This window comes from Brevibacterium metallidurans, from assembly GCF_037101285.1.
GTDB classification, from domain to species: domain Bacteria; phylum Actinomycetota; class Actinomycetes; order Actinomycetales; family Brevibacteriaceae; genus Brevibacterium; species Brevibacterium metallidurans.
The window spans coordinates 216558-274228 of record NZ_BAAAAF010000004.1 but is presented as its reverse complement, the minus strand read 5'-3'; the positions used below and the strand labels follow the sequence as shown (position 1 = coordinate 274228).

Sequence of the window (57671 nt, the reverse complement as noted above, 5' to 3'; positions counted from 1 at the left end):
CTCTACGCTCTCGGCCGTCGGGCGTTCCGCCAGCCCCTGCGCTTCATCGCGCTCTGGCTCGTCGTCTTCGGACTCGTCGCCGCCGGCGTCGCCGCCTTCGCGAAGGACTTCGACGACGACTTCACGCTTCCCGGCTCCGAAGCCCAGACCGCGCTCGACGCGATGCAGGCGACCTTCCCCGAGGCGGCAGGCACCTCGGCGTCGGTCATCATCGTCGCCGCCGACGGGAAGACCGTCGAGGACCCCGACTACCGCCGGGAGATCGAGACCGCCGTCGACGACCTCGGCGAACTGCCGAACGTCGACGCCGTCACCTCACCCTTCGACGACATGGTCAAGGGCGCGATCAGCGACGACAAGTCCGCGGCGATGATCTCAGTCCAATACGACGGCACCCTCCAGGAGGTCGGAGGACCGGCCGCCGCCGACCGGCTCGTCTCCGCCCTCGACCCCATCCGCGCGGCCCTGCCTGGGGCGCAGGTCGAAGCCGGGGGCGAGCTCTTCCAGATCACCGGCGTCCAGGTCTCCTGGGTCGAGGGCATCGGCGTCGTCATCGCCTTCATCGTCCTCCTGCTCACCCTCGGCTCGTTCCGTGCCGCCGGCATGCCGCTGATCGCCGCGCTCATCGGCGTCGGCATCTCCGTCCTCCTCGTCGTCGGATCGACCGCGTTCGGGGCGGTGAATTCCTCTTCGATCATGCTCGCGCTCATGCTCGGCCTCGCCGTGGGCATCGACTACGCCCTCTTCATCGTCTCCCGCGCCCGCTCCCTCCTCGCCGAGGGCCACACCCCCATCGAAGCAGCCGGCCGGGCCACCGCGACCGCCGGATCCGCCGTCGTCTTCGCCGGCATCACCGTGATGATCGCCCTCCTCGGGCTCTCCCTGGCCGGCATCCCGTTCCTCACCGTCATGGGCATCGGCGCCTCGGGTGCCGTCGCGATCGCCGTGATGATCTCCCTGACGATGGTCCCGGCGCTGCTGGGCATCGCGAAGGCGAAGATCACCCCGAAGCCCTCCCGCCGCTACCGGAAGGCCATGGCCCGCGCCGAGGCTGCGGCACAGTCCCGTGCCGCGCAGTCCCCGGCCGGCGGCAACGGTTCCCCGTCGTCGCAGGTCATCGACCCCCGCACGGATCCGGCGGTCCTCGCCGAGGCGGGAGATCCCTATCCGCAGACCCGCACCGACCGCTTCTTCTCCGGCTGGCTGAAAGTGGTGACGAAGGTGCCGCTGCTGACGATCGTCATCATCGTCGGGGGCCTCAGCCTCTTCGCGATCCCCGCCTCCCAGCTCCAGCTCTCCCTGCCCACGGCCGGCAGCCAGGAGGAGGGCAGCCCCGCCCGGACGACCTATGACCTCATCGAGGAGAACTTCGGTCCCGGCTTCAACGGACCCCTGGTGATGACGAGTCAGATCGTCACCTCCGACGACCCCCTCGGCGACGTCGAGGACATCGAGAAGCGCATCGCCGCGGTCCCCGGCGTCGACCAGGTCGTCCTCGCCACCCCGAACCGGGATGCGACGACCGCGCTGTTCCAGATCATCCCGACGACCGCCTCGGACGATCCGGCCACCCTGGACACCGTCAACCGGCTGCGGGATCTCAGCGCCCAGATCGAGGACGACTATGGGTTCGACACCGCCGTCACCGGGGCCACGGCCATCCAGATCGACGTCTCCGACCAGCTCGGCAAGGCGCTCGTGCCCTTCGGCATCTTCGTCGTCGGCCTCTCGATCATCCTCCTCACGATCGTCTTCCGCTCGATCGCCGTGCCCATCAAAGCCACCGGCGGGTTCCTCCTCTCCGTCTTCGCCTCCTTCGGCTCCGTCGTCCTCGTCTTCCATGAGGGCTTCCTCGCCGGACCTCTCGGCATCGACCAGACCGGTCCCGTCATCAGCTTCCTCCCGATCATCCTCATGGGCATCCTCTTCGGACTCGCGATGGACTACGAGGTCTTCCTCGTCTCCGGGATGCGGGAGGCCTACGTCCACGGGGCGAGTGCGAAGCAGGCGATCCGCGCAGGCTTCATGGCCTCCGCCCGCGTCGTCTCCGCCGCCGCGGTCATCATGTTCTCCGTGTTCGCGGCCTTCGTCCCCGCCGGTGAGCCGATCATCAAGTCGATCGCCTTGGCCCTGGCCGCTGGCATCTTCGTCGACGCGTTCCTCGTGCGGATGTCGCTCGTGCCCGCGATCATGCAGCTGCTCGGGGACAAAGCATGGTGGCTGCCGAAGTGGCTCGATCGGATCCTGCCCCGCCTCGACGTCGAAGGCGAAGGCCTCGCCCACGAGGTGGCCCTGCGCGACTGGCCCGAGCCGGACTCCCCCTACCGCATCTACGGTCGCGGCATCGGCGTGAGCGCCGGCGACCGCGGCTTCGCCCAGGTCGACATCGCCCTGCTGCCCGGTCAGACCCTCGTCGTCAGCGGCGCCGACCGGACCGCGCTCCTCCTCGCCCTCACCGGCCGCGTGCCGCTCACGGCCGGGGAGATGAAGATCGGGGAAATGGTCCTGCCCGAACACGCAGGCAAGGTCAGGCGCACGGTGGCCTTCTACGACCTCGGCGAATCGGGGACCAGACCGCCGAACGCTCAGGAGATCTCCCGGCTGCGCAGCAACCCACCGGCTCTCCTCGTCATCGACGGCGCCGAGGCGCTCGCCCGCGGCGAAGGCCGGTACCTCGCCGATGCGCTGCCCGAGCTCACCGCCGACGGCACGGCTGTCGTCCTCGCCCTGCCGGACGGGGACGTGCGCGGAGTGCTCGCGCCGAACGCGGACTACCTCCACCTCGACCTCGACGAGGCGAGCATCGACCAGGACGACCGGCAACACCACCTCGGCGGGAGAGCCGAGCAGGAAACCTCTGACAGCCCCGGTGTGCGCGCCGGGGACAGCGAACGGGAAGGCGTGCAGTCGTGAGACTTGAGCGAGCGAACTCCAAGAGGCCCGTGACCTGGGTGTCCTTCGCAGGTCTCGTCCTCATCCCCATCATCGTCGCGGCCGGGTTCATCCTGGCGACGTGGAAGAGCGGGGATCGGCTGGACACGATCGAAGCGGCGATCGTCAACAACGACGACGGCGCCGAGGTGGACGGGAAGACGGTGCCCATCGGCCGGCAGCTGACCAGCGGACTCGTCGGGGAGACGGAGAACAACGTCCGGTGGGTCATCACCGATGAGGAGGACGCGGAGAAGGGGCTCGCCGACGGCACGTACGCGGCACGCCTGACGATTCCGGAAGGGTTCTCCCGGGCGGTGACCTCGGTCTCCGATGCGCAGTCGGCGACGCAGACCCAGCTCGACGTCGACGTCTCCGGTGTCGCGCCGGCCTCCGATCAGCTCATCTCCCGCTCCGTCGCCGAGGTGGCCCGCACCACCTTCAACACGGAGATGACGGAGAACTACCTCGACAACATCTACCTCGGCTTCAACGACATGGGCACGCAGATGCGCAAACTCGGTGACGCCGCGGGTGAGCTCGACGACGGGGCGCAGCAGCTCTCCTCGGGCACCCGGCAGTCCGCCGACGGGGCCGGGGAACTCGCCGACGGCATGGGCGAACTCGATACGGCCGGCGGGGAGCTGAACAAGGGCGCCGGCGATCTCGCCGACGGTGCCGGTGAGCTCGCGAAGGGCACCTCGGGTCTCGCGAAGGGCCTGGGCACGATGAAGGAGGAGACGAAGGATCTGCCGGAGAACACGCAGAAGCTCGCCGACGGCGCCGATGAGCTCTCGACCGGTGCCGGTGATCTCTCCGACGGCGCCGACAAACTCTCCGGCGGGGTCGACGAGTACACGACCTCGATCGACGCGATCATCAAGGGCCTCTCAGGCGGCGGTTCTGGTGGGTCGGGCAGTGGCTCTGGCAGCGGCTCGGGCAGCGGCTCGGGCCAGGGCGGACTCGACGACCTCATCGACGGGGGCAAGGAGCTCGACAAGGGTGCCGGCGACCTGGCCACCGGTGCGAGCGGACTCTCCGATGGACTCGTGACCTACCGGGACGGGCTCAAGAAGGGCGCCGACGACGCCGACCGACTGGCGCAGTCGAACCCGGACCTCGACGGTCTGGTCAGCGCGGGAATGATCTCTGGCGGTGAGGCCGACCAGATCCGAGCACAGCTGTGCCCGACGGGAACCCCCGACGAGGCCTGCGTCGGGATGGAGCGGGCGTATGCGCAGGGACTACTCGCTGGCACCTCGGGCGGTTTGAACTCCGCCGTCGACGGACTCGGCTCGACCGCTGAAAAGAAGTCCATCCTCGGCGGGGCGGCGTCCCTCAAGGAAGGCAGCGCCGAGCTCAGCTCCGGAATGAGCGAGTTCGCGAAGGGCCTCGAGGAGGGGCTCGGCGACCTCGCGAAGGGGATGAAGGACATCACCGACAACGCGCCGAAGCTCCTCGATGCTTCGAAGGGCCTGCGCGAGGGAGCATCCGGGCTCGCCGACGGCAGTTCGAAACTCGCGGGAGGGGCCTCCGACCTCTCCGACGGCACGCAGCAGCTCGCCGACGGGATGCCGCAGCTCACCGACGGGATCGCGAAGTCGGCCGACGGGGCAGCGAAGCTCGATGACGGCGCAGGTCAGCTCGCCGACGGTGCCGGGAAGCTCGCCGACGGCCTCGGCTCGTACACGACGGGCGTCTCGCAGGCGGCGACCGGGTCGCAGGACCTCGCGAGCGGGCTCGACCAGCTCGCCGACGGCAGCGAGAAGTACACCGACGGCGTCGGGCAGTTCTCCGACGGCGTCCAGGACGGCGCAGACCAGGTGCCGTCGTACTCGGCTCCGGACCGGGACAAACTCTCACGGGTCGCCTCGGCGAACATCGAAGCCCCGACCATGGACTCGGTGACGAACCTGCTCACCGGATCGACGATCGCCCTGCTCATCATGCTCGCCCTGTGGGTCGGCGGTCTCGTCACCTACACCGTGCTCAAGCCGATCCCGTCCTCGACCCTGCTGTCGACGAAGTCCTCGGTCGCGGTGTGGCTGCGCGGGCTCGTCCCCGGGCTCGCGGTCGGGCTCGTCCAGGCGCTCGTGCTCGCGATCCTCGCGGTCACCGTCATGGACATCGACGCGATCCAGGGCTTCGACCTCGCGGTGCTCACATTCGTCTCGGCGATCGTGTTCATGATCCTCAACTTCGCACTCGTCGCCTGGTTCGGGGGAGTCGGCAGGTTCCTCTCGGTCATCGCAGTCGTCCTCGCGGTCGCTGGGCGCACGATCGGCGCGGTGCCCGAGTTCTTCCAGTTCGTCGCCCCGCTGCTGCCGCTCACCCCGGCGATGAACGGGTTCTCCGCGATCGCCGCAGGCACCTCCGGACTGGCCGCCGCGTATGGTGGGCTGCTCGCGTGGGCGGTCATCGGGCTGGTGGCCTCGCTGCTCGCGATCGTCCGCGCGCGGACGACGAAACCGGAGGCCGCGCTCGCCATGGCGTGAGGCGTGCGGCCGGCGCCTCGTGGCGTCCGGGCGCCAGCGGTCCGGGGCGGCGGGCTCGTTCCAGCGACCCGTCCGCTCGATCCACACGTGGCACGAATTCCGCGTCGCGGGCGACGCGGATTCTCGGTTGCGCGTGGATCGAGCTCGGAGGCTGTTCGCGGCCGCGTCGATTTTCGAGCCACGCGTGGATCGAGCGGCCCGTGGGGCGTGGATCGACAGCGCGGACGCTGTTCGCGAGCGCGCCGATTTTCGAGTTGCGCGGGTCCGCCTCCGCTCATTCCAGCGACCCGTCCGCTCGATCCACACTTGGTACGAAATTCGCGTCGCGGGCGGGCTGGCGCGGCTCCACCGTCGCTCGTTCCACATGTGGCACGAAATCCGCGTCGCGGGCGACGCGGATTTCCGGCTGCGTGTGGATCGAGCTCGGAGGCTGTTCGCGGCCGCGTCGATTTTCAAGCTGAGCGTGGATCGAGCGGACCGTGGGCCGTGGACCGACGGCGCGGGCCCAGCGTGGGCGCGTGGATCGAGCGGGGACCGGGTTCGCCAGCGCCCACAGCCTCGTGCGGCCGATCGGGCGGTCGGACGAGGGTGCGAGAGTTTCAGATGAGGTCGAGGATCGCCTCGGCGGCGGCGTGTGAGTCAGCCAGCGTCGCAGCATCCGACTCGGGGTTCGCGGCGATCGCGAGCCCCCACTGCACAGCCGAGAGCTGGATCGACAGAGCGAAGCGACGCGGATGCTCGGCGCCCTCTTGGTCGATCGTGCGGAACGGCCGCGCCGTCACCGCGAGTCCGCTCAGCCGCTTCTCACGACCATCGTCCAAGGTCAGACGGGCAGGAGTGAGCTGACCGCGATCGACCATGCCGTGGATGAGGACGTCGGCTGCCAAGGCGAGCGAGTTCGTCGGGGAGGCGGCGTCGATGACGACACTGCCTGTGATCGTGCCCTCGACCCGCGCCGAGGTGACCGCGAAGATCTGCGGCAGCGGATCCTCCGTGCCCTCGGGGCCCGAGTCCGCGGCGGCCGACTCCTCGCCAGGACCGTCCTCGGCCAGTCCGTCCGCAACGGAACCGTCGGCGTTCCCGACAGCGGCGACAGTCTCCGCGGCCGGGTTCTCACCGATGTGCATGTCGGGGCCGATGAAGCGGACGATGCCGGCCTCGGCGAGGGCGATGAGTTCGGCGATCCGCCTCGGCGGGGGACCGTCGCAGATCCCGGACACGAAGTTCTCGAACCATCCGCGGATCTCCATGTCGACGCTCACCGGGTCGATGTGACCCGCGGCGATGAGCTCCTTGAGGAGGAGACGAGCCTGCCAGAGCACCATGAACAGGGCCTTGACCGGGCTGGCTTCCGGGCCGGCGAGCGAATCGCGGAGGTCGGTGCGGAGGAAGTCGAGCATCCAGTCGTGGAGCGACCCCGAGGCACCGGGTTCACGGGTGGGGAACTCGAGTCCGTCGAGCGGGTCGAGGAGGTCGTGGAGCGACATTCGGTGCGCGGGATCGGGGACGAGCTCCTCTTCGATCTCCGCCCACGCGAAGGCCTCGCGGGTGACGCGGCCCTGTCGGGAGGACTCGGTCGTCGACTCCGCATCAGGGTGGGTCTCCTGCCAGGTGCGGCGGGTGAGGTGGCGGGAGACCGCCTCAGCGATGGCTTCGCGGAGGCGGCCCGGGTCGTCGCTGAACGCCTCAGGGCTGGTGCGTGCGAGCGTCCGGTAGTAGGCGAAGCGGAGATCGGCGAGGATGAGCGGCCACAGCTGGTCGTTGAACCTGGCCGCGGCCAGCCGGTCGCCGTCGAGGTCGTCGAGGCCGGCGAGGAGGGCGACGTTGTCCTTCGTGAAGTAGCGCAGCGGCCAGGATGATCTGGGGTGTGAGTCGCTGATGGGCTTGCTGCGGTAGGGGATGCCGCGGCGGGAGCCGAGGAAGAGGACGGGCTCCGTGCCGCTGGCGGTGTAGAGGACCGCGCCCGCGTCTGCGGTGCCGGGAACGTCGGCGTCGGGGGCCGCGGCATCGCGAACGGTGGCGTCGGACCTCACGGCGCTGCCGGCGGCGTCGAAACGGCCGCCGCGCTCGATGGTCAGGAGCGTCTGGACGTCGAAGTAGTTCAGGCCCATGCCGCGGATGATGACACGGGCGTGCGGGGGCACCTCGGTCAGCGGTGCCTCGGCGGGCAGGCTCTGCGGGATGTAGATCCCACCCGAGCGCTGCGCATAGGCGGCGAGGCGGGCGCGCTCCTCGGTGGGCGCGCTGGGAATGTGCCCGACGGCGAGGACGACGGCCGCGGCGATGATCGTCGTGCCGTCCTCGCAGCGGACGAGCTGCGGGGGAACCGCCTCGGCGGGCTCACCGGGGAGGTCAACGGCGGGCAGGTCGATGACGGATTCCGCGCGGGTGCGGTGCTCGACGATGTCGACGAAGTCGGGGGCGGCGTCGCGGATGCGGGCGTAGGCGTCTCGGAGGTACTCGCCGTAGAGGGTGCGGCTGGGAAACGTCGAGTCGACGGGTTCGGTGCCGCCTCGGGCGCGGTACCACTCGGCCATCGAGGGGCCGAAGGGCGACCGGTCGTGTCCTCCCGACTCAGCCGACCGGTCACCCGACGTGCCGCGGTCACGGTCGGTCGCCTCGGCGGGAGAACCTGAACGACCCGTCGACTCACCGGTCTCACCCGACGACTCACCGGACTCATCCGGCATCTCGCCGAGGAAGGAACAGCTGGCATCGGGGAAGATCGTCTGCTCGCCGATCGTCGTGTTCATGAGCAGGCTGGTCGGCTGGTCGGTGCGCCAGACGATGCCCGCGCCCGGAGGATACGGGTCGATGAGGTGGACGGTGATCGGTCCCCGCGCCGGCGACCAGCGCGTCGAAGCGAGGGCGACGAGACGTTCGAGGACGCTCAGACCCCGCGGGCCGACCCCGATGATCGCGACGGAATGGTCGGCGCTCACCCCTGGTCTCCGGCACCCGGGCCGGGGTAGCCGGGCCACGGATCGCCGGGCTTGTAGTCCTGCGGGTAGCACTTGCCTTCCGCGTTGGGCTGGCCGGGCGGAGTCGATTCGCCGGAGTCGGCGCCGTCACCGCTGGCGGCATCGGTGCCGGTCTCGACGTCCTGGCTGTCGTCGGTCTGTCCGGAGTCCTCGGACGAATCCGTCGAATCGGTCGTCGACGAGTCGGTCGAATCGTTCGGCTTGTTCGTCGGTCCGGGGGTTTCGGCGCCGTCGGAGGCGCCCTTGATCTCACCCTGGATCCACTTGTGGAGGACGTCGAAGTCGGGGTTGTAGGTGGGGGTGACGTCGTTGTTGATCTGCACCGTCGTCACATCGCCCTTCTGCATCGCGATCGCGAGATCGATGAACGCGGGGATCTCGTTCTGCGGGATCGAGGTCGCGATGTTCTTCGTCGCCGAACCCGCGAGCTTCGGGTAGGCGGCCGCGAGCTCCTGAGGGTCGATCTGCTCGAGCGTAGTCTTGAGCATCCGCTGCTGACGGCACATGCGGTCGTAGTTGTCGCTGCCTTCGCGGGAGCGGACGTACCACAGGGCCTTCTTGCCCTTGAGGTTCTGGGGGCCCGGGTCGATCCAGCCGAAGACCTTGTTCGGCACCCCGGCCATCGACTTGCCGCCGCCCATCGGAATGGGGCGTTCGACGTCGATGTTGACGCCGCCGATCGCGTCGACGACGTCTTCGAACCCGGCCATGTCGACCGAGGCCCAGTAGTCGAGTTTGAGGCCGAGCGAGCCTTCGACCGCGGCCATCGTCGCCGTCATGCCGGGTTCGAGGCCCTTCGTGTCGCCGACCGAATCGGGGTTCTCATCGCCCCACTGCCACACGGCGTTGATGAGGTCCTCCGAGGAGTCGCCGGTGGGGCGGAAGCCGTTGGGCCACGCCTCGGCTTCCGGGCTGCCTTCGGGGAAGATCGGGAACGCGAGGTTGCGGGGCACGGAGATGAGTGCCGCGTTGCCGGTCTTCGTGTCGATCGAGGCGACGAGCATCGTGTCCGGGCGCGTGCCCTGACGGTCGTCGCCGTTGTCGCGGCCGATGAGGAAGACGTTGATGTAGGGCTTGTCCTTCCACAGGTTCTGCGCGTCGAGGGTCTTGCCCGTGCTCGCGCCGAAGAGGCTCGCCACGGTGTCGCTCTGCACCTTGGCATAGACCGAGCCGATGCCGAAGGGAATGCCGATGATGAGGACGAGGGAGAGGACGAGCACACCGGAGAGGCGGTTCTGCCACGGCAGGTACCTGTGCCCGCGTCGCAGTCCGAGGAAGGAGAGGATGACGACGATGATCCAGATGAGACCGACGATGACGGCGGCGATCGCGAGGAAGTTGAGCAGCGACGGGGTCGCGATGATCGTCGCGACCGCGTGGACGGGTCCCTTGATGAGGAGGTAGCCGACGGCGACGAGGATCGTGAGGACGAATCCGCCGAACACGATCAGACCGAGGGGGCGGAACCGCGTCCGCAGCAGGCCGATGCCCGGAAGCAGGGTGGACAGCGAGGTCCAGCCGACGAGGCTGGGGAATCCCTCGCCGAGGCGGGAGGAATGTCGGCGGGCGCGTCCCGGCCCGTGCGAGGCAGGTCCGTCGCCGTCGCCGTCGGTCGGGCCGTTGCCGCCGGGGCCGTCGGATCCGCCCGAGTTCGACGGTCGGGCAGTGGCGGCTGCGGCCGTTGGGGCTGCGGCGGCGGTTGCTGCTGCCATCGGGGCCGCCGCAGCGGCGGCGCGTTCGGAACGTCGACGGCCTGAGGAGTGCCCGCCTTCATTCGCCGAGGTGGTGCGGGATTCCTGTGCCGGCTGTCCGGTTGGTGCCGGCTCGGTGCCGGCTGCCGTCTGTCCGCGGAAGGCGGGTGCGGGCGGAGTCTGGGACGTCTGCGTCTGCGGTGCCTGAGGCTGAGGTTCCTGTGCCTGGGGTGCGGACGGTGCCGGCGGCTGGGATCCGCGGGCAGCGGCATCTCCGGCTGCGGCGGCGCCGGCCGCGCTCGCTCCGCCGGCTGCGGCGGCGCGGAGCATGCGGGCTTCACGGCGGGTGCGCGGGGCCACGGGACGCGGGGTCGGTGCCTTCGACTCGCTGCGCGAGGATGACTCGTTGCGGGACGAGGACTCGCCGCGAGCATCGGAGGGGGAGCCGCCTCGGCGGGAGGAGTTGAGGGAGTAGTCTGCGCCCGAACCGGAAGCCGACTGCTGTGGCGGCTCGTAGGCGGCGGGGGGAGGTGCGGGTTCGGTGGATCGCGGGGCAGGGCCCTGGTGGTTCGAGCCGGCACGGCGTGGAGTCTGGGGTGCAGAATCGGCGTGGTTCTCGCTGGCGCTGGCGGCGGATTCGCCGCGGAAGCGGGGTCGGGAAGACGCGCGGAGGGGACGACCGGCGGAGGGCGAATCGGGGTCGTTGCCCTGGGGTCCTCTCTTGTCAGGGGGAAACTCTGGCAAGTTCTTAACTCCTCGTTGCTCTTCTCGTGCGCCGCGTCTCGGGCCTTGACGCCTCGTCATCGGCGCAGATGTATCCCGCATCGGGGGCGTGTCGGAGTGCAGACCAGCGGGCCACATCAGGTCGATTTTACGCCTGTAGATTGATGAATGCTGGAATTCGGGCCAACGTTCGTCAGCGAAACGGCCCTAACGTCGGCAAACCCGTCGCTCCCGACACCTGCGACTATGATCAAGGCCACTCGATGCCTGGGAACTTTGCTCTCTGAGGTTCCTTTCGCATAGGCTTGTGCTCGCAGTGTGAACTGCGGATCCGAGGCGCGCGAGTGAGCGTGTCGCTCGGGTCGGAAGATGGAGTCGTGGCTGAGCGGCCGAAAGCGTCACCCTGCTAAGGTGAAGTCCCTTGAACTGGGGACCGTGGGTTCAAATCCCACCGGCTCCGCGTTGTGACAAGCCCCTGCGATCCGCGAGAATAAGCGGATCGCAGGGGCTTCGTCGTGCCTCATCACGGTAAGAACGGTTGATGGTTTTCAATGGTGGAGGTGGCCTTCGAAGTTCCTCGTCGCTCCCTGTTCTCATCGGTCACGGGCAATCCGCGTCGATCGCAGTCGGTCGATGACTGCGACCCGTCCGCGCGTCCGCTTCGCTCTATTCCTGGCGGGCATCGCCGCTGCCTCGCCACCTTGGCGGAAGAGGGTGGTGCCTGAGCGAGCGATCCCTTAGGCTCGGCATTGTCAGTCAATCGTTTGTCGCTGATGGGGCGGAGGCGATTGCGGTGGCGGGGTGACCCGCGGAGATGGAGGATGTGTGATGAGGATTCTGCTGGTGGGGGCTTCAGGGCATGTCGGAGGGGTCGCCCGAGGCGAGCTTCAACGCCGCGGCCATGAGGTCATCGCCGTCTCCCGGTCGTCCGACCCTGCTGTCGACACCTCGGACCCCGAATCGATCCGGACTCTGCTCGAGACGGTCGGCGACGTCGACGCGATCGTCGTCGCCGTCGGGTCGGTTCCCTTCAAACCCGTGACCGAGCTGACACGAGAGGACTACACGGCGGGATTCGTCTCGAAGGTCCTCGGCCAGCTCGAATTCGTCACCCAAGGACTCGACCGAGTGCGTGACGGCGGGTCGATCACGCTGACGACCGGCGTCCTCAGCAGAGAGCCGGTGCCCGCTGCCTCCGCGGCGGCGCTCGCGAACGGCGCCGTCGAATCCTTCGTCATCTCCGCCGCCCCGGAACTGCCGCGGGGAATCCGCATCAATGCCGTCAGCCCGAACGTGCTGGCGAACTCCCCGCACTACCACGACGCCTTCGCCGGGATGACACCCGTGACCGATGAGGCGGTGGCTGCGGCCTATGTCCGATCGGTCGAAGGCAATGTCACCGGTCGTGTCCTCGCGGTGTGAGTCCACTGCCGTGGGAACGACAGGGCTGAGGCGATGAACGCCGACCGAGGGCGAATCGGTGAGACGGCCGTGAGCGCGCCGGCATCGAACACCGAACGACGACAGCGGGTCGTCGACGAGATCAAACGCCGCATCATCGTCGGCGAGCTGAGGCCCGGTCAGCGGATCATCGAAGCCGAGATCACCGCCTCGCTCGAGGTCTCCCGTCCGACCGCGCGTGAGGCCCTCAACCAGATGGCTCGCGACGGCTTCCTCATCCAAGAGGCCTACCGCGGACTGCGGGTGACGAACATCGAAGCCGAGTCGCTGCTCGAGATCGCCCGCATCCGAGTAGCGCTCGACACGGAGGCGATCGCTGAGATCCTCGCCGACCCGACAGGGGAGCGACTGGCCGCCCTCGAGAGGAACTGGACCGAGTTCGAAGGCGCCACCGAGGCCGACCCCTTGGCTCGGCACGCCGCGCATGTCCGCTTCCACCGCGGCATCTGGGAGGCTGCGGACAACTATCTGCTCATGCGGATCTGGCCGGTCGTCGAAGCGCAGATGACTATCGTCCTCGCCTATGACGAATTCACCCGGCGCGACCCGCAGCGTGCGCATGCCATCCATGCGGCGCTGATGAGCGCGATCCGCAGCCGTGACGACGACCGGATCCGCACCGCGCTCACCGTCCATACGATCGACAGCGCCCAGGAGCTCGCACTGCTCGTCGGCGGGGCCGACGGCCACTGACCTGGGCGGTCCGGGCTGATCGCCGACCGGGCAGTGCCCGTCGCATGAGGCGATCGCTGATGAGCCCGGCCCGAACGCACCACTCCCGAACACACTTCGCCTGAGTGCACTTCGCCCAATCGCACTGCGCTCTGGAGTTCACAGCCAGCGCCTCGCCAGGAGCCCTCGCGGCAGGCAGATCGCTGATTCCTCTATTCGGATTTCGTTCGACCATTGACGCGGCTCGAATGCGTGCGTAGCGTAGATCGCACACGATTGTCATACAATTCGGATGTCGCCGAGATGTGGCCGGGTGCAATGACGCGCCGGGTCGCTGGCAAGGAGCGAACGATGAAAGCTGTCATTGTCGGCGGGGGAATCGTCGGACTGACCACCGCGTACGAACTCGTCTCTGCCGGGTGCGAGGTGACGCTCCTCGACGCCGGTCGCTGTGGGGCAGGTGCCTCGCACGGCAACGCCGCGAAGATCGCGCTCGCCGAGAGCGCACCGGTGCCCGCGCCGGGCGTCCTCCTCCAGGGGATCCGGTGGATGCTCCGACCCGACAGCCCGCTCTCGATCCGTCCCTCCCTGGCGCCTGGACACCTCGGGTTCCTTCTCCGCATGGCCGCGCACTGCAATCGGCGCGACTTCGATGCAGGGCTCGACGTGCACCTGCGCCTCGGCGCCGACGCCAACGACCTCCTCGATGAATACCGCCGCGCGGGCATCGACTTTCAGATGCATGCCCGCGGGGCCCTCCTCGCCTTCGAGACGAGGGCGCGGTTCGACGAGCATGCCGCGAGCCTCCCGGCGTTCGCGTCAGCCGGATACGTTCCCAAGCGCCTCCACGACGACGATGTCCTTGCCGCCGAACCGACGCTGAGCGACCGCATCCGCCACGGGCTCCTCTTCTCCGCCGACCGCCAGGTCGAACCCGATTCGCTCATCGCCGCCCTGACCCGGAGGATCATCGAGCGCGGAGCGCGGGTGCGAGAGAACGTCGAGGTGAGCAGGTTCGTTCGCGCCGGTGAGACCGTCACCGCCGTCGTCACCAGCGAGGCCGAAGTCATCGGTGCCGACACCGCTGTCATCGCGGCCGGCGTGTCCACGGGCCGGCTGCTCGCCGGACTCGGACATCCGGTGCCGATCCGCGCGGGCAAGGGCTACAGCATCGACTACTCGCCTGCGCCGATCAGCCTGCGGACCTCGCTTACGCTCGAGGATGCCCGGGTCGCCGTCACCCCGCTCGACGGCATGCTCCGACTCGCGGGAACCATGGAGTTCGGCAGCCGGAACGACGCCGTCAGCGACATCCGCGTCGACGCGATCCGGCGAGCCGCCCGATCATCCTTCCGCGACTGGGCGGCCGCCGAGACGGAGCAGTCGGAAGGCGTCCCGTGGGCCGGTTCGCGCCCCATGACTCCCGACGGGCTTCCGGTCATCGGTCGCCTCGGCGCCAACGTCTACGTCAATTCAGGGCATTCGATGCTCGGGCTCACGCTTGCCCCAGGATCGGCGAGGCTGCTCGCCGACCTGATGACCACGGGCAGATCGTCGCATCCCGCTGATCTCCTTGCCCGGCTCTCGCCCGAACGGTTCCTCCGCTCCCGCCGGAGAGCGGCGGCCCGCTCCGCGACCCAGCGACGCGAAGCCCCACGCACCGCCCAGGCCAGGCGCACCGCAGAACCCCCGGGCACCGTGCGGCGGACCCGCCGCCACTCCACCCGTCGCCTCTCACCGGTGAGGACAGCATCATGACCGACCAGTTCACGGGGGTCCTCGCGGCCGCGCTCACCCCCTTCACCGCCGACGCCTCGGCCGTCGACATCGCCGGCATCCGCCGCCAGGTCGAGCACATCGTCGCCGGCGGAGTCAACGGGCTCGTGCCCGGCGGTTCGACCGGCGAGTTCACTGCCCTGACCACCGAGGAGCGCACTGTCGTCAACCGCGCGTACATCGAGGCCGCCGCCGGGCGTGTGCCCGTCATCGCCGGCACCGGCGCGCTGAGCACCGCGGAGACGATCGCTCTCACCCAGGACGCCGCCGAGGCGGGGGCGGCGGCTGCGATGATCGTCCCTCCCTTCTACGATGTGCTCAGCTTTCCCGAACTCCTCGCTCACTATGCGGCCGTCACCGCGGCGGTCGACCTGCCGATCATGTACTACAACATCCCTGCGGCGACCGGGATCGAACTCAGTGCCGAGGAGTTCGGCGAACTCGGCCGGGTCACCGGGGTGACCTGCTTCAAGGACACCGGAGGGGACTTCCCGAAGCTCACCCGCGTCCACTTCGACCAGTCCGAGGACATCACCGCCCTCAACGGCTGGGACACCCTGACCTTCGCCGCCTTCGCGCTCGGGGCGAGGGCGGGGGTGTGGGGCGCGGCGAGTGTGATCCCGCAGCTGTGCTCCGACCTCCACCGGGCCCTCGTCGTCGACCGCGACCTCGACCGGGGCCGTGCCCTGTGGGCGCTCATCAACCCGATCTGCGTCTTCCTCGAGACCCACAACTACGCGTGCGCGATCAAGACAGGGGCACGGCTCGTCGGCGTCGACGCGGGTCCGACGCGTCGCCCGATCCTGCCTCTGCCCGACGCCGACGTCGAGGAGTTCCGGGTGCTGCTCCGCGATGCCGGCGCCGAGGTCGTCGCCTGAGAAGCTCCCTGCACCCGACCGTCCCGAGGCCCGCAGCCCTGGCAACTGGGACAGTCCCGCTACCCGGCGGAACGACCGGCCATCGCACGAATCAACAGGAGTCGAGTTGGCGAACAGAATGATCATTGATGCCGTCGACGTCCATGCGGCGGGTGAGCCCGGCCGTGTCCTCCTCGCCTCGGGTCTGCGGGTCAGAGGCGAGACGATGACCGAGCGCCTCGACTGGTGCAGAGAGCACCTCGACGACTTCCGTCGCCTCATCCTCCGGGAACCGCGCGGCTACCCGGGCCTGTGCGCGCCGCTCATCGTCTCCCCGAGCGACCCCCGCTGCGACTTCGGGATGATCGTCATGGAGCAGGGCGGGTTCCGGCCGATGTCCGGGTCAAATCTCATCTGCGCGGTCACCGCGCTCATCGAAACCGGAGCCGTCGAGGTGAGCGAACCCGTCACGCGGCTGCGCGTGGACACGGCCGCCGGCGTCGTCGCCGTTCGCGCCGAGGTGACCGCCGGCCGAGCGCTGCAGGTGACCTTCGAGAACGTGCCGTCCTTCGTCGTCGACCTCGACCTTCCGCTCGACGTCCCGGGCTACGGGACGATCCCCGTCGACATCGTCTTCGGCGGACAGTTCTACGTCCAGGCTCGTGCCGACCGCCTCGGCGTGGCCTTGGAACCGGTGAATGCGAAGGAGATCATCCGCGCCGCGAGCATCCTTCGCCGAGCCGCCGACGAGGCCTTCGACGCCGTCCACCCCGAGCTCCCCGATCTTCGCGGCATCGGTCTGCCGATGCTCCATGGTCCGGCCCGGACCGCGGGCACCGGTGGTCGCAATGCCGTCGTCCTGCCCAACGGGGTCGTCGATGTGGACGACCCCAGGACGTGGTCGGGCACACTCGACCGCTCACCGTGCGGCACAGGAACGAGCGGGCGGGTCGCTGCGATGCATGCGCGCGGAGAGCTCGACGTCGGGGAGCGCTTCGTCCACGAATCTATGCTCGGAACGACCTTCACTGCCGAGGTGACCGCCGAGACCACAGTCGCAGGCCGGCCCGCGATCATCCCGTCGATCAGCGGCCGCGGCTGGATCACCGGCCACCACCAGCTCGTCCTCGAACCCGACGATCCGTTCCCCGCCGGCTACACGCTCGGCGACATCTGGGGTACCTCCGATGTCGGTACCGAGGCTGAGGCTGGAATAGGGGCTCACAGGCAAGCTGGCCCTGACGCCAGGCCCGAAGTCGGTGCCCAATGAGCCCGGGAGACCTCTCGGTCCCGAGGCGGAGAGGCCGAACAACCACGATGCAGAGAGAAGGAGCCGTCATGGAGCTCGCCGATCGGAGAGTCCTTGTCACGGGTGCCGCGGGAGGCATCGGGGCAGCCATCGTCGCCGCGTGCGCGAAACAGGGGGCGAGCGTCGCCGCCGTCGACCGCATCGCACCGCCGTCCTCTCAGCCGTCCGTCCCCGCCGAGGCGGTCGTCCCCTTCGTCGTCGACCTCGCTCGGCCGGGCGTCTGCGACGAGCTGGTCGCCGAGGTGACCGCGCACCTCGGCGGGCTCGACGGACTAGTCAACTGTGCCGGGATCATGCGGCGCGGGGACCTCACGGCGATCGGCGAGGACGACTGGCAGGCGACGTACGCGGTTAACGTCGACGCCGTCATGCGGCTGAGCCGGGCGGCCCTGCCCGCGCTCATCTCCTCCGGTGCGGGCGCGATCGTCACGATCGCCTCGCAGTGGGGCCTCGAACCCGCGGCCGGTCATGTCGCCTACAACAGCTCGAAGGCTGCTGCCGTCTCCCTGACCCGCAGCATCGCCCGTGACTTCGGGGCCCAGGGAATCCGCGCGAACTCGATCTGCCCCGGTGAGATCCTCACGCCTATGGTCGCGGCGAAGCTCGCCGAGGCGGGCACCGGTGAGTCCGAACTCGCCGCAGGCATCCCGTTGGGCAGGCTCGGCCGCCCGAGCGAGGTCGCCGAGCTCACGACCTTCCTCCTCAGCGACCGCGCCTCGTTCGTCTCAGGTGCCGCCGTCGAGATCACCGGTGCCCAACAGGTCGGCTGATGAGCGATCCGAACGGCAGGACAGCACGATCACGACAGCTAGACCACGACAGCTGAGGAGAAGCACATGGATGCAGACACGACCGGAATCCTTGCGGGACGGCGGATCCTCGTCACGGGCGGATCGAAGGGAATCGGGGCTGCGATCGTCCGCGCCCTGCACCGTGACGGCGCCGAGGTGGTCGTCCACTTCGGTGCGGACGCCGCAGCAGCCGCGGAGCTTCTCGTCCAGCTCGGTGGCCGGGTGCACCCCGTCGGCGCCGATCTCGGTGAGCCGGGAGCCGCGGACCGGCTGTGGGCGGAGGCTAAGGACCGCCTCGGCGGGATCGATGCGCTCATCGCCAACGCCGGCGCCTGGATCGGCAGTCCGCTGGCCGATGTGCAGGAGTGGGATGCGGGCTGGGAGGCGAACCTCCAGCTCAATCTCCGGTCGGCCGCCGATCTCTGTCGTCTTGCGGTCCTCGACTTCGGCGCCCAGGGCGGCGGGTCGATCATCACGATGACGAGCCGGTCGGCACACCGCGGCGACGACGCCGACCATCTCGCGTACGGGGCGGCCAAGGCCGGGCTGCTCAGCCTGACGAAGGGGATCGCGCGGGCCTACGGCCACCTCGGCGTGCTCGCCTATGCGATCGCACCCGGCTGGGTCGATACAGGACTCGCAGTCGGAGCCGTCGACGAGGAGGCACTGGCTCGTCTGCCGCTGCGCGAGATCACGCCGCCGGGAGACATCGCCGAACTCGCTGCCTTCCTCGCCTCCGGCCGGGCCCGTCATCTCACTGGGGCGACGCTCGACGTCACCGGCGCCGACTACGTCCGCTGAGACACGACCGACTAGGTCGGCAGGGGACACCACCCGGCCGGTCCGACGAGTGTCGGACCGGCCGGATGACTGTCCTGCGGCTTCGCCGCCGACCCGGAGACCGGAGGCGAATCCGCGACCCTAGAACCGCACGGCCTCGATGAACTTCTTCAGCTCGGGATCCTCGGTGTGGTTGAATGCCTCATCGGGCGTCGTGTTCACCGCGATCTCGCCCTGGTGGAAGAACACCACTCGGTCGGCTGCCTTCGAGGCGAAGGCCATGTCGTGGGTGACCAGGGCGACCGCGATGCCCTCCTCCTCCTTGAGGCGTCGGAGGACATCGAGCACCTCGGCGGCGACCGGCGGGTCGAGAGCCGAAGTGATCTCATCGCAGAGCAGCAGCTTCGGCTGCATCATCAGGGCACGGGCGATCGCCACACGCTGACGTTCGCCACCGGAGAGCTGGACCGGCTTCGAGTGGATGTGATCGGCCATCCCCACCTCGGCCAGGGCCTTCTCGGCTCTGCCCAGCGCATCCTTCTCGGTCATGCCGAGACGCTTGCGCGGGGCGAGAGTGAGGTTCTTGAGCACATCCATGTGCGGCCACAGGGTGTAGCTCTGGAAGATCATGCCGACATGGGAGTCGACCTGCTTCCACGCGGGAGTGCGCTTCTGATCCTCGAAGACGACCTCGCCGTCGAAGACCATGCGGCCGTCGTCGGGATCGGTGAGGCCCGCGATCGCCCGAAGCAGAGTCGACTTGCCCGACCCGGAGCGCCCGATGATCACCGTGATGTCACCGGCGCGCATGTCGAAGTCGATGCTCTTCATCACCTCGCGGTCCCCGAAACTCTTCTGCAGACCCTGGCACGAGACGAGGATGTCGCCCTTGGTCGCGGAGATCGCCCGCCCGGAGCCCGAATGGGCACCCGATGTCGGTGCCGAACCGGCTTCGCTCATGGCTTCACCTTGACCTTTCCGCCCGGCATCATCTGCACCGCCAGGCCCTTCTTCTTCCGCACGCTGCTGCCCATCATGAGGTTACGCTCGATCTTGCTCAGGATCAGCGAGGCCGGGAAGGCGATCGCGAAGTACATGAGCGCGGCCACCGAGAGGATCTCGAGGGCACGGTAGGACTCGGTGGCGATCTTGTTCGCCGTGAACATGAGGTCGGCCACCGCGATCGTCGACACGAGTGCTGTGTCCTTGAACAGCGAGATGTCGAGAGAGAGGATGACCGGCAGCTGCTGTTTGAGCGCCTGCGGGACGATGATGTACCGGATCTGCTGGAACCGGGTCAGCCGCAGCATCTTGCCCGCCTCGATCTGCTCAACCGGCACGGCCTGGAACCCAGACCGGTAGGCCTCGGCCATGAACGCCGTGAGATTGAGGGTGAGCGCGATGATCGCGGAGATCGTTCCGGGGATGGTGATCCCCGTCAGCGTCGGCAGTGCGTAGTAGACCCAGAACAGTTGGACGAGCAACGGGGTGCAGCGGAAGATCTCGATGTAGAGCTGCGTGATCCACCGGACCACCTCGATGTTCGACATCCGCAGCAGAGCCACGGGAATCGCCAGGAGCATGCTCAGCACGATGACGATTACCGAGATCTGCAGGGTCATCCCCAGGCCCTCGAGCAGCCGTGGGAAGTTGGTCGTGATCACCGACCAATCGAATTGGTAGTTCATGATGACTCCTCGTCGATCACTTCATCTCGAGGTCGCCGAGGTCGGCAGGATCGACGACTCCGGCCTTGTCGAGGGCCGCCTGGAACGAACCGTCGTTCTTCGCGTTCTGGATCGCGATGTTGAGCACCTGCAGCGACCGTGCGTCGATGTCGGGGCTCACCCCGTAGTTCGAGTCGCTCTTGAAGATCACCGGATTGGGGCGGACGATCTTGAGCGACTTGTTCTTCTGCGCGGCGTCGGCGAGCGTCGGCAGGTCTCCGAAGGCGGCGACGGCGCGCCCGGCCTCCATGGCCGTGATCGACTGCGGGATCGCCTCGGCGCTGACCATGTCGATGTTGAATTCCTGGACACGGCGTTCGTAGGAGGTTCCCGAAGCGACGGCGACGGGCTTGCCGGATTTGATGATGTCGTCGGTCGACTTCAGTCCGGAATCGGCCTTGACGATCCACACGCCTTCATAGGTGTAGACGGGGTCGGTGAACTGGATCGCCAGGGAGCGCTCCGTCGTCGCGTCGAGGTAGGCGCCGACGTCGAAGCGGTCGGCTTGGAGACCCGAGACCATCTTCGACCATTCGGCGGCGACGGGGGTGAACTTCACGCCCATCTCATCGGCGAGGTTCTGCAGCGGCAGCACATTGGGTCCGCCCATGGTGCCGTCGGGCTGTTCCCCGGTCATCGGCGGCGCCGAGGCGATGCCGACCCGCAGTTCGCCCTGACTCTTGATCTTCTGGATCCAGGCGCCGTTCTCGGTGCCGCCGGCGGCACCGCCGGAGCGGAATCCGGCCCCGAACCAGCCGCCCACAAGAGCGAGCACGATGACTGCGACGATGGCGATGATGATCTGACTTGTCTTGGACATCCTGGTCTCTTTTCGTCGTGCCCGACTCCGTCGTCGAGGCTGGGACACGCGCCCTCGGCAGACCCCTTCGCAGACCTCTCGGCAGGTGCGCGAAGTGACCGCACCCCGAGGCGCATGTCATACAATCGACCATATAGCGAAACGATGTGATGTGCGACACATTGAATGAAATTCGAAGCAGAACTGTTGCGCGGCATCGTCGCCCAGCGGAGTGCGATCAGTTGTATGACAATTGTTGAGCGATCGTCGATCGACGGAAGGAGACCGCGATGACCAGCGGCGACGTGGGGCAGGCGCCGGATCGGATCCCGTTCGAGGACCTCGCGGAGGCGATCGTGGACCGTCTGCGCGAGGCCGGAGCGAGCGAGGATGTGTCCCGGATACTGGCACTCAACTGCGCGTCGTGCGAGCGCGACGGAACACTCAGCCACGGGGTGTTCCGCGTCCGCGGCTACCTCGACTCGCTCACCCGCGGCTGGGCCGACGGCCGGGCGGTGCCCGAGGTCGAATCCGTCGGGCCGTCGTACATCAGGGTCGACGGGATGGGCGGGTTCGCCCAACCCGCGCTCGCCGCAGCGGGGCCGCTCATCGCCGAGGCGCTCACCGAGACAGGAGTCGCCGTCGTGGCGCTGCGCGACACCCATCACTTCAGTGCTCTGTGGCCCGAGCTCGAAGGCTTCGCGCGAGACGGGTATGCGGCGATCGCGATGATCGCAAGCGGGAAGCTCGCCGTCGTGCCCGTGGGCGCGGACCGTGCCGTCTTCAGCACCAACCCCTTCGGCTTCGCCACCCCCGTCGACGGGGCCGATCCGCTTGTCTTCGACTTCTCCACCTCATCGATGTCTCACGGAGACCTGCAGCTCGCAGCCGCCGAGGGCGACCAGGTTCCTCCGCACACCGGAGTCGACGCCGAGGGAGCGGAGACGCAGGACCCGCGCGCGATCCTCGACGGCGGCGGGCTGAGGCCCTTCGGCGGGCACAAAGGCGCCCTGCTCTCGCTCATGATCGAAACCCTCGCCGCGGGCCTGACCGGTGGCAGCTTCACGTACGAAGTCGACGCCGAGGCGCCCGAGGGAGCGCACACCTTCCGCACCGGACAGCTCTACATCGTCATCGATCCGTCCCGCGGCGGCAACGAGGCCTACCCGAGCCGGATCCGGGCGTTTGCCGATATGCTCCGCGACGCGGGCATGTCCCGGCTGCCCGCCGACCGCCGCTACGCCAACCGTGCCGCGGCCGCCGCCTTGGGAATTCCCGTCACCGACGTGATCCGGGAGCTGCTGGGCCGAGAGTGAGCAGGGGCTTCGTCGTTCACCGGTTGAGCCGCCGCCAAAGCAGCGCGACGTGCAGGGCGGTGCGCGATTCCGCATCGTCGAGGGAGACGCCGAGGCGGTCCTCGAGTCGGGCCAGCCGCGCGTAGAGGGCCGGCCGGGAGAGGAACCCGGCGCGGGCGACCGCGGACTTGTTCCCGCCGTGGGCGAGGACGAGGTCGAGGAGATCGAGCAGCTGCTCGTCCTCGGATTCGAGCAGCGGACCGAGCTCACCTTCGGCGAATGCCCGCAGCCGCGGGTCCTCACCGAGGACGGCGAGGAGACCGCGCAGCCGCACATCGGCCGAACGGTAGAAGACCCGTTCCCGGACCTCGAGGGTCGAGGCCACCTCGGCGACCTGAGCGGCGGAGTCGAGCCGGGAGACGGCGGTGACAAGCGACGGGCTGGTCCGCCCGACGCCCACGGCCCACGTCGATCCGAGGTCGTCGATGCCGGTGAAGATCCGTTCGAGCGCCTTCGCCTCATCTCCCCGCCCGGGCAGGGCGAGGATGAGCCCGAACGATCCCGACTGCATTCCGGTCGCCAACGTCGCCGCCCCCGCACGGCTCGCGGCGGCCGTGGCCTCCTGGATGAGCGCACGCTCCCACAGCTGCATCCGGGTCGGATCGGTTCCGGGGTCCCGGTCGAGGCGGATGACGGCGGGCACGAGTCGCGCCCCGGCCGGCGGATCGAAGCCGAGCGAGCGGGCCCGCGCTCGAGCCTGCGACTCGTCCTCGGAGCCGGCATCCATGAGTTCGCGGACGAAACCGCTCTGCGCCTGGATGAGGAGATCGCGTTCGTCGGTCTCGGCCATGCGAGTCAGGGTGAGCGCCTGGCTCGCGCGTTCGATGATCTGGTCGACCTCGGCCCCGGCCGCGGGAATGCCCGCAACGACGAGGCGACCCCACCGCCTGGCCTGCAGGCCCACCGGGATCTGCGCCCAGTCCCGACTCGCATAGGCATCGGTCTCGGCAACGAGCGAGAGCCAGTCCGCAACGACCGCCTCGGCGCCGGGACCGGCATACGCGAGCACCCGATGGGTCACGTCCTCGAGGACGACTGATGCGCCGAGGAGTTCGGCAGTCCGGGCGACGATCGTGCCGACCTCAGCACGCTCGAGGCTGAGCTGCGTGAACGCCTCGTGGATCTCCTGCGCACGCTCGAGCCGACCGAGCTGCTCGCTCAGCAGCCGACGATGCGCGTGCTCGGTGATGCGGACGAACTTGATCCGCCGGGAGAGGACGATGACGGGAAGGTCCCGGCCGGCCGCAGCCCGGCGCAGCACCTCGGCGGCGGCCTCATCCGACTCCCCGCGCTCGCCGACGAGCTCGACCACCGCACCGGCGGCGCCGGCCGAGTCGAGCTCATCGAGGAAGACCGACATCGCGGCCGCGGTCCGGAAGGTCTGCGCGGTCGTGAGCACGAGCTCGCCGCCCTCGAGGAACTGCTCGACATGCTCGGAATCGGCGATGTGCACCCAGCGGATGGTGCGATCGAGGCCGTCGGCCCCGGAGACGACGGTCGGCGCTCCGGCGCGGATCTCCTCGAGGTCGAGCACAGCGGAGACGGTCAGGCCCGGGCCGTGCTCGCTTGGGCCGTGCTCGGTTGGGTCGGCGGTGTGCCCGGCCGTGCGCTCTGGGTGCTGAGCAGTGCCCCCGCCGACCCTCGCTGTCTCTGCGCCCATTGACACAGTGTAATACTCGGTGGCCATTCGATGACACTCTGACACTGTCGCGCCTGCGCGGTCAGCGCGACGATGGAACCGGACAGACCCCGTCATCGACGCAGAAGGACACCTCATGGCCGTCATCTCCCACTGGATCAACGGACAGATCGCCCCCACCGGACCCGACACCCGCCTCGGCGAGGTGATGAACCCTGCCACCGGGATCGTCTCCGGACAGGTCGCGCTCGCGGACCGGGCGACCGCGGAAGCGGGGATCCGGGCGGCCGCCGAGGCGTTCCCCGGCTGGCGCGACACCTCGCTGGCCAGGCGCACCGCGATCCTCTTCGCGTTCCGGGAGCTGCTCAACGCCCGCAAGCAGGAACTCGCCGAGATCATCACCGCCGAGCACGGCAAGGTGCTCTCCGACGCCCTCGGCGAGATCGCCCGCGGGCTCGAGGTCGTCGAATTCGCGTGCGGCATCGCAGGCGCCCTCAAGGGTGGTTTCTCCGAGAACGTCTCGACGACCGTCGACGTCCACTCGCTGCGGCAGCCGCTCGGGGTGGCCGCGATCATCTCGCCCTTCAACTTCCCGGCCATGGTCCCGATGTGGTTCTTCCCCGTCGCGATCGCCGCGGGCAACACCGTCGTCCTCAAGCCCAGCGAGAAGGACCCGAGCGCGGCGAACTGGCTGGCCGCGCTGTGGCAGGAGGCCGGTCTGCCCGACGGTGTCTTCAACGTCGTCCACGGCGACAAGGAATCCGTGGACACGCTGCTGACCAGCCCGGACGTCGCCTCGGTGTCCTTCGTCGGCTCGACCCCGATCGCGAAGTACGTCTACGAGACCGGCACCGCCGCGGGCAAGCGCGTGCAGGCGCTCGGCGGGGCGAAGAACCACATGCTCGTCCTCCCCGACGCCGACCTCGACCTCGCTGCCGATGCCGCGGTCAACGCCGGCTACGGTGCGGCCGGGGAGCGGTGCATGGCGATCTCCGTCGTCGTCGCCGTCGAGTCGATCGCCGAGGAGCTCGTGGCCAAGATCGCCGAGCGCACCCGCACCCTGCGGGTCGGCGACGGCGCCACCGAACCGGACATGGGACCGCTCGTCACCGCCGCCCACCGCGACAAGGTCGCCGGATACATCGACGCCGGCGCCGAGGCGGGGGCCACCGTCGTCCTCGACGGCCGCGAGGACGTTCCCGCCGACGGGTTCTTCCTCAATCCGACGCTCTTCGACCGGGTGACCCCGGAGATGTCGATCTACACCGACGAGATCTTCGGCCCCGTCCTCTCCGTCGTCCGCGTCCCCGGCTACGACGAGGGCCTCGAGCTCATCAACGCCAACCCCTACGGCAACGGCACGGCGATCTTCACCAACGACGGCGGCGCCGCCCGCCGCTTCGAACGGGAGGTCGAGGTCGGCATGGTCGGAGTCAACGTGCCGATCCCCGTGCCCGTCGGCTACTACTCGTTCGGCGGGTGGAAGAACTCGCTCTTCGGCGACACCCATGCCTACGGCGACGAGGGCGTGCACTTCTTCACCCGCGGCAAAGTCGTCACCTCCCGGTGGCTCGACCCCAGCCACGGCGGCCTCAACCTCGGCTTCCCCACGAACGACTGACCGCCTCGGCGAAAGGACACGACGATGACGACGACGATCGATCCGGCAGCTTCTGCCGCGCCCCACGCACAGGTACCCACCGAGGATCAGCTGGCGGCCGGCCGTCGGGCGCATGAGCTCGACCTTGCCCACGTCTTCCATTCATGGCAGGCGCAGGGACCCTTCGACCCGATGACGGTCGTCGCGGCCGAGGGCTCGTACGTCTGGGACGGTGAGGGCCGCAGGTACCTCGACTTCTCCTCGCAGCTGGTGAACACGAACATCGGCCACCAGCACCCTGCCGTGGTCGCGGCGATCCAGGAACAGGCCGGCCGGCTGTGCACGATCGCGCCGCAGCACGTCAACGACGCGCGCTCGGAGGCGGCCCGGCTCATCGCCGAGCTCGCTCCCGGCGATCTCGACCACGTGTTCTTCACCAACGGCGGGGCGGACGCGAACGAACACGCGATCCGCATGGCCCGGCTCCACACGGGGCGGACTAAGGTGCTCTCGGCGTACCGCAGCTACCACGGCGGCACCCAGCTCGCCGTCAACGTCACCGGGGATCCCCGCCGGTTCCCCAACGACTACTCCGCCGAGGGCGTCGTCCACTTCATGCCCGCCTACCAGTACCGCTCGTACTTCGGTGCGACCACCGAGGCGGAGGAGACCGAGCGGGCGCTGCGCCACCTCGAAGACCTCATCGTCCTCGAGGGCCCGGCGAACATCGCGGCCCTGATCCTCGAGACGGTGCCCGGCACCGCCGGCATCTACGGCCCGCCCGCCGGCTACCTCGAGGGCGTGCGGGAGCTCACCGCCCGCTACGGCATCGTCTACATCGCCGACGAGGTCATGGCCGGCTTCGGCCGCACAGGCCGCTGGTTCGCCGTCGACCGGTGGGAGGTCACCCCTGACCTCATCACCTTCGCCAAGGGCGTGAACTCGGGGTATGTGCCGCTCGGCGGGGTTGCGATCTCGCAGGCGATCTTCGAGACCTTCCGTGACCGCGCCTATCCCGGCGGCCTGACGTACTCCGGGCATCCTCTCGCGTGCGCGGCGGCCGTCGCGACGATCGGGGCGATGCGCGAGGAGGGGATGGTGGAGAACGCCGACCGCCTCGGCGCCGAGGTGATCGGTCCGACCCTGCGCGAGCTCGCTCAGCGGCACCCGTCCGTCGGGGACGTGCGCGGGATGGGCTGCTTCTGGGCCGTCGAGCTCGTCCGCAACCGGGAGACGAAGGAGCCGCTGGCCGCGTACGGCGGCAGTTCGCCGGAGATGAACGCGGTGATCGCGGCCTTCAAAGCCGACGGGGTGCTCCCGTTCGCGAACTTCAATCGCATCCACATCGTCCCGCCGCTCAACACCGCCGACGCCGACGTCCGCCGCGGCCTCGAGGCGCTCGACCGGGCGCTGAGCGTCGCGGACGGTTTCGTGGACTGAGTGTCGCAAGCGGTTCGTGCGCGGGGTGCGGACGTTCGGATCCACCTCGCCGAGGCGGTCGCCGGGAACCCGACGGCCGCCTCGGCGGGATGTGAGAGCTGATACATCCTTACGACACCTGCCGTTGTTTGCCCAGTTGGGAGATGAACGCAAGGTGAATGGGGTGGCCGGGGCCTGAAGGCTGTGTGAAGCTTCGGGGTCGTAGGCGGTAGACTCGCACGTGTTTGAGGGCGCTGTCCGGCAGCGCGATCATTCCCCGGTCCCCGTTGTGTCTACATTCAAGGTCGCTGAGTGGAAATCATCTTCGTCGTCGTGCTCGTCGTCGCACTGGCACTCTTCTTCGACTTCACCAACGGCTTCCACGATACGGCCAACGCCATGGCGACACCGATCGCCACCGGCGCGATCAAGCCGAAGGCCGCCGTCACCTTGGCCGCCGTGCTCAACCTCATCGGCGCGTTCCTCTCCACCGAGGTGGCGAAGACGATCTCCGGCGGCATCATCAAGGAGGGCGGCGACGGCGGCGTCCAGATCACTCCCGAGTTCATCCTCGCCGGCCTCATCGGCGCGATCATCTGGAACATGGCGACGTGGCGGTTCGGACTGCCGTCCTCGTCCTCGCATGCGCTCTTCGGCGGCCTCATCGGCGCGGCCATCGTGGGCGCGGGCATCAACTCCGTCGACTTCGGGGTGTTCCTGTCCAAGGTCGTCATCCCGGCGCTCGCGGCGCCGCTCATCGCCGGCATCAGCGCCTACCTGTGCACGCGGCTGGCCTACTACATCACGCGCCGCAACGGCGACGGGCAGACCGCGCATCGGGCGCCGTTCAAGTACGGGCAGATCTTCAGCTCCTCGCTCGTGGCGCTCGCGCATGGCACGAACGACGCGCAGAAGACGATGGGCGTCATCACCCTCGTCCTCATCTCCGCGAACCTGCAGGCCACCGACACCGGACCGCAGCTGTGGGTCATCGTCACCTGTGCCTTCGCGATCGCCTTCGGCACCTACGTGGGCGGCTGGCGCATCATCGACACGCTCGGCACCAAGCTCACCACCGTCAAGCCCGCCCAGGGTCTGTCCGCAGAGACCTCGACTGCAGCGGCGATCCTCGCCTCCTCCCACCTCGGGTTCGCGCTCTCGACGACGCAGGTGGCCTCGGGGTCGGTGCTCGGTTCGGGACTCGGGCGCAAGGGCGCCGACGTCAAGTGGTCGACGGCAGGCCGCATCGCCTCGGGCTGGCTGCTGACGATCCCTGCCGCCGGCATCGTCGGAGCGGCCGCCGCGGGTGTCGCGTACCTCGGCCTCTTCGGCGTCCTCCTCGACACTGCGATCGCCATCGCCGCCGTGCTGTGGATCTACCTCAGCTCGCGGCAGGAGAAGCAGGCGGAGATCTCGAACCTCGACACCGTCGGCGAGGCGGTCAACATCCGCGGCCGCAAGCGCAAACTGCGCCAGGATCGCAACCGCAAGCGCGCGGCGGCTCGTCGCGAGGCCCGCACCGAGGCACAGGCGCAGAAGGACGCGGCGAAGAAGAGCCGCAAGGCGCAGGCACGTCGCGGGGCCTCGGCGAACGGGGCTCGGAACGGTGGTGCGGGTGCTGGCAGCGATGCTGTCGAGGCTCGCGTTGCGGCTGACGCTGCCGCGGATGCGAACCCTGCCTCTGGAGCGGACTCCAACTCTGATAGGGGAGATGCGAAATGATCGAATGGAGCTCGTTCGCCATCGTCGCGATTGCGACCTGGTTCTCCTCGCTCGTCGTCATCGGACTGTTCTCGACGGCCGTGCGGATGCGCGCGGTCTACATCGACCAGGTCGCCGAGGGCCATGGCAATCCGCTGCTCAAGGCCGGCTTCTGGGCGGTGTTCGGACTCTGCGGCGTCCTCGTCCTCTTCGGCGTCTACCTCATCGTCCCCGCCCTCAGCGGCCGCTGACCCCGGCGGCCCTCGGGCGGCGAGGTCCGTGCGGCCAGGATGGCGCGGGCGGCGAGGTCGTTCGCGCACACCACCCTCAGGCGTACGAACCACCACGGGCCTCACACACCACCTTCAGCTCAGCACCACCTCGGCGAAGCCTCTCTTCCTACCCTTCCAAGGGTATGAATAGCTGCTGCACCGGGGTGGTGGCTTCTGCGCCGATGCACCCCTGACGCTCTTGCGCGAACGCTCTCGCTTGCAGACGACCTGCGTGCGGCACCGTGCGTGAGACCCACTGCGTGCGAGCGTAGTCGCCGGCCGACATCGCCGCGTCTTCACCTCGCAGGCCCTCCGGTCTACCAACCGCCCACCGGTCAAGCGTCTATTCATCGTTGTCGCCTCACGAACAACCCTTAGCTCGGCACGACCTCGGTGGAGCCTCTTCTCCTACCCGTGGAAGGGTAGGAATAGCGGCTGAGCATGGTGGTTGCCTTCGGCCGCCGCCACTCCGCCACGCCGCACCAGCCTGCGCCGCCGCACCAGCCTGCGCCGCCGCGCCAGCCGACCCGGCGACGCCAGCCACGCGGGTCGCACCGTTCCGCGCAAACCCCCGGTGAATGCGACGATCCCCCGACCACCTCGGCGGTGATCGGGGGATCGATCGTCTCAGATGAGGACGAAGCGCTCAGTCGGCGGCGCCAACCTCACGCGAGGCCGAGGCGCTCACGCGAGGCCGAGGCGCTCACGCAGGTTGTCGACCTCGGCGCGGAGTTCGGCCGGAACCGAATCGCCGAGCTCGGCGTACCACTCTTCGATCGAGGCCAGCTCGGTCTCCCACTCCTCGGGCTTGATCGCCAGCGCCTTGCGCAGCTGCTCGTCGGTGAAGTCGAGGCCCTCGGTGTCGAGGCCGCCCTCGACCGGGGTGAGGCCGAGCGGGGACTCAGCGGCATCGGCCGTGCCGGCCACGCGCTCGAAGACCCACTTGAGCACGCGCGAGTTCTCGGAGAACCCGGGCCACAGGAACGAGTTGTCGTCGTCGCGGCGGAACCAGTTGACGTAGAAGATCTTCGGCAGCTGCGCGCCCTCGGTCTGGCCGATGTTGAGCCAGTGCTGGAGGTAGTCGCCGACGTTGTAGCCGATGAACGGGCGCATCGCCATGGGGTCGCGGCGGACGACGCCGACCGCGCCGGTCGCGGCGGCGGTGGTCTCCGAGGAGAGCACCGAGCCCATGAACACGCCGTGGTTCCAGTCCTTGGTCTCGGTGACCAGCGGCATCGTCGTGTTGCGGCGTCCGCCGAAGAGGATCGCCGAGATCGGCACACCGTTGGGGTTCTGCCACTCGGGAGCCAGCGTCGGAACGTTGGAGATCGGGGTGCAGAAGCGCGAGTTCGGGTGAGCGGCCGGGGTCTCCGAGTCCGGAGTCCAGTCATTGCCGCGCCAGTCGGTGAGGTGAGCGGGCTTCTCGTCGGTCTTGCCCTCCCACCACACGCCGCCGTCGTCGGTGAGCGCCACATTGGTGAAGATGTTGCCGCCGGCTTCGATCGCGTGCATCGCGGTCGGGTTGGTCGAGTAGCCGGTGCCCGGCGCGACGCCGAAGAGGCCGAACTCAGGGTTGACGGCGTAGAGCTGGCCGTCCTCGCCGAAGCGCATCCACGCGATGTCGTCGCCGAGGGTCTCGGCCTTCCAGCCGGGGATCGTCGGCTCGATCATGGCGAGGTTGGTCTTGCCGCAGGCCGAGGGGAACGCAGCGGCGATGTACTTGACCTCGCCCTCCGGGTTCGTCAGCTTGAGGATGAGCATGTGCTCGGCCAGCCAGCCTTCGTCATGGGCGATCGCCGAGGCGATGCGCAGGGCGTAGCACTTCTTGCCCAGCAGCGCGTTGCCGCCGTAGCCGGAGCCGAACGACCAGATCGAACGCTCCTCGGGGAAGTGGGTGATGTACTTGGTCGAGTTGTTCGGCCAGGCGACGTCGTCCTGACCGTCCTCGAGCGGGGCGCCGACCGAGTGGACGCACTCGACGAAGTCCGCGTCCTGGGCATCGATCGCATCGAGGGCGTACTTGCCCGAGCGCGCCATGATGAGCATCGAGAGCACGACGTAGGGGGAGTCGGTGACCTCGATGCCGAACATCGGCTGATCCGCCTCGGCGAGGCCCATGACGAAGGGGATGACATACATCGTGCGTCCGCGCATCGAACCCTCGAAGAGGCCGTTCAGCGTCTCCTTCATCTCCGCGGGGGCGACCCAGTTGTTGAGGGCGCCGGCGTCCTTCTCGTCGACCGAGCAGATGTAGGTTCGGTCCTCGACGCGGGCGACGTCCTCGGGGTCCGACGCCGCGTAGAAGGAGTCCTTCGTGCCGGTCAGCGCCACGAGGGTCCCGGCGTCGACGAGCTGCTGGGTGATGAGGGCCTTCTGGCCTTCGGAGCCATCGATCCAGACGATTTCGTCGGGCGTGGTGAGGGTGGCGATCCGGCTGACGAACGAGAGCACCTTCTCGTTCTTCGTGGGTGCGTTCTTCAGCTGGTCAGCGACGACGTCATGGTCGAGGACTGTCATGAGTGGTCTCCTGGTGTATCGGGGTTTCGCGTCGACGGGAGTCGAAGTCGAGAGGTGGGTACATCTCCACGGTAGGGTGAGGCTGTCGGCGAAAATCGCCGATTCAGCACGCCCGTCGGTGTGCATTGGGCCACAAAGTCGGCGCCTGTGACGTGAATGCAACATTTGCATGATCTGTCCTTTCATTTTGATGACGTGTCTTTGCAGTCGCGTGACCTACTTGAAAATTGGACGATCATTCACCTCGCCGAGGTTGCCCTCCCGGCCGTGGCCCCGCCGTCCGGGTCCTTCCGGAGGCTCTTCCGGTACCCAAACTGTGGCGAAGGGCACGGGCGGGGAATTTGAGCTCGGATGAATATCCTGTGTATAGTTGATCGAGTTGCAGGGCGAGAGCCCGGTCGACATGCGCCACTAGCTCAACGGATAGAGCATCTGACTACGGATCAGAAGGTTGGGGGTTCGAATCCCTCGTGGCGCACCACGGAAGGCCCCTCACCAGCAGAAATGCCGGTGAGGGGCCTTCGTCGTACCTGCTTCGTTGTTCCTGACCACTTCGCCGCGGGAGCCGCCGCCGACCGTGCCGGCGCGCGGGCCCGGCGGAGCGCCGAGCGGTCAGGCCTTGACGGCCAGCACGGGCACCGGCGAGTCGAGCAGCAGGCGCTGGCTGACCGAACCCATGAGCGCTTTGCCCACGCGGGACCGGCGCTTCATGCCGATGACGAGGCGGGCGACGTCGTCGCGGTCGTCGAGTTCGTCGAGGACCGCCTCGGCGGGATCACGATCACCACGACCCTTCCGATCGATGACGCTGTACGGCACGCCTGATCCATCGAGCTCGGCGGTGTCGAAGCTCGACTGCACGCCGAGCGGAATGACGATGAGATCGGTGTCGAGGAGGCGGGCCTCGTCGACGGCTGCGGCGAGGGCTGCCTCGCCCTGGACGCTGTCGGGAACTGCAACCATGACGGACATGGCATCTCCTTTGTGTCGGTGCGGTGCTGCGGGCGTCCGGTCGAGGCGGCGACCGGACGCCGGCGCGATGCGGACTGGGTCGAGTACAAGTGTGTCAGCTGCGAGGACGTCGAATTCCGAAGGGTGAGGAGTTGCGAGCGTTCACCGACCGTACTTCGTCCGGAACTCCTCCTCCAGATCCTCGAGAGTCTTGTTCCTGGTCTCAGGAACCATGAAGTAGATGAAGATGAGTGCGAGGACCCCGAGGCCGGCGAACATGAAGAACGTGTTCGCAATGCCCATTCCGGCGACGACGCTGGGGAAGAACTGAGCGACGGCGGCATTGGCCATCCACAGCGCGAAGACGCAGATGCCCATCGCGAACGACCGGATCTTCAGCGGGAAGATCTCGGCGAGCATAAGCCAGACGAGAGGGCCGAGAGTCCCCTGCATCGAGAAGACGAAGAGGACGACGAAGACGAGGATCGCGTACGCCTTGAACTGCCCGTCCGGGAGGAAGACGGCAGAGAGCCCGATAAGCAGATGGAACGTGCTCGTGAGCGTGAATCCGCCCAGGAGCATGACGCGCCGAGGCAGTTTGTTGATAAGCATGATGCCGACCGTGACACCGAGGACGGAGAAGAGCCCATTGAAGGTGTTGGCGATGATCGCGGCGCCCGCGGAGAACCCGGCGTCGGTGAGCAGCTGCGTGCCGTAGTACATGACCGAGTTGATACCGGTGAGCTGCTGCGCGACCCCGAGGCCGACGCCGATGATGACCAGCCGCAGCACCCACTTCGAGGCGAGGTCGGAGAGTCCGCCGGTCTTCGACTTCTCCTCCTCTTCGGCGAGGAGCTCGACTTCCTTCATCTCCGCCTCGGCGCGCGCGGTCGACCGGACCTGTTTGAGCACCTCGAATGCCTGGTCGTCCCGGTGCTTGGAGATCAGCCAGCGGGGGCTCTCCGGGAGGAAGAGCATGCCGATGAGCAGGGCGATCGCCGGGAGCACGGCGACGGCGAGCATGTAGCGCCACACTCCGGGGTGCTCACCCCAGACGTTGAAGATGATCGCATTGATGACGAAAGCGGCGAACTGACCGACGACGATCATCACCTCATTGCGTGTGACGAGCGACCCACGTCGTTCGAACGGGGCGAGTTCGGCCAGGTAGACGGGGACGGTCGTCGATGCGGCACCGACTGCGAGGCCGAGGAAGAAGCGGGCACCGGCGAGGAACTGCCAGTTCGGGGCCAGGGCGCATGCCAGAGTGCCGACGATGAAGAACATCGCGAGCAGAAGGATGTTCGACCGCCTGCCGAAGGCGTCCGAGAGTCGTCCGCCGATGACGGCGCCGAACGCGGCCCCGATCGTGAGGAAGCTGACGACGAGGCCCTCGGTGCGCGGGGTCAGGCCGAAGTCCTGGGTCAGCGGCTCGAGGGCGCCGTTGACGACACCGGTGTCGTAGCCGAACAGCAGACCGCCGAAGGTGGCGACGACGGCGATGATCCCCAGTCGGGAGGTGTGCGGACCTTTGGTGTCTGGGGGCAGGTCCACGAGGGATTTCTGTTGACCGCTCATGGCGTTCACTCTCCTTTGAATGACTCGGTGAGGCGTGGTGCATGGAAGCAATTCAGATGGTCGAAGGAGGCTTTCCGATCGATTTCAGCGCACGCCGACCGCGGTTTCGAACCTCTCGGTTGAGGCCGGAGCAGAGTGGCGGCGGCGCCAGGCGTCAGGCAGCCCTGTCGGAAATCGTCAGTCGGCGTCACCCCGCTGGGCAGCGATGAGATCGTCGATCGCCTGCTTCTGGTACCGGCTGACGGTGTCGTTGTTCTCGTTCTCCCCGAAGACGTTGGAGACGATGAGCGCGTCCTCCCGGTCGAGGAACCCGGACGTCCCCAGGGTCGCGAAGAGGGCGTCGAAGTCGACATCCCCGTCTCCGACCTTGAGGTGCTGGTGCACCCTCGCCGAGGTGGTCGGCGGGTTCGCGATGTACCGCAGTCCGTGGGAGGCCCGGTGGTCGAAGGCGTCGGAGATGTAGACGGCGCGCAGTCGATCGCCGAGTTCGGGAACAAGGGTCTCAAGGCAGTCGCCGTAGTGGAAGGTGTGGGGTGCGACGTAGACGAATCCGATGGCCTGAGAATCGAGGCCGCGCAGCACCCGCCACGCTTCATGGCCGTCCTCGACGAAGTCGTCGGGGTGGGGATCGAAGTTGAGCTTGAGCCCCTCGCGTTCGATGCGGGGCAGCAACTCGTCCATCGACCGGTAGAACGACTCCTCGGAGTCCTCGAAGGATTCGGGACGACAGCTGAACTCGGTGTTGATCGTGCCCACACCGAGGTCGACGGCGATCTCGATGACACGGTCGAAGTTCTTCACCGCCGCCTGCCGCTTCGCTTCATCCGGCCAGGCGATCCGCTGCACCGGCAGCAGGGCCGGCACCGTGATCCCGGCGGCGTCCACGCTGCGGGCGAACCGCGCAATGAGATCCCGGTCCATCTTCGGATAGCGGAAATGCGTCGCGAAGTCCGGGTGCGGGGTGAGCTGCATATGCTCGAACCCGAGGTCGGCGGTGGCGGCGGCGAAGTCGAGCAGATTGTGCGAGTGGTGCAGCGGGGTCGGGTCGTAGGCGATCTTCATCTCGGGCTCCTCACGCGTAGAACGCCGGGGTCGGAGGGATGTCGATCGTGCGCTGACCGCCGCCGCCCAAGGACGCGACCCCCGCCTCGCAGGCGACGGCGACCCGGTACCCGTCCCAGGCACTCGGACCGGTCGTCGTGCCGGCACGCGCGGCGTCGACCCATGCCTGCACTTGGGCGTCATAGGCGGTGGCGAAGCGCGTCGTGAAATCGGCGTGCTCGCCCATCGAGAAGCGACCCGAGCGCCAGGTCTGCATTCCTGCGGGTTCGCCGATGCGGGCGACCCCGGAGTCGAACACCGCCTCGGTGGTCACCTGATAGCCGAACTGGATGCTGACGTTCATCTCCAGATCGACGAGCACCCCGTTCTCGAGTTCCATGAGGACGAGGATCGGTTCCCGCAGCCGCTCGGGGGTGAGCGGATTGCGGCGGGCGAACTTCACCTCGACGGACCTGATAGGGGAACCGGCGAGCCAGGGGACGATGTCGAACTCGTGGACGACGGAGTCGTTGATGAGTGATTCCTGCTGGTAGGAATCGGGAACCTGCGGGTTGCGGTGTGCGCAGCGCAACAGGAGCAGCTCCCCGCTGTCCCCGGACTCGACGAGCTGCCGCATCTGCCGATACTCCGGGTCGAAGCGCCGCATGAAGCCGACCTGGATGAGCCTGCGGCCGCCGGCCTGCTCGGCTTCGAGGACGCGCAGCGACGACTCGGGATCCGGGGTCAGCGGCTTCTCACACAGCGTCGGGATGCCGGCCTCGATCGCCGGCAGGAGCACGGGTTCGTGGAGGAAGCCCGGGGTGGCGACGAGAAGGCCGTCGACGGCCCCCGCCTCGAGGGCGTCTTCGACCCTCATGTACGCGGTGGCGTCACGGGTGCTCTCCAAGGCGGCGTTCGCGCGTTCGGCATCGGGTTCGATGACGGCCGAGACGTCAGCCCCGCTGATCGTCTGCGTGAGTCGCTTGATGTGATCGGCACCCATCATTCCGGCACCGACGACGCCGACGCGGAAGGTGGAGGCGGAATCGGACAGTGGCATTGGTGTCTCCTTCGATGGCTGTGCTCGCCGAGGCGGAGGCTCGGTGGACGGGTGCGGGCTCAATGGTCGGTCGCGGCGGACGGGGTCGAGGCGAGGATCGTGGCCAACGTCCTCTCGGCGATGGGGTAGGGGGCGTCGACGCTGCAGCCGAACATGTCCTGTTCGACGATCGCGAAGGTGTTCGGGTCGAGGGCGGCGACGGCCTCGATGATCGGGTCGAGCGGCGGGATCCCCCGATCGGGTTCGACCATGATCCCGTCGGCGACCGCCTCGGCGAAGGGCTGATCGGACTTGAGGACGTCCCAGATCCGCACCGGGTCGACCTGCTTGAGGTGAAGGTAGCCGATGCGGGAGGGATGATCCGCGATGAGCTTGAGATTGTCCCCGCCGTAGTACGAGAAGTGCCCGGTGTCGAGGCAGAGGTTCGTGTAGGCCTCGTCGGTGAGTTCAAGGAACCGCTCGACCTCCGAGTGGGTGCCGACGTGCGAGTCCGCATGCGAATGGAACTGCTGGTGAAGGCCGAACTCCTCCTCAAGAGCCTGCCCGAGGCGGTCGTGGCCGGCGGCCAGTCGCCTCCAGCCGTCGCCGTCGAGGGTGCGGGCTTCGAGGACTTCGCTCGTGGCATCCGAGCGCCACAGGTCGGGAATGACGACGATGTGCTCGCCGCCGAGCTCCTTGGTCAGCGCCGCGATCTTCTCGACCTGCGCCCACGCGCGAGACCACTGATCGTCGGTCTTGTGGAACCCGGTGAACACCGTGCCGCCGGACAGCTTGAGACCCCGTGCGTCGAGTTCTTCGCGCAGCTGCGCGGGATCGGTCGGCAGATAGCCGTAGGGGCCGAGCTCGATCCAGGTGTAGCCGGCCTCGGCGACCTCGTCGAGGAAGCGCTGCCACGGCACCTGGCCGGGATGGTCGGGGAACCACACGCCCCACGAGTCGGGGGCGGTGCCGATGCGAAGCGTCTGCGTTGCCGCCGTCGGGGTGGTCATGGTGGCTGTCCTTCGTGTGGGGGTCGCGGTCACAGCAGCGGCCTCTGCTTCTTCAGGGCGATCTTGTACTCCTCGCGGGCGGCCTGGGTGTCGCCCATCGTCGAGACCTCGGCGACGGGGACGTCCCACCAGCCTTCGCCGTCGGGCGCGTAGAGGAGCGGATCGGAATCGATGTGGATGAGCGTCGAGGTCTCCGACTCCTTGGCCGCGGCGACCGCTTCGGCCAGCCGCGTGCTCGCGTCGGGGCCCGGTTCGATCTCGACGACGTCGACGCCGTACGAGCGGGCATTGGCGGCGAGATCGACGGGGAGGACCTCGTCGGTGCGGAAGTCGGTCGCCTCGGCGTCGTAGGTGCGGTACCACGTCCCGAACCGGGGCGCGCCCACGGTCTCCGAGAGGTGACCGATCGACGCATAGCCGTGGTTCTGGACGAGGACGACGATGATCTTGAGGCCCTCGGCGACGGCGGTGACGAGCTCGGTGTGGAGCATGAGGTACGAGCCGTCGCCGACCATGACGATGGCCTCCCGATCGTCTCCGGCGGCGTCGATCGCGCGCCGGACGCCGAGGCCGCCGGCGATCTCGTAGCCCATGCACGAGAACGCGTATTCGACGTGGTAGCCGAGCGGATCACTCGTGCGCCAGAGCTTCTGCAGATCACCGGGCAGGGAGCCGGCGGCCTGAATGACGACGTCGCGCGGGCCTGCGGCAGTGTTGACCGCACCGATGATCTCGGCCTGACCCGGCAGTGCTGCATCGGTGGGTGCTGTGGCCGTGTCGACGACGGCCGACCAGTCCGTGCGCTCACGGTCGATCTGCGCACTCAGCTCCGGGCTCACCCGGAACTCGCCGAGGCGGTCGTGCAGTCCGCGGATCCCCTCCCTCGCGTCGGCGACGAGGGGGAGGCGGCTGCCGTGCTTGAACGCGTCGAACGAGGCGACGTTGAGATTGACGAAGCGGACGCCCGGGTCCTGGAACACCGTGCGGCTGGCCGTCGTGAAGTCGCTGTATCGGGTGCCGATGCCGATGACGAGGTCGGCCTCACCGGCGATCCGGTTCGCGGCTGCCGATCCGGTCGCCCCGATCCCACCCAGATTGAGAGGATGGTCCCAGTTGAGGACTCCTCCGCCCGCCTGGGTCGTGGCCACGGGGATTCCTGTCGCCTCGGCGAAGACCCGCAGCTCGTCCTCGGCATGGGAGTAGAGCACCCCGCCTCCGGCGACGATGAGCGGGGTGCGGGACTCGCGGATCGCCGCAACCGCCCGCTCGAGCGGGCCGGTCTCCGGCAGCGGCCGACGCAGGTGCCAGTCGCGTTCGGTGAGGAACTCGTCTGGGACCTCGAGGGTCTCGGCCTGCACATCTTCGGGAAGGGCGATCGTCACCGCCCCGGTCTCCGCGGGGTCGGTGAGCACGCGCATGGCCGCGAGCGCGATCGAGAAGAGCTGCTCGGGCCGGTCGACACGGTCGAAGAACCGGGAGAGCGGCCGGAACGCGTCGGTGACCTGCAGGGATGTGTCGTGAGGGTGTTCGAGCTGCTGGAGGACGGGGTCGGCGACTCGGGTGGAGAACGTGTCGGAGGGCAAGAGGAGTGCAGGCATCCGGTTCGATGTCGCCAGAGCCGCCCCGGTGAGCATGTTGGCCGCCCCGGGACCCACCGACGCCGCCGAGGCGAACGTCGAGAGCCGTCGATTCATCCGCGCGTAGCCGACGGACTGGTGGACCATCGCCTGTTCGTTGCGCGCCTGGTGGTAGGGCATCGCACCGGGTTCGTCGTGGCTGAGCTGACGCAGCGCCTGACCGATTCCGGCGACGTTGCCGTGGCCGAAGATCCCGAAGGTGCCGGCGATCGTACGCGACCGGGTGTCGCCGTCGACCGTGTACTGGCGGGTCAGGAACGTCATCAGGGCCTGTGCGACCGTCATCGTTGTGCTCATCGGTGCTCTCCTCTATCCTCGGCCGCGGGTCCGAGGTCAGTGGTGCGATTCTCCCCGGCGACCGCCTCGGCGGTGTAGGGCAGTCGCGGGTCGAAGTCCTGGCCCTCCCATTGTTCGCGCACCCAACCGTGGGCGGGATCGTCGGTGATGAGCCAGGCGCGGTCCGCATCGGGCCCGGCCATGACGTTGAGATAGTAGTTGTCGTACCCGGGTGCCGCCGCGAGCGGACCGTGGTAGCCGAACGGGACGAGCGCGATGTCCCCGGTGCGCACGATCGCCGAGGTCTCGATCTCGCCCGCCGGTGAGGAGTACGTGGAGAACAGAGCGAAGGGATCGGCCGACTCCGGAGCATCGAGGTCGCGAGAGACGGCGGATTCGAAGTAGTAGATCTCCTCGAGCCTCGTCTCGGATCCGGGCACCGCTTCGTCGTGCTTGTGCGGGGGATAGGACGACCAGTTCTCGGACGGAGTGATGACTTCGCACGCGATGATCTTCACACAGTCAAGACCTGCCGGCGTTGCGAAGTTGTGGACCTGCCGGCTCGACCGGCCGGCGCCGCGCAGCTCGAGCGGTACCTCGGCGGCCGGCAGATACTGGACAGGGCGCGAAATGTCGGTCGGGGCGGCACAGACGGCGAGGCGACCGGTGCCCGTGACCGTCGCGGCGGTGCCCGTGGGCAGGTAGAGGCAGTCGGCCGGACCGTGGAAGACCGAGGGCCTGCCGGTGAGCGTCTGCGCACCGTCGTCGCCTCCGGGGGTGGAGTAGTCGACGGTGAACGACGGCCCGGACAGGGGCACGAGGACTCGTTCGACCGCCTCGGCGGGCAGGTCGACGGGGTCGCCGGTGAGGTCGACGATGAGCAGTCCTGTGTGCGCCCACCCGGGCAGGGAGTCGTCGACGACGGATTCGAAGACGCCTGAGCTCAGGGTGCCCCGCGGGTGGAACCAGTCGTTGATCATGCTGAGGTCCTCTCGGAGCCGTGGACGCCGTGGACGAGTGCGGCCGCCCGGTCGACGGCGGCGCCGACGTCGCCGTCGGCGGGGTAGACGATGGAGCGGCCGATGACGAGTCCGCGCACTCCGGGCAGCGCCAGTGCGTGCTCCCAGCTGCGGAACGTCGCTTCGGGATCGTCCGAGCGCTCGCCGCCGAGGAGCAGCGTCGGCAGGGTCGTGGCCGCGAGGACGCGGTCCATGTCCTCGACGACCGGGATCTTCAGCCAGGTGTGCGCCGAGGATGTGCCCAGTCCCTGCGCGATCCCGATCGAGGTGATGACCGCTTCGGGAGTGAGGATGTTGCGGACTCCGTCATCGGCCCATTCGTTGAGGAAGGGTTCGAGCATGACGGGGATGTTCTCCGCCGCGCAGTCGTTGACGGCGCGGGCGTTGGCTTCGAGCGCCGAGGCGGTGGCCGGGTCGCCCAGGTTGATCCGCAGCAGGGTCTTCGCGATGTCGATGCCGTCGCGGGCCATGCCGGCTGCGGTGTGCCCGGTGAAGCGGTCGTCGATCTCGAACGTCGAACCGGCCAGGCCGCCGCGGTTCATCGACCCGACGGCGAGCTTGTCCTCGAGGCAGCCGAGGAACGCAAGATCGTCGAGGATGTCCGCGGTCCCGAGGACGCCGTCGACGCCGGGACGGGAGAGCGCGGTGGCCAGCCGGTTGAGGAGGTCTTCGCGGTCAGCCATCGCCAACCGGTCGCCTCCGACTTTGTTCGCGCCCCGCGCGGGGTGATCGGCGGCGACGATGAAGAGGCGAGAGTCCGCGCCGCCGATCGGGCGACGGGACCGCGCCGACCACGCGGCGGAGATGGCGGCAGGATCGTCGAAGCGGGCATCGCGGAGGCGGGCGAACGCCTCGGCGGTGAGGATGGGGGAGGGCATCAGGCGTCCTTGAGCTCGGGTGCGGGGGTGGGTGCCGGGGCTGAGGGGGTGGTCGAGGCGGAATTCCCGGTAGCGGTCGGCGGGACCCCGACGACGGCGGTGATCTCCTCGGTGGAGGGCATCGCCGTCGAGCATTCGCGGCGGGTGGCGACGATGGCGCCGGCGACGTTGGCGAAGCGCAGCAGGTAGTCGAGGTCCCAGCCCTGGAGCAGGCCGTAGCAGAGTGCACCGCCGAATCCGTCGCCCGCGCCGAGGCCGTTGACGACGTCGACCGGGTAGGGCGGAACTTCGACGCGTTCTTCGGCGGTCTTCGCGAGCACGCCCTTGGGGCCCTGCTTGACGATCGCGAGTTCGAGCCCCCGCTCGAGCAGGGCGTCGGCGGCCCTGTCTGGGTCGGTCTCGCCGACCGCGATCTCGCACTCCTCGCGGTTGCCCACCGCCACGGTGACATGGTCGAGGGCACGCGAGACCTCGGCGGTGGCCGTTGCGGGATCGGGCCAGAACATAGGGCGGTAGTCGAGGTCGAGGATCGTGTGCTCTGCTCGGCTGCGGGCTGCCCACGCGGCGTGATGGGTGCTGCGGCTGGGTTCGACGCTCAGGCCGGTGACGGTGGCCCAGAAGATGCGGGCGCCGCGGATCGAGTCGAGGTCGAGGTCGGACTTCGTGAGATCGAGGTCCGGGGCCTTCGGGTCGCGGTAGAAGTAGAGCGGGAAGTCATCGGGCGGGAAGATCTCGCAGAACGTCACCGGGGTCTTGAGTGTTCCGTTCGTGCGTGTGAAGCGATTGTCGACGCCGAGGCGGGTGAGCTCTTCACGGAGGTAGCGCCCGAAGGGATCGTCGCCGACGGCGGTGATGACAGCCGAGTCGAGTCCGTAGCGGGCGGCGGCGACCGCGACGTTCGAGGCCGATCCGCCGAGGTACTTCCCGAAGGTCTCGACCTCGGCAAGGCCGACTCCGTCCTGGAGCGGGTAGATGTCGACGCCGATGCGGCCCATCGTGATGAGGTCGAAAGTGCTGGGCGACGATGGCTGCGGCGCTGCTGACTGAGTCGTGGACTGCTGTGTCATGGACTTCGGTTCCCTCCATGCGGCTGCACTGCCGCGTGGTCGTCGTCTGTGTCGAGTTTGTCAAGACAAACTATTTGTCATGACAATATCACTCCGCGTGCTCTGCGTCACCCCTTTTTCGAGAAAGTCTGCGGCCTTTCCACAAGCCTCCTCCGCGGTTGCCTGCGAATGCGCCGCAGTGTCGAATGAATCTGCAGTGAGCTCGCGGCCCGCGCCCCGGCCAACCGCTCGGTTCTCATCCGCATGGCATGGTTCGATCCCTACCGTACGGATCGCAACCGCGCGGTCGGCGCCTGGCACGCGTGCTCCGTTCGAACGGCGCTCCCGCTCAGGGCGTTTGGTCATCGCAGCGGGCCGGTCTGCCCGATATCCGGAGCCGGTGGTCCCGCGAGCGGCCGTACATCGTGAGTATCACGGCCGCCGACTCTGTTGCTGCGCTCGGTGAGCGAGACTAGTGCCAGGTAGCGGTCTGCACTCCAGCCGACTAGGCGCCCCTTGTGGTCCTTGCTCCGGGTCAGGATGCCGGCATCTGCCAGCTCGGTCAGGGCGCGATGCGCGGTGGCAGTTGAGACCCCGTAGCGCTCGACGATCGAGTCGACTGTTGCGACAGGAGCGGCTGCGAGACCGTCGAGGATGCGCAGAGTGAGCGCGCCGCGTCGGGGGAAGGCCGGTGATCTTTCCTGTTCGGTGCGAAAGTCGACGAAGCGCTCGAGGCTGCTGCGAGCGGCCTCCTCGATGTCGCGCGACAATCGGACGGCGTTGGCGGCGGCAAGTTCGGTCGCACGGGCGAATCCGATCACCCAGTCGTCCAGGCGCTGCGGTTCGGCTCTGAACGCAGTGAGGCCTGCGATGTAGTCGTTCGTGCCGCTCGCGAACACGACGCTGATCGGTATGAGCGCATTGCGCACTGCGTCGGAGCGGCGCAGCACCGTGTGGATGAGGGCGCGGCCGGTCCGCCCGTTGCCGTCGATGAACGGGTGGATCGTCTCGAACTGCGCGTGGACGATCGCGGCCCGCACCACGGCGTTTCCCTCGGCCGCCGAGGCGAACTCCGCGAGGTTCGCCAGGAGTCGCGGGACCTCTTCGGCCGGAGGTGGAACGAACTCGGCTCGCAGCGGACTGTGTTCCGGCCCGCCGACCCAGTTCTGCTCCTCGCGCACGCCGCGCGGCAGGCGGGGTTCGATGCGGGAGGCCAGGTCTTCGATGTCCGTCGTGGTCAGGGTGTGGGTTGGATCGGAGAGCTCCGCGATCGCCGACTCCGTTGCGTGGACGTTGTCGATGACGGCGATCGCCGTTCGGTCCCCGGTCTGCAGCGCTTCGGCGATGGCGAGTCGCTTGGGTGTGATCCGGTTGCCCTCGATCCATGAGGACGAGATCGACTCGGACCTCACCAGCAGATGATTGAGATACGTGCCCTTCTCGCCGATCTGCTCGTCGGCTCGGGCCAATGCGGTCAGTGATTCCTCTGCGGCGCGACGTGCCTCCGCGCCGAGTTCGGGCAGTTCTGAGGGCAGTGCATCGGGGACGAAGGCTAGGTACCGGCCGGGCCTGCGGTCACGTTTGGCCAGACCCCCGGCATTGCCCGGCTCCCACTGGCGTTCGATGTAGGTCGGCATCGCTCGACCGTCCTCAAATCTCGGTTAACGCATCTAAGCGAGATTATACGCCCGACCGATCTCTGCTGTCAGGGTGTGAGCGGAGTGTGCTGACGCTGCTCGGCACCTCGAAATCCCGATGCCCCGCGCCTCACCGGGAACCCCTGAACCTCACCGGGAGACGAGCGTCGTCTCGAAGGAGTAGAGGTCGGGTCGGTAGCAGTGATCGCCCCATTCGACGATCTGCCCCGAGTGGTCGAGCGCCGTGCGATGCATCGTCAGCAGAGGTGCTCCCGACTCGATGTCGAGGAGGTCGGCTTCGTCTGCCTCGGCGGCTCTCGCACCGATCGTCTGATGGGCGACGGAGAAGACGACTCCGCGGGCGCGCAGGGTCTCGTACAGCCCCGAGCCGACGAGCTCGGCCGCAGTGATGTCGGCGAACGGCGCGGGCAGGACGTTGTGGAGGATCGCGAGCGGAGTCGCGCCGATGAGGCGGAGCCGGCGCAGGTGCAGTGTCGGAGTGCCGACGGCCACGCCGAGGTGCTCGGCGGTCTCCGCGTCCGCGGCCTCGACCCGGTGGCTGAGCACCGTCGTCGCGGGGGCGTTGCCGGATTTCTGCAGGTCCTCGTGGAGGCTCGTGAGATCGACGGCGCGCGCCACCGGCCGTTGGAGCACCTGAGTGCCCACACCTCGGCGGCGGACGAGCATCCCCTTGTCGACGAGATCCTGGATGGCCTGACGGATCGTCGGCCGGGAGAGGCCGAGGCGCTCGGCCATCGAGACCTCGTTCTCCAGGCGGGTGCCGGCGGCCAGTTCGCCCGCCGCGATCGCGGCTTCGAGGCGGCGGGCGATCTGGACGTAGAGCGGCGCGGCACCGGCCGTGCGGTCGAGGGCACCGAAGAACTCCTCGGTGAGTTCGGTCTCGGGTGCGCGTGCCATGGGGTCCCTGCTTCGTTCCGTACGTGGTCTGGCCTTGAGCTTACCCGGCGTGATCGCGGGCGGTGAGCAGCACCTCGGCGGCGGTCTCGAGTCCTTCGATGCGGCCGAGGGATTCGTCTTCGTGCTCGATGTGGACGGCCATGTCCGGGTCGACGGCGGCCAGGGCGGCGACGAACCGATTCCAGAAGTCCTGATCGTGGCCGCGCCCGAGCGCGACGAAGTCCCAGGCCGACTCCTCCGGCCACCGGTTGATCGCCGCCCCACCGCGGATGCGGGTGATGCGGTCGCCGGTGAAGCGGGTGTGACGGTCGTCGAGGACGCCGTGGACGGCCGCTGCGGGATTGATCCGCACATCCTTCGCGGCCGCATGGACGACCCGATCGCCGAGGTGGTCGATCGCGGCGATCGGATCGATCCCCTGCCAGAACAGATGGGAGGGGTCCATCTCCGCGCCGATGTTCGATCCGCCGGTGGCATCGATGAGGCGCTCGAGGGTCGCGGGGTTGAAGACGAGGTTGTGCGGGTGCATCTCGATGGCGATCATCACTCCGCGGTCGGCGGCACGACGGTCGAGTTCGCGCCACACGGGCACGGCGCGGGCCCACTGGTCCTCGAGGGTGTCGAGGTGCGATGACTCCCACGGGTTGACGATCCACGTCGGGGTCGCGGCCTCCGCGCGGGCGCCGGGCAGTCCCGACATCGTCACCACCCGGGTCTGACCGAGGCGGGCTGCGACGTCGATGGCGCGTTCGATGTCGGCCAGCGTGGGCGGGCCGATCTCCGGATTCGGATCGAGCGGATTGCCGTTGGCGTTGAGACCTGCCAGGGCGACCCCCGCCTCGGCGAAGGTCTCGAGATAGTCGTCGCGGGCGGCGTCGGAGGAGAGGATATCGTCGATCGTCGGCATGTGGACAGGTGGGAGGAAGCCTCCGACGTTGATCTCCGCGGCGTCGAGGCCGAGGTCGCTGATCACGGTCAGCGCCTCCGGCAGGCTGCGGTCGTGGAGGATGGCAGTGTAGACACCGAACTTCATCGGGCGATCTCCGCGGTCTCTCCGCCGTCGGCCGCCGAGGCGATGACGGCGTCGCGCACGGCCAGGGCGTGGAGACCGTCGCCGAAGCTCCCGCAGCGCGGATAGGACTCGGATTCGGGACGACCGACGACCTCGTCGAGGAAGGCTCGGGCCTGGAAGACGAAGCCGTCGTTCTGGCCGATGCCCACGCCAGGGGCGGCCATCGGCACGCCGGTGGCGAAGTACGGATGGGCAGGACCGAGCTGGACGGTCGTCAGTCCGTCGCGGGTCGGGTCGCCTGTCGTGCGTCCGAGGGTGATCTCGCCGGGCCGGCGGAAGTCGAATCCGGCCGAGCCGTTCTCGCAGAAGACCTCGAGGGCGAAGGAGTTCGGGTGGCCGGCGGCGATGCGGGAGACCTGGAGCGTGCCGGAGCCGGTGGCGAATTCGACGCCGAAGCCCGCGTAGTCGTCGTTGGTCACGGGTTCGTATTCGTCGCTGACCTCGACGTGGTCATGGCCGGTGACGTGGCCCAACGGCAGCGGGCGTTCGGTGATCGAGGTGTGGAAGCGGCCGCCGGAGACTGCGGTGATGGGGCCGGCGACGAACTCGACGGAATCGGTGAGGTGGCTGCCGACGTCGGCCAGCGCTCCGGTGCCGGCGCCGCCCTGGTATCGCCAGCTCATCGGGGCACTCGGTGAGCACGCGTAGTCCGTCCAGTAGTGGGCGTCGACGTGCTGGACGGGGCCGAGCGTGCCGTCGGCGACGAGTCCGGCAATAGCGGCGAGGCCGGGGGTGCGGCGGAAGGTGAAGCCGAGGCGGGCGATGGAGTCGGCGCTGTCCGCTGCTGCGATCATCGCCTCGGCGTCGGGGATCGTGTCGGTCAGCGGCTTCTCGCACAGAACGTGCTTGCCGGCGGCCAGTAGGGCTTCGACGATCTCGCGGTGCAGGGAGTTCGCGACGGCGACGCTGACGATGTCGATGTCGTCGGCGGCCGCGATCGCCTGCCAGTCGGTGTCGGAGCGCGAATAGCCGAAGCGTTCGGCCGTGGCCTGAGCGGCCTCGGGTACGACGTCGCAGATGGATACGAGGTCGATGTCGGGCAGTGCGCCGGTGCCGACGGTGGGCGCGGCGCGCCAGGCGGCGGCATGCGCGCGGCCGGCCATGCCGGCTCCGATGACGGCGACGCCGAGTCGATCGGTCATGACTTCTCCTTCGAAGACGAGGTGGGCACGCACCACCCTAGCGAGATATTTGTCCGGTCAAAAGAGTTTCAAGAGAATAATTTGTCAAGACATTTATTCTCCGATGATTGAGACCAGGAAAGTCAGCCTGTTCTCAGGAATCAGCCCTGGTAAGCGGGGCAAGGGGCGTTGTAGGCTCACGATGGGCGCAGGCCCTGCACATCCGGTTGAACCAAGGAAGGTTCCGATGGAGGCTTCCGTTACCTCGAGGAGTACAGATGTCAGAGAAGCCGAGCATTGTCCTTGTCCACGGATTCTGGGGAGGTGCCGCCCACTGGGCCGACGTCATCGTCGAACTCAACAAGCGCGGCTACACAGACCTCCACGCTGTGGAGAATCCGCTCACCTCGCTCGCCGATGACGCCGAGCGCACCCGCAAGATGGTCGCCCAGATCGACGGTCCCGTCGTCCTCGTCGGCCATTCGTACGGTGGAGCGGTCATCACCGAGATGGGCGACCAGCCCAACGTCCTCGGACTCGTCTACATCGCGGCCTTCGCACCCGACGCCGGGGAGAGCCCCGGTGGGATCACCCAGGAGATGCCTCCCGAGGCGGCTCCCAATCTCGAGCCCGACTCCGACGGCTACCTCTGGGTCAAGCAGGACAAGTTCCACGAGAGCTTCTGCCAGGACCTCCCCGACGAGCAGGCCCTCGTCATGGCCGTCACGCAGAAGGCCCCGCTCGGGTCGACGTTCGAGGACATGGTCACCGAACCCGCGTGGAAGGCGAAGCCGACCTGGTACCAGGTCTCCACGCAGGACCGGATGATCGCGCCCGACAACGAGCGCCGGATGGCCGAGCGGATGCAGCCGCAGAAGACGATCGAGCTCGACGCGAGCCACGCCTCACTGGCCTCGCAGCCGAAGGCCGTCGCCGACCTCATCGACGAGGCCTCCGCTGCCGTCACCGCCTGACGCGGGAACCGCTCGACGCGTCCGGACTCGCCGTCGCCCGAACCGGGCCCGTTGAGCCCTTGAATGGAGGATCCGCTGTGAAATCCGATCGGATTTCACAGCGGATCCTCCATTGATGCGAGCGTGCGTCGAGCCGAACCGCTGAACCTCAGTCCGTGCCGGCGTCGAACGCAGCCGAGAGCCCGGAGCGATCGACATCGGCATCGACGTCGACGGGGGAGCTGGCGATCTCCTCGGCACCGCCGAGGTGGTGGTTGAGATCTTGAGATCCCAGCCCTTTGTGCGACCCTCAGTGCACGGGGCCGTTACCATGACGATACGGGCTTCCCTCCGTTGTCCAGGAAAGCCACTCAGCCCGTCCGGTTTGCGGCCCGGATCGCTGCCTGCTGCTCGGGCGACAGCGGTCTGATCGCTTCCCGGATCGTCACGCCTGACGCACGGTGAGCACGCGGTTGTAGCCACTCGAAGACGAGGTCCGGCCGCTTCTTCGCGGTGTCGCGCAGCACCCAGCCGATGGCCTTGCGGATGAAGAACTCACGCTCCTGAAGCATCACGTCGGCGAAACGCGAGAAACGATCGAAGTCCCCGTCGCCAGCACGCAGCGGCCGCAGATGGGCGAGCAGCGCAGAGCGTCGAAGCCAGAAGTCCTCTTCGATCGCCCATCTCTCGAGCACCTGATCGAAGTCCGCGGTCACCTCGGTGAGAGGACCGACGAGATCGCCGGCGAGGGGATCGACGAGGGCCCACGTGCCCGACTCCCTGAGGAACCGTTCGATGAGTGCGACATCTCCTCCGCCGAGGTGATCCCTCGCCCTGATGAGCACCATGACCGCTGCCGACCGGAGTTCGTGGATCGGGTTGTCCCAGAGCGCCTCGGCGACCGCAACAGCGAAGTCACGGCCGACGCCGGCTCCGGCTCCGCCCTGGACGGACCGCAGCTGTGCGGTGACGATCGCGCGAGTCTCGGGCACGCTCACCCCGCAGTGATCGAGCGAGCTCTTGAGGTACGCCTTCTCCTTGACAGCGCGCTCGGGAGTTCCGCGCAGGCGCAGTTCGGCGGCGATCGCCTCGGCGACGGTGAACGGCTGCCCTGTGTCGGCGGGGACGGTGCCGGGTTTCGGGGCGGTCATGGACACAGTCTCACCAGCGACCAGGGGCCGGTCAAGGTGGACCTGGGGAAAGCTTGCGTGGTGGGTTCCGTTCGAAATCCAAGACCCATTCGAACAGAACCCACCACGCTGACGCCGCCTGGCAACAACACCGGTGCTGGGGCGACGTCGCGGGCCGCGCGAACGCGACCCGGGTCAGGGGAGTGCCAGCGAGCTCAGCCCGCAGAGCTTCCGGCGCCCGCGCTGAACGCACCGAACGCCGCGGCCCGGACGCTCAGTCCGTGCCGGCGTCGAACGCAGCAGAGAGTCCGGAGCGATCGACATCGGCATCGACGTCGACGGGGGAGCTGGCGATCTCCTCGGCGCCGCCGGCCTCGAGCGATCCCACGAGTTCCGAAGTCGGACCCGAGACGATTCCCATGGCCGCGTACTGCTCGAGGCGGGCACGGGAGTCGGCGATATCGAGATTGCGCATCGTCATCTGGCCGATCCGGTCCTCGGGACCGAACGCGGCATCGCCGACGCGCTCCATCGACAGCTTCTCCGGGTGGTAGCTCAGCGCCGGCCCGGTCGTGTTGACGATCGTGTAGTCGTCGCCGCGACGCAGACGCAGGGTCACTTCGCCGGTGATCGCCGAGGCGACCCACCGCTGCATGGACTCGCGCAGCATGAGCGACTGCGGGTCGAGCCAGCGACCCTCGTACATCCGCCGCCCGAGCCGGCGCCCCTCTTCGTGGTAGAGGGCGATCGTGTCCTCGTTGTGGATCGCGTTGAGCAGGCGCTCGTACGTGATGTGGAGCAGCGCCATGCCCGGGGCTTCGTAGATGCCGCGCGACTTCGCCTCGATGATCCGGTTCTCGATCTGGTCGGAGACGCCGAGTCCGTGCCGTCCGCCGACCTCGTTGGCCTTGTAGACCAGCGCCACAGGGTCGTCGAAGACCTCGCCGTTGATCGCGACGGGCCGACCGGCCTCGAAGCGGACGGAGACCTCTTCCGTCTCGACCTCGACGTCATCGCGCCAGGCCGCGACGCCCATGATCGGTTCGACGATGTCGAGTCCGGCATCAAGGAACTCGAGACTCTTCGCCTCGTGCGTCGCCCCCCAGATGTTCGCATCGGTCGAGTAGGCCTTCTCGGCGGAGTCCCGATACGGGTAGCCGTGGGCGACGAGCCATTCGCTCATCTCCTGCCGACCGCCGAGCTCCTCGACGAAGGTCGAGTCGAGCCACGGCTTGTAGATCCGCAGCTTCGGGTTGGCCATGAGACCGTAGCGGTAGAAGCGCTCGATGTCGTTGCCCTTGTAGGTCGACCCGTCGCCCCAGATGTCGACGCCGTCCTCCTTCATCGCGCGCACGAGCATCGTGCCGGTCACGGCCCGGCCCAGCGGCGTCGTGTTGAAGTAGGTCTTCCCACCCGAGCGGACGTTGAACGCACCGCACTGCAGGGCGACGAACCCCTCTTCGACGAGGAGGCGCTTGGCATCGACGAACCGGGCGATCTCCGCGCCGTACTCCTTCGCCCGGGCGGTCACGCCGTCGAGGTCGGGCTCGTCGTACTGGCCGATGTCCGCGGTGTAGGTGCACGGAATCGCGCCCTTGTCGCGCATCCACGCGACCGCGCAGGAGGTGTCCAGGCCGCCGGAGAAGGCGATTCCGACGTGCTCACCGACAGGGAGAGAAGAGAGAACTTTCGACATGGTCATCACTGTATCCCGCTCGAGGCACCCATGTCGAATTGTTATGCATAGGAATGAATTTTTATGTGGGATCGCCGAGGTTGTCGATCGAGTCGTGTCCGCGAAAAGTCTGTTCGCCGTCGACCAGTCGGTGGGCGAACCTACTTCTCGCGGACATGGTTCCGGCGTGGCCAGCGGTTTCACGCGCGAAAGCACTTTTCGCAGACGATGTGCCAGTGCGCCAACGCATCCGCGTGCCGGCGCAGCGGCAACCGCTCGGTTCTGGTGCCAATGCGCTGGATGCATCCATGCCAGAGGGATCAGAACCGCGCGGTTGGTGCCGGCGGGGGTTTCGGTGCGTGCGTTCGAGGACCCGCACTCTGCTACTAGCACGGCACCGCGAGCAGAAAGTCCGCACGCGATAGGCAAGTGCATCGCGTGCGGACTTCTTGTGAGTGGCGAGTGGGGCCGTCGGGACGACCGCATCGCGTGGGGACTTCTTGCGAGTGGTGGCGCATAGCGCCGAGGCCGTCACACGCTGCCTCCCGGGGCCGTCACGCGCGGACTCCCCGCACCGTCGCGCGTGGACGCATCGTGGCTGCCCCACCGTCGCAGCCCACCCGGAAGGTCAGGCGCCGCGGTGGGCGCGGATCGCCTCGGCGACGGCGATGGCATCGTCCTCCGGCGCATCCGACTTCCGGTCGGGGCGCGCGATGAAGAGGTAGAGGAACCCGACGGCGAGGACGACGACGAGGCCGATGAGGACGACGTAGTCGGCGAAGAACTCCCCGGTCTCGCCGGGCCGAGCGAGGAGGATCATCGCGAAGATCCCGTACGCGAGCGCGAGGACGTTGACGACGATGCCCCACGCGCCCAGCGACCACGGCCCGGCCGGCTTCCAGCCCTTCGCGCGCTGCCGCAGGGAGGCGAGGACGACCATCTGGAAGGCGAGGTAGATGCCGAGGATCGCGAACGAGGTGACCGCGACGAGGATGCCGTCGTTGAACCAGATGAGCACGCAGATGAGCGCGGGCGCGGTGCAGGCGACGATGAGCGCGTTGCGGGGGACCTTCGTGCCCTCGGTGACCTTCGACAGCCAGCGGTGCCCGGGCATCATGCCGTCGCGGGCGAAGCTGAAGATCAGGCGCGAGGCCGCGGCCTGGAGGCTGAGCACGCACGAGATGAACGCGAGGATCGCGATAAGGAGGAAGAGCTTCGCGCCCACCGGTCCGAGGCTGCCTTCGAGGATCGAGGGGATCGGGTCGGCGACCTCACCTGCGACGATCTCGTCGAGGTTGGGGGCAGCGAGCACGTACCCGCCGAAGGAGAACAGGGCCGAGACCGCTCCGACGAGGATCGTCATGATCATCGCCTTGGGGATGCGGCGGGCGGGGTCGGTGACCTCCTCGGCGACATCGGCGCACGCCTCGAAGCCGTAGAAGAGGAAGAGGCCGGCCACGGCCGCACCCATGAACGCGGCGAGGTAGCTGCCGTCCCCGGCCACGCCCATCGCGTCGAAGAACACGGAGAACGGGTGCTTGCGCTCGAAGATGAGGAGGAAGAGGCCGAGCCCGATGACGCCGATGAGCTCGGCGAACAGGCCGATGCGCGCGATCCTGGCCAGCCACTTCGTGCCGCTGAAGTTGATCGCGAGAGCGAGGACGAGGAGCACGAGCGCGAGGACGAGCGTGACGTTGCGGGTGAGTTCGAAGTCGAAGAGGCTCGCGACGAAGCCCGCGCCGAACTCCGCCACCGAGGTGGTGGTGACGATCATCGCGCAGATGTAGACCCACGCGGCCATCCACGCGTACTTCTTGCCCCAGAGTCTGCGCGTCCACGGGTAGATGCCGCCGGCGATGGGGAACTGGGAGACGACCTCGCCGAAGACGAGGGCGACGAGCATCTGCCCAGCCGCGACGATGACGATCCACCAGATCGACGGCGGACCGCCGGCGGCCAGGGCGACCGCGAGGAGCGAGTAGACGCCGACGAGCGGAGACAGGTATGTGAAGCCGAGCGCGAAGTTCGCCCACAGGCTCATCGACCGGTCGAAGGAGTCGCTGTAGCCGAGGACGGAGAGATGGTCGCCATCGGAGAGATGAGCGCCGGCCGGTGTTCCGGCCCGTGCGGCTGACTGTGCGCCGGGCTGTGGGCTGCCTGGCTGCTGTGGGGATTGCGGGGGCTGTTGGGTCATGGGGTGGCACCTTTGCACGAATCGACGGTGATTCAACCAGCTCATCGTAGCTGACCAGGAACGGTGCTCCGGGCGCTTGTTGCGAAGGCCTGGATTCCCGCCGCCTGAGCGGACTCGATCCCGGCGCCCGGGCCGACTCCTCGCTCGCGCGGGGGAACCCGAATTCCGTCGTGAGAGGGAAGCCTGCCGCATGGACGAGTCGTAGATTGGTTGAGGAGGTCATCATGAGCGCATCGACTGAGAACAGCAATCCCCGTCCCACCGTCGCCGAGGCGAACGCCACCGCTGCGTCCCACGTCCCCGCCGAGGCGGTCGCCGAGTCCCAGCAGGCCGGTGCCGCCGCCGCGCAGACCCCGACCAGCCCTCCCGTGACGCCCGCCAGGGTGCCGTGGCTCGAGGTCGGGGTCTTCATCCTCGTCGCGGGCGGCCTCGGCTGGCTCGTGTGCCTGCCGCTGTGGCTTTCCGGTGAGGGCCTCGGCGATCCGGTGCTCACGCAGATCTGTGCGACGACGCTGATGTTCACCCCGCTGCTTGGCACCGTTGCCGCGGTGCTCGTCCAGCGCAGACGGTCCCGGCAGACGATTCCGAACATTCCCCGCTACCTCGGCCTGTGGCCGCTCTATCCCGTGGGACGCGTGCTCGGGGTGACCGGGCTCGCCGTGCTCGGCACCTACCTCCTCGTCCTCGCCGCCGCGTTCGTCTCTGCGGCGTTCGGCTGGCTCAGCCTCGACCTCGGCGGACTCTCCGGATTCCGCCGAGCGCTCACCGGCTTCCCGGGCCTCGACACGATGCCCCTCGGCGCTGCGCTCGCCGTCTACCTGCTCATCATCATCGTCAACACGGCAGCGACCGCCGCGTTCGCCTTCGGCGAGGAAGTGGGCTGGCGCGGATGGCTGCTCACCTCGCTGCGGCCGCTGGGAACGTGGCCGGCGCTCGTCATCATCGGCGTCGTCTGGGGGCTCTGGCACGCCCCGCTCATCCTGCTCGGCTACAACTTCGCCCGCCCGAACCTCGCGGGTCTCGCGCTCATGGTCGGCGGCTGCATCGCGCTGAGCATCCTCTTCGGCTGGCTGCGGCTGCGCACGGGATCGCTGTGGCCGGCGGTGTTCGCCCACGCCGCGCTCAACGCCTCCGCGGGGATGCTGCTCGCCCTCGTCCTCAACGGAAACGCCCCTGCCCCCGACGCCGCACTCGTCACCGTGCTCGGCGTCTCCGGGTGGATCGTCTCGGGTGTCGTCATCCTCGTCCTCATCTTCACCGGTCAGTTCCGTCGCCAGCCGAGTCACGGCGGACCCGCACTCGAGACATGACGTCAAGTTCCCTCGCCGGAACTGCGGTCCCTCGCCGAGGTGAACCCCCAGGTCGCCTCGTCACCGGGCATTCGTCGTGGTCAGGCGTTGAGGTGGGACAGGGCATCCTATAGGCTCAAGCCCCAGGTGGGTGGATCAGGTCGCAGCGTCACACTGAGGACGACGGTCCCACCCAGTACGGAACCTCACCCGGACGAGAAGGAGAAGCCCATGCTCGGATCATCCCTGCTGCGCACCGTGGGGCGCATGTCCACGGCACCGATCTTCATCCTCGGCGGCTATGCGGCCCTGACGAAGCCCGGCGGCCGCGTGCAGATGGCGGCGCCGACACTGGACAAGCTCCGAGAGCTCATCCCCGTCCTTCCCGACGACAACGAGCTGCTCGTGCGCATCAACGGCGGCATCCAGCTCGCGGCGGGCACGACTCTGCTGCTCGGCATCAAGCCGCGCCTGTCCGCGCTCGCCCTTGCCGGGTCCCTCATCCCGACGACGATCGCCGGCCACGCGTTCTGGGAGCAGGACGAACCGGAGGCCTCGGCGCAGCGCATGCAGTTCTCGAAGAACCTTGCCGCGCTCGGCGGACTGATGCTCATCGTCGGCACCGACGACACGCACAAGGCGATCGAGCGGGCCGCCGACAAGGCGGCGCGCAAGGCTGAGAAGCGCGCCTTCCGCGAGGCCAAGCGCGCCTGATCCGCCGAGGTGGGCCGCCTGATCCGCCGAGGCGGCCCGCCGTTCCCGCAGAGCCGATCCGTCTCGTCCCGTCGAGGCCGAAGCTGTTTCGTCCGCCCCTCCCGTGAGGGAGTCCGCAGGAGTACCCTGAAGCAAACGGGCAGGATCGAGCTGACGGGAGCGGATCATGGTCAACTGGCAGCGCGGTGTCGAACGCCTCAGGCGCGACACCAACCATGAGGTCGTCGTCACCGGAGTCGAGGACTTCGGCGACCGCTACCGACGGATCCACTTCACCGGCGATGACCTGCTCCGCGAGCTCATCGACGTCTATCCCACGGCGTGGGTGCGGCTGCGCGTCCCGCGCAGCGGCAGTCCCGCCGTTCTCACGCCCGCCGCAGGCACGAGCAGCACCGAGGGCAGTGCAGACGGTCCCGGCCGGTTCACCCACCGCGAATACACGTTCGTCGACGTCGACATCCACGCCGGAACGTTCGCCCTCGACTTCGTCCTCCGCACCTCCGGGAGGCACGGAGGTCCCGGCCCCGCAACCCGCTGGGCGATGAACGCTATGCCGGGGACGACGATCGACGCCTCGGTCACCCCGGAGCGCATCGACCTGCCGGGGGACACGAGGAGGCTCCTCCTCCTCGGCGATCTCTCCGCCCTGCCGGCCGTGAACTCCTGGCTGGGATGGATCCCCGGCGAGGTCGAGGTGAGCGTCATCCTCGAGGACGACGGCGACCGGGAGGGGATCCCGCAGCGGCAGCGGACGAATGCGACGTGGACGTGGGTGAATCGCACCGACGGTCCCGGTCAGGCGATCGTCGACGAGGTCCGCGGACTCGGCCTCGACACCGCCGGGCTCTACGTGTGGGCGGCCGGAGAGCGCGGCCTCATCTCCACGGTGCGCAGCCGACTGCGGCACGAGCTGTCGTTGGACAAGAAGCGCCGCTTCTCCCAGTTCTACTGGTCGGCCGGCAGATCCGCCGCGTGACGCCCGCCGACTCTGCCTCCGCGACATCCGCGAATCCCGCTGACCCGACATCCGTCGACCCCGCCGAGGTGGTCACCTTCGCCGACATCGACGACCCGCTCCTGTGGGTCAAGCGAAGTGCGCGCACCGACATCGCGATCGTCGACCACGACGCGGCGTGGACCGGGCAGTACGAGGAGCTCGCCGCCGCGATCCGCAGCGTCCTGGGCGACCGGGTGCTCGCGCTCCAGCACATCGGGTCGACCTCGGTGCCGGACCTGGCCGCCAAACCCGTCATCGACATCGACCTCATCGTCGCCGATCCTCGCCGCGAGAACGACTACCGTCCGGCGCTCGCCGAGGTCGGCTACGACCTCGTCATCCGCGAACCCGGATGGCACGAACACCGAGCGTTCCGGCACCAAGACCCCGACGGCACCCAACGAAACCCGCTGAGCAACCTCCACGTCTTCGGCCCCCACTGCCCCGAATTCGTCCGCCACCGGCTCTTCCGTGACTGGCTGACCGCGACCCCGGACGACCGCCGACTCTACGAACACGCCAAACGCCTGGCCGCGGAGCAGTCCAACGACGCCGGGGAGACGACGATGGACTACAACGCCCGCAAACAGTCCGTCATCCGCGACATCTACCATCGACTCTTCGCCGCCTCCGGGCTCCTCTGAGCAGTCGCCGCGTCCGACCGCAGAATCCCCGCACCGAATCCGTCCCGCCAGGTGGGCTCTCGGCTGGCCGCGACCACACAATGCCCCCTGACGAACCGGCCGGGAGCGCCTATGCTCGAGACATGGCGAAGGCACTTCTCATCGTGGACGTCCAGAACGACTTCACCGAAGGCGGAGCGCTCGCCGTGACCGGCGGTGATGCGGTTGCGCGCGGGATCTCGGACTACCTCGGCGCGCGCGCCGCCGACTACGACGCGATCGTCGCCTCCCAGGACTGGCATGATGCCGATGGCGACAACGGCGGTCATTTCGCCGCCGAGCCCGACTTCGTCGACTCGTGGCCCGTCCACTGCGTCGCCGGCACCGCGGGTGCCGCCTTCGACCCGCTGCTCGAGACAAGGACCATCACCCACACCGTGCACAAAGGCCAGGGCGTGCCCGCGTACTCCGCATTCGAAGGGACCACGGAGACGGGGGAGCACCTCGGCGACCTGCTCACGACCCTCACCGTCACCGAGGTGGACGTCGCCGGCATCGCCACCGACCACTGCGTGCGCGCCACCGTCCTCGACGCGCTCGGAGCCGGGCTCGAGGTGCGGGTCCTCGGTGACCTCATCGCCGGGGTCGGCGCCGAATCGAGTGCGGCCGCGCTCGCAGAGATGCGGGCCGCGGGAGCCGTCATCGACTGACCTGAACTGGCCCGCGGCAGTAGGCATCCCCATCGAAAGTTGCAGACGAAGTCTCAACTGACAGGCGATGTGCCGAGCGCCGTAAATTGATGAGCTGGGACTATGAAGAATTCCCTTGCTCACGCCGGCGCATTCCTTGCGTCGAAGCGCGGTGCGTGGATCAGCCTCGGCGCTGTCCTCATCGTCGTCACCCTCCTCTTCGGACTCCTCGCCGGCGCCGGCGAGGACCGACCCATCGAATCGGCCCCGCCGGACTCGGAATCGAGCCGCGTCGCCGATGTCCTCGCGAAGTTCCCCGACGCCGACGAGCAGACCGTCATGGTTGTCGCCTCCCGGACCGACGGGGCTGCCCTCACCGCAGCAGACCAAGCGGGCTTGGCGAAGCTGCGCGACAACCTCGGCGAGGAGGCGCCCGCAGATTCCGGTGACGGACAGGTGAGCGGGCCGGTCACGTGCGATGACGGGGAGGCGGCACTGCTCATGGTGCCGATCACCGTGGGCATGACGAACACTCAGACCGCGGACGTCGTCGACGTCCTGCGGACGACGATCGCCTCCGACGCGGACGCGCAGGCCCTCGAAGACTCGGGAGTGTCCATGCTCGTCACCGGCGGTCCGGCGATCGGGGCGGACATCGCCTCGGCGTTCGACGGCGCCGACTTCACCC

The 57671-nt window shown here is 68.3% G+C and carries 44 protein-coding genes and 2 tRNA genes (2 of these 46 cut by a window edge); 23 read left to right on the top strand and 23 right to left on the bottom strand.

Annotated elements, in window-relative coordinates; translation table 11 throughout:
- Positions 1–2913, top strand: the 3' portion of a protein-coding gene (locus AACX88_RS07695; protein ID WP_339392450.1) for an MMPL family transporter. Its footprint begins 12 nt before the window's first position; 2913 of the gene's 2925 nt are visible here — the last part of the coding sequence; the start codon falls outside the window, past its left edge; the stop codon is at positions 2911–2913.
- Positions 2910–5426, top strand: coding sequence for a YhgE/Pip family protein (locus tag AACX88_RS07690; RefSeq protein ID WP_339392449.1), 2517 nt, complete (start codon positions 2910–2912; stop codon positions 5424–5426). Before AACX88_RS07695 ends, AACX88_RS07690 begins: the two co-directional genes overlap by 4 nt.
- 599 nt (positions 5427–6025) lie before the next feature.
- On the opposite strand, the gene AACX88_RS07685 is transcribed toward AACX88_RS07690, so the two are convergent.
- Positions 6026–8368: an FAD/NAD(P)-binding protein gene (locus AACX88_RS07685; RefSeq protein ID WP_339392448.1), complete on the bottom strand. Its 2343-nt coding sequence runs from the start codon at positions 8366–8368 to the stop codon at positions 6026–6028.
- Positions 8365–10842 (bottom strand): LCP family glycopolymer transferase, encoded by a 2478-nt coding sequence (locus tag AACX88_RS07680; RefSeq protein ID WP_339392447.1) that lies wholly within the window; start codon positions 10840–10842, stop codon positions 8365–8367. Before AACX88_RS07680 ends, AACX88_RS07685 begins: the two co-directional genes overlap by 4 nt.
- A 350-nt stretch (positions 10843–11192) precedes the next feature.
- Between AACX88_RS07680 and AACX88_RS07675 the strand changes: the two genes are divergently transcribed.
- From AACX88_RS07675 to AACX88_RS07640, 8 genes are all read left to right on the top strand, one after another.
- A tRNA-Ser gene (locus AACX88_RS07675) sits at positions 11193–11281 on the top strand.
- 368 nt (positions 11282–11649) lie between these two features.
- Positions 11650–12243, top strand: coding sequence for a short chain dehydrogenase (locus AACX88_RS07670; RefSeq protein WP_339392446.1), 594 nt, complete (start codon positions 11650–11652; stop codon positions 12241–12243).
- Between the two features lie 69 nt (positions 12244–12312).
- Positions 12313–12975 (top strand): GntR family transcriptional regulator, encoded by a 663-nt coding sequence (locus AACX88_RS07665; protein ID WP_339392445.1) that lies wholly within the window; start codon positions 12313–12315, stop codon positions 12973–12975.
- A gap of 330 nt (positions 12976–13305) precedes the next feature.
- Positions 13306–14712, top strand: a complete 1407-nt coding sequence (locus AACX88_RS07660) for an NAD(P)/FAD-dependent oxidoreductase (RefSeq protein ID WP_339392444.1) — start codon at positions 13306–13308, stop codon at positions 14710–14712.
- A complete protein-coding gene (locus AACX88_RS07655) occupies positions 14709–15608 on the top strand; it encodes a dihydrodipicolinate synthase family protein (protein WP_339392443.1) in 900 nt (299 codons plus the stop codon). The genes AACX88_RS07660 and AACX88_RS07655 overlap by 4 nt, the downstream gene beginning before the upstream one ends.
- A 118-nt stretch (positions 15609–15726) precedes the next feature.
- On the top strand, positions 15727–16857 hold the full coding sequence (locus AACX88_RS07650; protein ID WP_339392442.1) for a proline racemase family protein: 1131 nt from the start codon (positions 15727–15729) through the stop codon (positions 16855–16857).
- Positions 16858–16925: 68 nt separating this feature from the next.
- On the top strand, positions 16926–17666 hold the full coding sequence (locus AACX88_RS07645; RefSeq protein WP_339392441.1) for an SDR family NAD(P)-dependent oxidoreductase: 741 nt from the start codon (positions 16926–16928) through the stop codon (positions 17664–17666).
- A gap of 66 nt (positions 17667–17732) precedes the next feature.
- Complete coding sequence (locus AACX88_RS07640; protein ID WP_339392440.1) at positions 17733–18488, top strand: SDR family NAD(P)-dependent oxidoreductase; 756 nt, start codon at positions 17733–17735, stop codon at positions 18486–18488.
- A gap of 120 nt (positions 18489–18608) precedes the next feature.
- Here the strand turns inward: AACX88_RS07640 and AACX88_RS07635 are convergent, their stop codons facing one another.
- The 3 genes from AACX88_RS07635 to AACX88_RS07625 are packed head-to-tail and all read right to left on the bottom strand — an operon-like array spanning position 18609 to position 21014.
- Positions 18609–19427 carry an amino acid ABC transporter ATP-binding protein gene (locus tag AACX88_RS07635; protein ID WP_339392439.1) on the bottom strand — a complete coding sequence of 273 codons (819 nt, stop codon included), beginning with the start codon at positions 19425–19427 and terminating at the stop codon, positions 18609–18611.
- Complete coding sequence (locus tag AACX88_RS07630; protein WP_339392438.1) at positions 19424–20155, bottom strand: amino acid ABC transporter permease; 732 nt, start codon at positions 20153–20155, stop codon at positions 19424–19426. Before AACX88_RS07630 ends, AACX88_RS07635 begins: the two co-directional genes overlap by 4 nt.
- A gap of 16 nt (positions 20156–20171) precedes the next feature.
- A complete protein-coding gene (locus AACX88_RS07625) occupies positions 20172–21014 on the bottom strand; it encodes a substrate-binding periplasmic protein (protein WP_339392437.1) in 843 nt (280 codons plus the stop codon).
- A 269-nt stretch (positions 21015–21283) separates the two neighbouring features.
- Here AACX88_RS07625 and AACX88_RS07620 point away from each other — a divergent pair, with 269 nt between their 5' ends.
- Positions 21284–22309, top strand: a complete 1026-nt coding sequence (locus AACX88_RS07620; protein WP_339392436.1) for an Ldh family oxidoreductase — start codon at positions 21284–21286, stop codon at positions 22307–22309.
- 16 nt (positions 22310–22325) lie between these two features.
- Here AACX88_RS07620 and AACX88_RS07615 read toward each other — a convergent pair whose 3' ends face one another.
- Positions 22326–24008, bottom strand: coding sequence for a PucR family transcriptional regulator (locus tag AACX88_RS07615; RefSeq protein WP_339392435.1), 1683 nt, complete (start codon positions 24006–24008; stop codon positions 22326–22328).
- 115 nt (positions 24009–24123) lie between these two features.
- Here AACX88_RS07615 and AACX88_RS07610 point away from each other — a divergent pair, with 115 nt between their 5' ends.
- The 4 genes from AACX88_RS07610 to AACX88_RS07595 all read left to right on the top strand — a co-directional run bounded on the left by AACX88_RS07610 (position 24124) and on the right by AACX88_RS07595 (position 28958).
- Complete coding sequence (locus AACX88_RS07610; RefSeq protein ID WP_339392434.1) at positions 24124–25608, top strand: CoA-acylating methylmalonate-semialdehyde dehydrogenase; 1485 nt, start codon at positions 24124–24126, stop codon at positions 25606–25608.
- Positions 25609–25632: 24 nt separating this feature from the next.
- Positions 25633–27027, top strand: coding sequence for an aspartate aminotransferase family protein (locus AACX88_RS07605; protein WP_339392433.1), 1395 nt, complete (start codon positions 25633–25635; stop codon positions 27025–27027).
- A 291-nt stretch (positions 27028–27318) separates the two neighbouring features.
- A complete protein-coding gene (locus tag AACX88_RS07600) occupies positions 27319–28728 on the top strand; it encodes an inorganic phosphate transporter (RefSeq protein WP_339392432.1) in 1410 nt (469 codons plus the stop codon).
- On the top strand, positions 28725–28958 hold the full coding sequence (locus AACX88_RS07595; protein WP_339392431.1) for a hypothetical protein: 234 nt from the start codon (positions 28725–28727) through the stop codon (positions 28956–28958). Before AACX88_RS07600 ends, AACX88_RS07595 begins: the two co-directional genes overlap by 4 nt.
- A 705-nt stretch (positions 28959–29663) precedes the next feature.
- Here AACX88_RS07595 and AACX88_RS07590 read toward each other — a convergent pair.
- Positions 29664–31496, bottom strand: coding sequence for a phosphoenolpyruvate carboxykinase (GTP) (locus AACX88_RS07590; protein WP_339392430.1), 1833 nt, complete (start codon positions 31494–31496; stop codon positions 29664–29666).
- A 405-nt stretch (positions 31497–31901) separates the two neighbouring features.
- On the opposite strand from AACX88_RS07590, the gene AACX88_RS07585 reads away from it, so the two are divergent.
- Positions 31902–31977 (top strand) — tRNA-Arg (locus AACX88_RS07585).
- Between the two features lie 131 nt (positions 31978–32108).
- On the opposite strand, the gene AACX88_RS07580 is transcribed toward AACX88_RS07585, so the two are convergent.
- The 13 genes from AACX88_RS07580 to AACX88_RS07520 form a co-directional block, all read right to left on the bottom strand.
- Positions 32109–32468 carry a universal stress protein gene (locus tag AACX88_RS07580; protein ID WP_339392429.1) on the bottom strand — a complete coding sequence of 120 codons (360 nt, stop codon included), beginning with the start codon at positions 32466–32468 and terminating at the stop codon, positions 32109–32111.
- Between the two features lie 141 nt (positions 32469–32609).
- Positions 32610–34025 (bottom strand): sugar porter family MFS transporter, encoded by a 1416-nt coding sequence (locus AACX88_RS07575; RefSeq protein WP_339392428.1) that lies wholly within the window; start codon positions 34023–34025, stop codon positions 32610–32612.
- Between the two features lie 177 nt (positions 34026–34202).
- Positions 34203–35087: a sugar phosphate isomerase/epimerase family protein gene (locus tag AACX88_RS07570; protein ID WP_339392427.1), complete on the bottom strand. Its 885-nt coding sequence runs from the start codon at positions 35085–35087 to the stop codon at positions 34203–34205.
- 10 nt (positions 35088–35097) lie between these two features.
- Positions 35098–36126 carry a Gfo/Idh/MocA family protein gene (locus AACX88_RS07565; RefSeq protein ID WP_339392426.1) on the bottom strand — a complete coding sequence of 343 codons (1029 nt, stop codon included), beginning with the start codon at positions 36124–36126 and terminating at the stop codon, positions 35098–35100.
- 59 nt (positions 36127–36185) lie between these two features.
- Entirely contained in the window at positions 36186–37115 is a 930-nt protein-coding gene (locus tag AACX88_RS07560; RefSeq protein ID WP_339392425.1) for a sugar phosphate isomerase/epimerase family protein, read from the bottom strand.
- A 29-nt stretch (positions 37116–37144) separates the two neighbouring features.
- Positions 37145–39049: a 3D-(3,5/4)-trihydroxycyclohexane-1,2-dione acylhydrolase (decyclizing) gene (gene iolD / locus AACX88_RS07555; RefSeq protein ID WP_339392424.1), complete on the bottom strand. Its 1905-nt coding sequence runs from the start codon at positions 39047–39049 to the stop codon at positions 37145–37147.
- Positions 39046–40008, bottom strand: a complete 963-nt coding sequence (gene iolB, locus AACX88_RS07550; protein ID WP_339392423.1) for a 5-deoxy-glucuronate isomerase — start codon at positions 40006–40008, stop codon at positions 39046–39048. Before iolB ends, iolD begins: the two co-directional genes overlap by 4 nt.
- Positions 40005–40925, bottom strand: a complete 921-nt coding sequence (locus AACX88_RS07545; RefSeq protein ID WP_339392422.1) for a class I fructose-bisphosphate aldolase — start codon at positions 40923–40925, stop codon at positions 40005–40007. Before AACX88_RS07545 ends, iolB begins: the two co-directional genes overlap by 4 nt.
- A complete protein-coding gene (gene iolC / locus AACX88_RS07540; protein ID WP_339392421.1) occupies positions 40925–41992 on the bottom strand; it encodes a 5-dehydro-2-deoxygluconokinase in 1068 nt (355 codons plus the stop codon). The genes AACX88_RS07545 and iolC overlap by 1 nt, the downstream gene beginning before the upstream one ends.
- 341 nt (positions 41993–42333) lie before the next feature.
- Complete coding sequence (locus tag AACX88_RS07535) at positions 42334–43608, bottom strand: Fic family protein (protein WP_339392420.1); 1275 nt, start codon at positions 43606–43608, stop codon at positions 42334–42336.
- Positions 43609–43758: 150 nt separating this feature from the next.
- A complete protein-coding gene (locus AACX88_RS07530; RefSeq protein ID WP_339392419.1) occupies positions 43759–44526 on the bottom strand; it encodes a GntR family transcriptional regulator in 768 nt (255 codons plus the stop codon).
- Between the two features lie 40 nt (positions 44527–44566).
- Positions 44567–45559 (bottom strand): sugar phosphate isomerase/epimerase family protein, encoded by a 993-nt coding sequence (locus tag AACX88_RS07525; RefSeq protein WP_339392418.1) that lies wholly within the window; start codon positions 45557–45559, stop codon positions 44567–44569.
- Complete coding sequence (locus AACX88_RS07520; RefSeq protein WP_339392417.1) at positions 45556–46740, bottom strand: Gfo/Idh/MocA family protein; 1185 nt, start codon at positions 46738–46740, stop codon at positions 45556–45558. Before AACX88_RS07520 ends, AACX88_RS07525 begins: the two co-directional genes overlap by 4 nt.
- Before the next feature lie 257 nt (positions 46741–46997).
- On the opposite strand from AACX88_RS07520, the gene AACX88_RS07515 reads away from it, so the two are divergent.
- Positions 46998–47693 carry an alpha/beta hydrolase gene (locus AACX88_RS07515; protein WP_339392416.1) on the top strand — a complete coding sequence of 232 codons (696 nt, stop codon included), beginning with the start codon at positions 46998–47000 and terminating at the stop codon, positions 47691–47693.
- 350 nt (positions 47694–48043) lie between these two features.
- On the opposite strand, the gene AACX88_RS07510 is transcribed toward AACX88_RS07515, so the two are convergent.
- The 3 genes from AACX88_RS07510 to AACX88_RS07500 form a co-directional block, all read right to left on the bottom strand.
- The gene (locus AACX88_RS07510) at positions 48044–48823 is read right to left on the bottom strand and encodes a DNA alkylation repair protein (RefSeq protein WP_339392415.1); all 780 of its coding nucleotides are present in this window, start codon (positions 48821–48823) and stop codon (positions 48044–48046) included.
- A gap of 253 nt (positions 48824–49076) precedes the next feature.
- Positions 49077–50498 carry an argininosuccinate synthase gene (gene argG / locus AACX88_RS07505; protein ID WP_339392414.1) on the bottom strand — a complete coding sequence of 474 codons (1422 nt, stop codon included), beginning with the start codon at positions 50496–50498 and terminating at the stop codon, positions 49077–49079.
- A 607-nt stretch (positions 50499–51105) separates the two neighbouring features.
- Positions 51106–52671, bottom strand: a complete 1566-nt coding sequence (locus tag AACX88_RS07500; protein WP_339392413.1) for an APC family permease — start codon at positions 52669–52671, stop codon at positions 51106–51108.
- A 224-nt stretch (positions 52672–52895) separates the two neighbouring features.
- Here AACX88_RS07500 and AACX88_RS07495 point away from each other — a divergent pair, with 224 nt between their 5' ends.
- The 6 genes from AACX88_RS07495 to AACX88_RS07470 all read left to right on the top strand — a co-directional run.
- Complete coding sequence (locus tag AACX88_RS07495) at positions 52896–53981, top strand: CPBP family intramembrane glutamic endopeptidase (RefSeq protein WP_339392412.1); 1086 nt, start codon at positions 52896–52898, stop codon at positions 53979–53981.
- A 210-nt stretch (positions 53982–54191) separates the two neighbouring features.
- Complete coding sequence (locus AACX88_RS07490) at positions 54192–54674, top strand: DoxX family protein (protein WP_339392411.1); 483 nt, start codon at positions 54192–54194, stop codon at positions 54672–54674.
- Positions 54675–54840: 166 nt separating this feature from the next.
- A complete protein-coding gene (locus AACX88_RS07485) occupies positions 54841–55650 on the top strand; it encodes a siderophore-interacting protein (protein ID WP_339392410.1) in 810 nt (269 codons plus the stop codon).
- Positions 55647–56315, top strand: coding sequence for a GrpB family protein (locus tag AACX88_RS07480; protein WP_339392409.1), 669 nt, complete (start codon positions 55647–55649; stop codon positions 56313–56315). Before AACX88_RS07485 ends, AACX88_RS07480 begins: the two co-directional genes overlap by 4 nt.
- A gap of 122 nt (positions 56316–56437) precedes the next feature.
- Positions 56438–57004 carry an isochorismatase family protein gene (locus AACX88_RS07475; RefSeq protein ID WP_339392408.1) on the top strand — a complete coding sequence of 189 codons (567 nt, stop codon included), beginning with the start codon at positions 56438–56440 and terminating at the stop codon, positions 57002–57004.
- Positions 57005–57106: 102 nt separating this feature from the next.
- Positions 57107–57671: the beginning of an MMPL family transporter gene (locus AACX88_RS07470; RefSeq protein ID WP_339392407.1), read on the top strand. The gene runs 1670 nt beyond the window's last position; 565 of the gene's 2235 nt are visible here — the first part of the coding sequence; it begins with the start codon at positions 57107–57109; the stop codon falls past the right edge of the window.

What these genes read in the sequence shown, in the direction of transcription:
- AACX88_RS07670 (WP_339392446.1), top strand. Translation starts at nt 11,650, where the DNA reads ATGAGGATTCTGCTGGTGGGGGCTTCAGGGCATGTCGGAGGGGTCGCC.
- AACX88_RS07580 (WP_339392429.1), bottom strand. Translation starts at nt 32,468, where the DNA reads ATGTCCGTCATGGTTGCAGTTCCCGACAGCGTCCAGGGCGAGGCAGCC.
- AACX88_RS07500 (WP_339392413.1), bottom strand. Translation starts at nt 52,671, where the DNA reads ATGACCCAACAGCCCCCGCAATCCCCACAGCAGCCAGGCAGCCCACAG.
- AACX88_RS07525 (WP_339392418.1), bottom strand. Translation starts at nt 45,559, where the DNA reads ATGAAGTTCGGTGTCTACACTGCCATCCTCCACGACCGCAGCCTGCCG.
- AACX88_RS07595 (WP_339392431.1), top strand. Translation starts at nt 28,725, where the DNA reads ATGATCGAATGGAGCTCGTTCGCCATCGTCGCGATTGCGACCTGGTTC.
- AACX88_RS07605 (WP_339392433.1), top strand. Translation starts at nt 25,633, where the DNA reads ATGACGACGACGATCGATCCGGCAGCTTCTGCCGCGCCCCACGCACAG.
- AACX88_RS07565 (WP_339392426.1), bottom strand. Translation starts at nt 36,126, where the DNA reads ATGCCACTGTCCGATTCCGCCTCCACCTTCCGCGTCGGCGTCGTCGGT.
- AACX88_RS07530 (WP_339392419.1), bottom strand. Translation starts at nt 44,526, where the DNA reads ATGGCACGCGCACCCGAGACCGAACTCACCGAGGAGTTCTTCGGTGCC.
- AACX88_RS07630 (WP_339392438.1), bottom strand. Translation starts at nt 20,155, where the DNA reads ATGAACTACCAATTCGATTGGTCGGTGATCACGACCAACTTCCCACGG.
- AACX88_RS07485 (WP_339392410.1), top strand. Translation starts at nt 54,841, where the DNA reads ATGGTCAACTGGCAGCGCGGTGTCGAACGCCTCAGGCGCGACACCAAC.
- AACX88_RS07635 (WP_339392439.1), bottom strand. Translation starts at nt 19,427, where the DNA reads ATGAGCGAAGCCGGTTCGGCACCGACATCGGGTGCCCATTCGGGCTCC.
- AACX88_RS07570 (WP_339392427.1), bottom strand. Translation starts at nt 35,087, where the DNA reads ATGAAGATCGCCTACGACCCGACCCCGCTGCACCACTCGCACAATCTG.
- AACX88_RS07620 (WP_339392436.1), top strand. Translation starts at nt 21,284, where the DNA reads ATGACCAGCGGCGACGTGGGGCAGGCGCCGGATCGGATCCCGTTCGAG.
- AACX88_RS07610 (WP_339392434.1), top strand. Translation starts at nt 24,124, where the DNA reads ATGGCCGTCATCTCCCACTGGATCAACGGACAGATCGCCCCCACCGGA.
- AACX88_RS07590 (WP_339392430.1), bottom strand. Translation starts at nt 31,496, where the DNA reads ATGACAGTCCTCGACCATGACGTCGTCGCTGACCAGCTGAAGAACGCA.
- iolB (WP_339392423.1), bottom strand. Translation starts at nt 40,008, where the DNA reads ATGATCAACGACTGGTTCCACCCGCGGGGCACCCTGAGCTCAGGCGTC.
- AACX88_RS07560 (WP_339392425.1), bottom strand. Translation starts at nt 37,115, where the DNA reads ATGACCACCCCGACGGCGGCAACGCAGACGCTTCGCATCGGCACCGCC.
- argG (WP_339392414.1), bottom strand. Translation starts at nt 50,498, where the DNA reads ATGTCGAAAGTTCTCTCTTCTCTCCCTGTCGGTGAGCACGTCGGAATC.
- iolD (WP_339392424.1), bottom strand. Translation starts at nt 39,049, where the DNA reads ATGAGCACAACGATGACGGTCGCACAGGCCCTGATGACGTTCCTGACC.
- AACX88_RS07615 (WP_339392435.1), bottom strand. Translation starts at nt 24,008, where the DNA reads ATGGGCGCAGAGACAGCGAGGGTCGGCGGGGGCACTGCTCAGCACCCA.
- AACX88_RS07520 (WP_339392417.1), bottom strand. Translation starts at nt 46,740, where the DNA reads ATGACCGATCGACTCGGCGTCGCCGTCATCGGAGCCGGCATGGCCGGC.
- AACX88_RS07545 (WP_339392422.1), bottom strand. Translation starts at nt 40,925, where the DNA reads ATGCCCTCCCCCATCCTCACCGCCGAGGCGTTCGCCCGCCTCCGCGAT.
- AACX88_RS07575 (WP_339392428.1), bottom strand. Translation starts at nt 34,025, where the DNA reads ATGAGCGGTCAACAGAAATCCCTCGTGGACCTGCCCCCAGACACCAAA.
- AACX88_RS07645 (WP_339392441.1), top strand. Translation starts at nt 16,926, where the DNA reads ATGGAGCTCGCCGATCGGAGAGTCCTTGTCACGGGTGCCGCGGGAGGC.
- AACX88_RS07475 (WP_339392408.1), top strand. Translation starts at nt 56,438, where the DNA reads ATGGCGAAGGCACTTCTCATCGTGGACGTCCAGAACGACTTCACCGAA.
- AACX88_RS07490 (WP_339392411.1), top strand. Translation starts at nt 54,192, where the DNA reads ATGCTCGGATCATCCCTGCTGCGCACCGTGGGGCGCATGTCCACGGCA.
- AACX88_RS07495 (WP_339392412.1), top strand. Translation starts at nt 52,896, where the DNA reads ATGAGCGCATCGACTGAGAACAGCAATCCCCGTCCCACCGTCGCCGAG.
- AACX88_RS07655 (WP_339392443.1), top strand. Translation starts at nt 14,709, where the DNA reads ATGACCGACCAGTTCACGGGGGTCCTCGCGGCCGCGCTCACCCCCTTC.
- AACX88_RS07535 (WP_339392420.1), bottom strand. Translation starts at nt 43,608, where the DNA reads ATGCCGACCTACATCGAACGCCAGTGGGAGCCGGGCAATGCCGGGGGT.
- AACX88_RS07625 (WP_339392437.1), bottom strand. Translation starts at nt 21,014, where the DNA reads ATGTCCAAGACAAGTCAGATCATCATCGCCATCGTCGCAGTCATCGTG.
- AACX88_RS07515 (WP_339392416.1), top strand. Translation starts at nt 46,998, where the DNA reads ATGTCAGAGAAGCCGAGCATTGTCCTTGTCCACGGATTCTGGGGAGGT.
- AACX88_RS07660 (WP_339392444.1), top strand. Translation starts at nt 13,306, where the DNA reads ATGAAAGCTGTCATTGTCGGCGGGGGAATCGTCGGACTGACCACCGCG.
- AACX88_RS07640 (WP_339392440.1), top strand. Translation starts at nt 17,733, where the DNA reads ATGGATGCAGACACGACCGGAATCCTTGCGGGACGGCGGATCCTCGTC.
- iolC (WP_339392421.1), bottom strand. Translation starts at nt 41,992, where the DNA reads ATGACACAGCAGTCCACGACTCAGTCAGCAGCGCCGCAGCCATCGTCG.
- AACX88_RS07510 (WP_339392415.1), bottom strand. Translation starts at nt 48,823, where the DNA reads ATGACCGCCCCGAAACCCGGCACCGTCCCCGCCGACACAGGGCAGCCG.
- AACX88_RS07650 (WP_339392442.1), top strand. Translation starts at nt 15,727, where the DNA reads ATGATCATTGATGCCGTCGACGTCCATGCGGCGGGTGAGCCCGGCCGT.